At 73.3% G+C, this 53507-nt stretch carries 47 protein-coding genes; 34 read left to right on the forward strand and 13 right to left on the reverse strand.

Features of this window, described 5'->3' with window-relative positions; genetic code table 11:
• The first annotated feature begins 146 nt into the window (after positions 1–146).
• Positions 147–1568: an RtcB family protein gene (locus ACY34I_RS29235; RefSeq protein WP_462758264.1), complete on the forward strand. Its 1422-nt coding sequence runs from the start codon at positions 147–149 to the stop codon at positions 1566–1568.
• Between the two features lie 10 nt (positions 1569–1578).
• Here the strand turns inward: ACY34I_RS29235 and ACY34I_RS29240 are convergent, their stop codons facing one another.
• On the reverse strand, positions 1579–2007 hold the full coding sequence (locus ACY34I_RS29240) for an archease (protein WP_462758265.1): 429 nt from the start codon (positions 2005–2007) through the stop codon (positions 1579–1581).
• 343 nt (positions 2008–2350) lie between these two features.
• Here ACY34I_RS29240 and ACY34I_RS29245 point away from each other — a divergent pair, with 343 nt between their 5' ends.
• Positions 2351–4387, forward strand: coding sequence for a hypothetical protein (locus tag ACY34I_RS29245; protein ID WP_462758266.1), 2037 nt, complete (start codon positions 2351–2353; stop codon positions 4385–4387).
• 55 nt (positions 4388–4442) lie between these two features.
• On the opposite strand, the gene ACY34I_RS29250 is transcribed toward ACY34I_RS29245, so the two are convergent.
• Positions 4443–6362, reverse strand: coding sequence for an NHL repeat-containing protein (locus ACY34I_RS29250; protein WP_462758267.1), 1920 nt, complete (start codon positions 6360–6362; stop codon positions 4443–4445).
• 186 nt (positions 6363–6548) lie between these two features.
• On the opposite strand from ACY34I_RS29250, the gene ACY34I_RS29255 reads away from it, so the two are divergent.
• Positions 6549–8819, forward strand: coding sequence for a hypothetical protein (locus tag ACY34I_RS29255; protein WP_462758268.1), 2271 nt, complete (start codon positions 6549–6551; stop codon positions 8817–8819).
• 92 nt (positions 8820–8911) lie between these two features.
• Positions 8912–10948: an outer membrane protein assembly factor BamB family protein gene (locus ACY34I_RS29260; protein WP_462758269.1), complete on the forward strand. Its 2037-nt coding sequence runs from the start codon at positions 8912–8914 to the stop codon at positions 10946–10948.
• Positions 10949–11152: 204 nt separating this feature from the next.
• On the opposite strand, the gene ACY34I_RS29265 is transcribed toward ACY34I_RS29260, so the two are convergent.
• On the reverse strand, positions 11153–13123 hold the full coding sequence (locus tag ACY34I_RS29265; protein ID WP_462758270.1) for a hypothetical protein: 1971 nt from the start codon (positions 13121–13123) through the stop codon (positions 11153–11155).
• Between the two features lie 54 nt (positions 13124–13177).
• A complete protein-coding gene (locus ACY34I_RS29270) occupies positions 13178–14425 on the reverse strand; it encodes a Gfo/Idh/MocA family protein (RefSeq protein WP_462758272.1) in 1248 nt (415 codons plus the stop codon).
• Between the two features lie 147 nt (positions 14426–14572).
• Here ACY34I_RS29270 and ACY34I_RS29275 point away from each other — a divergent pair, with 147 nt between their 5' ends.
• The 7 genes from ACY34I_RS29275 (at position 14573) to ACY34I_RS29305 (ending at position 21854) form a co-directional block, all read left to right on the forward strand.
• On the forward strand, positions 14573–15814 hold the full coding sequence (locus ACY34I_RS29275) for an ABC transporter substrate-binding protein (RefSeq protein ID WP_148801422.1): 1242 nt from the start codon (positions 14573–14575) through the stop codon (positions 15812–15814).
• A gap of 62 nt (positions 15815–15876) precedes the next feature.
• On the forward strand, positions 15877–16770 hold the full coding sequence (locus ACY34I_RS29280; RefSeq protein ID WP_462758273.1) for a carbohydrate ABC transporter permease: 894 nt from the start codon (positions 15877–15879) through the stop codon (positions 16768–16770).
• Positions 16767–17660 (forward strand): carbohydrate ABC transporter permease, encoded by an 894-nt coding sequence (locus tag ACY34I_RS29285; RefSeq protein WP_462758274.1) that lies wholly within the window; start codon positions 16767–16769, stop codon positions 17658–17660. Before ACY34I_RS29280 ends, ACY34I_RS29285 begins: the two co-directional genes overlap by 4 nt.
• Positions 17661–17715: 55 nt before the next feature.
• On the forward strand, positions 17716–18729 hold the full coding sequence (locus ACY34I_RS29290) for a hydroxyacid dehydrogenase (RefSeq protein ID WP_462758275.1): 1014 nt from the start codon (positions 17716–17718) through the stop codon (positions 18727–18729).
• A 55-nt stretch (positions 18730–18784) separates the two neighbouring features.
• Entirely contained in the window at positions 18785–19666 is an 882-nt protein-coding gene (locus tag ACY34I_RS29295; RefSeq protein WP_462758276.1) for a Gfo/Idh/MocA family protein, read from the forward strand.
• Between the two features lie 107 nt (positions 19667–19773).
• A complete protein-coding gene (locus tag ACY34I_RS29300; RefSeq protein WP_462758277.1) occupies positions 19774–20790 on the forward strand; it encodes an NAD-dependent epimerase/dehydratase family protein in 1017 nt (338 codons plus the stop codon).
• A gap of 8 nt (positions 20791–20798) precedes the next feature.
• A complete protein-coding gene (locus ACY34I_RS29305; protein WP_462758278.1) occupies positions 20799–21854 on the forward strand; it encodes a dihydrodipicolinate synthase family protein in 1056 nt (351 codons plus the stop codon).
• 41 nt (positions 21855–21895) lie between these two features.
• Here the strand turns inward: ACY34I_RS29305 and ACY34I_RS29310 are convergent, their stop codons facing one another.
• Complete coding sequence (locus ACY34I_RS29310) at positions 21896–23116, reverse strand: hypothetical protein (protein WP_462758280.1); 1221 nt, start codon at positions 23114–23116, stop codon at positions 21896–21898.
• Positions 23117–23198: 82 nt separating this feature from the next.
• Here ACY34I_RS29310 and ACY34I_RS29315 point away from each other — a divergent pair, with 82 nt between their 5' ends.
• From ACY34I_RS29315 to ACY34I_RS29350, 8 genes are all read left to right on the forward strand, one after another.
• A complete protein-coding gene (locus tag ACY34I_RS29315; RefSeq protein WP_462758281.1) occupies positions 23199–24374 on the forward strand; it encodes a DegT/DnrJ/EryC1/StrS family aminotransferase in 1176 nt (391 codons plus the stop codon).
• Positions 24371–25267: a dihydrodipicolinate synthase family protein gene (locus tag ACY34I_RS29320; protein ID WP_462758282.1), complete on the forward strand. Its 897-nt coding sequence runs from the start codon at positions 24371–24373 to the stop codon at positions 25265–25267. Before ACY34I_RS29315 ends, ACY34I_RS29320 begins: the two co-directional genes overlap by 4 nt.
• Complete coding sequence (locus tag ACY34I_RS29325; RefSeq protein WP_462758284.1) at positions 25264–26013, forward strand: amidohydrolase family protein; 750 nt, start codon at positions 25264–25266, stop codon at positions 26011–26013. Before ACY34I_RS29320 ends, ACY34I_RS29325 begins: the two co-directional genes overlap by 4 nt.
• The gene (locus tag ACY34I_RS29330) at positions 26010–26747 is read left to right on the forward strand and encodes an amidohydrolase family protein (RefSeq protein WP_462758285.1); all 738 of its coding nucleotides are present in this window, start codon (positions 26010–26012) and stop codon (positions 26745–26747) included. The genes ACY34I_RS29325 and ACY34I_RS29330 overlap by 4 nt, the downstream gene beginning before the upstream one ends.
• 45 nt (positions 26748–26792) lie before the next feature.
• Positions 26793–27215 (forward strand): hypothetical protein, encoded by a 423-nt coding sequence (locus ACY34I_RS29335; protein ID WP_462758286.1) that lies wholly within the window; start codon positions 26793–26795, stop codon positions 27213–27215.
• A 362-nt stretch (positions 27216–27577) separates the two neighbouring features.
• Complete coding sequence (locus ACY34I_RS29340) at positions 27578–29845, forward strand: outer membrane protein assembly factor BamB family protein (RefSeq protein ID WP_462758287.1); 2268 nt, start codon at positions 27578–27580, stop codon at positions 29843–29845.
• 329 nt (positions 29846–30174) lie between these two features.
• The gene (locus ACY34I_RS29345) at positions 30175–30756 is read left to right on the forward strand and encodes an RNA polymerase sigma factor (protein WP_462758288.1); all 582 of its coding nucleotides are present in this window, start codon (positions 30175–30177) and stop codon (positions 30754–30756) included.
• Positions 30749–32017, forward strand: coding sequence for a hypothetical protein (locus tag ACY34I_RS29350; protein WP_462758290.1), 1269 nt, complete (start codon positions 30749–30751; stop codon positions 32015–32017). The genes ACY34I_RS29345 and ACY34I_RS29350 overlap by 8 nt, the downstream gene beginning before the upstream one ends.
• Before the next feature lie 40 nt (positions 32018–32057).
• On the opposite strand, the gene ACY34I_RS29355 is transcribed toward ACY34I_RS29350, so the two are convergent.
• Together ACY34I_RS29355 and ACY34I_RS29360 are read right to left on the reverse strand one after the other, a co-directional pair.
• Positions 32058–32768: a B3/B4 domain-containing protein gene (locus tag ACY34I_RS29355; RefSeq protein ID WP_462758291.1), complete on the reverse strand. Its 711-nt coding sequence runs from the start codon at positions 32766–32768 to the stop codon at positions 32058–32060.
• A 9-nt stretch (positions 32769–32777) separates the two neighbouring features.
• Positions 32778–33389 (reverse strand): LysE family translocator, encoded by a 612-nt coding sequence (locus tag ACY34I_RS29360; protein WP_462758292.1) that lies wholly within the window; start codon positions 33387–33389, stop codon positions 32778–32780.
• Positions 33390–33418: 29 nt separating this feature from the next.
• Between ACY34I_RS29360 and pdxR the strand changes: the two genes are divergently transcribed.
• Positions 33419–34894, forward strand: a complete 1476-nt coding sequence (gene pdxR, locus ACY34I_RS29365) for a MocR-like pyridoxine biosynthesis transcription factor PdxR (protein WP_462758293.1) — start codon at positions 33419–33421, stop codon at positions 34892–34894.
• Positions 34895–34971: 77 nt separating this feature from the next.
• Here the strand turns inward: pdxR and ACY34I_RS29370 are convergent, their stop codons facing one another.
• Positions 34972–35964, reverse strand: a complete 993-nt coding sequence (locus ACY34I_RS29370) for a helix-turn-helix transcriptional regulator (RefSeq protein WP_462758294.1) — start codon at positions 35962–35964, stop codon at positions 34972–34974.
• Between the two features lie 44 nt (positions 35965–36008).
• Here ACY34I_RS29370 and ACY34I_RS29375 point away from each other — a divergent pair, with 44 nt between their 5' ends.
• From ACY34I_RS29375 to ACY34I_RS29385, 3 genes are all read left to right on the forward strand, one after another.
• Positions 36009–36485, forward strand: coding sequence for a hypothetical protein (locus ACY34I_RS29375; RefSeq protein ID WP_148801407.1), 477 nt, complete (start codon positions 36009–36011; stop codon positions 36483–36485).
• A complete protein-coding gene (locus ACY34I_RS29380) occupies positions 36485–36940 on the forward strand; it encodes a hypothetical protein (RefSeq protein ID WP_462758295.1) in 456 nt (151 codons plus the stop codon). The genes ACY34I_RS29375 and ACY34I_RS29380 overlap by 1 nt, the downstream gene beginning before the upstream one ends.
• A gap of 67 nt (positions 36941–37007) precedes the next feature.
• On the forward strand, positions 37008–37481 hold the full coding sequence (locus ACY34I_RS29385) for a hypothetical protein (RefSeq protein WP_462758296.1): 474 nt from the start codon (positions 37008–37010) through the stop codon (positions 37479–37481).
• Here the strand turns inward: ACY34I_RS29385 and ACY34I_RS29390 are convergent.
• The gene (locus tag ACY34I_RS29390; protein WP_462758298.1) at positions 37451–38113 is read right to left on the reverse strand and encodes a TetR/AcrR family transcriptional regulator; all 663 of its coding nucleotides are present in this window, start codon (positions 38111–38113) and stop codon (positions 37451–37453) included. The genes ACY34I_RS29385 and ACY34I_RS29390 overlap by 31 nt on opposite strands.
• 114 nt (positions 38114–38227) lie before the next feature.
• Here ACY34I_RS29390 and ACY34I_RS29395 point away from each other — a divergent pair, with 114 nt between their 5' ends.
• The 3 genes from ACY34I_RS29395 to ACY34I_RS29405 are packed head-to-tail and all read left to right on the forward strand — an operon-like array spanning position 38228 to position 41480.
• Positions 38228–39721, forward strand: a complete 1494-nt coding sequence (locus ACY34I_RS29395) for a flavin-containing monooxygenase (protein ID WP_462758300.1) — start codon at positions 38228–38230, stop codon at positions 39719–39721.
• A gap of 17 nt (positions 39722–39738) precedes the next feature.
• Entirely contained in the window at positions 39739–40632 is an 894-nt protein-coding gene (locus tag ACY34I_RS29400; RefSeq protein WP_462758301.1) for an SDR family NAD(P)-dependent oxidoreductase, read from the forward strand.
• Complete coding sequence (locus ACY34I_RS29405; RefSeq protein ID WP_462758302.1) at positions 40629–41480, forward strand: alpha/beta fold hydrolase; 852 nt, start codon at positions 40629–40631, stop codon at positions 41478–41480. Before ACY34I_RS29400 ends, ACY34I_RS29405 begins: the two co-directional genes overlap by 4 nt.
• An 11-nt stretch (positions 41481–41491) precedes the next feature.
• Here ACY34I_RS29405 and ACY34I_RS29410 read toward each other — a convergent pair whose 3' ends face one another.
• Entirely contained in the window at positions 41492–42289 is a 798-nt protein-coding gene (locus ACY34I_RS29410) for an inositol monophosphatase family protein (RefSeq protein ID WP_462758303.1), read from the reverse strand.
• 65 nt (positions 42290–42354) lie between these two features.
• Here ACY34I_RS29410 and ACY34I_RS29415 point away from each other — a divergent pair, with 65 nt between their 5' ends.
• The 3 genes from ACY34I_RS29415 to ACY34I_RS29425 all read left to right on the forward strand — a co-directional run bounded on the left by ACY34I_RS29415 (position 42355) and on the right by ACY34I_RS29425 (position 45495).
• Positions 42355–43458 (forward strand): CapA family protein, encoded by a 1104-nt coding sequence (locus ACY34I_RS29415; RefSeq protein WP_462758304.1) that lies wholly within the window; start codon positions 42355–42357, stop codon positions 43456–43458.
• A 70-nt stretch (positions 43459–43528) separates the two neighbouring features.
• Positions 43529–44191 carry a GntR family transcriptional regulator gene (locus ACY34I_RS29420; protein ID WP_462758305.1) on the forward strand — a complete coding sequence of 221 codons (663 nt, stop codon included), beginning with the start codon at positions 43529–43531 and terminating at the stop codon, positions 44189–44191.
• Positions 44188–45495 (forward strand): MFS transporter, encoded by a 1308-nt coding sequence (locus ACY34I_RS29425; protein ID WP_462758306.1) that lies wholly within the window; start codon positions 44188–44190, stop codon positions 45493–45495. Before ACY34I_RS29420 ends, ACY34I_RS29425 begins: the two co-directional genes overlap by 4 nt.
• A 64-nt stretch (positions 45496–45559) precedes the next feature.
• Here ACY34I_RS29425 and ACY34I_RS29430 read toward each other — a convergent pair whose 3' ends face one another.
• On the reverse strand, positions 45560–45979 hold the full coding sequence (locus ACY34I_RS29430; protein WP_462758307.1) for a hypothetical protein: 420 nt from the start codon (positions 45977–45979) through the stop codon (positions 45560–45562).
• A gap of 145 nt (positions 45980–46124) precedes the next feature.
• Here ACY34I_RS29430 and ACY34I_RS29435 point away from each other — a divergent pair, with 145 nt between their 5' ends.
• Positions 46125–47213, forward strand: a complete 1089-nt coding sequence (locus ACY34I_RS29435) for an S-(hydroxymethyl)mycothiol dehydrogenase (RefSeq protein ID WP_462758308.1) — start codon at positions 46125–46127, stop codon at positions 47211–47213.
• Positions 47210–47839, forward strand: coding sequence for an MBL fold metallo-hydrolase (locus tag ACY34I_RS29440; RefSeq protein ID WP_462758309.1), 630 nt, complete (start codon positions 47210–47212; stop codon positions 47837–47839). Before ACY34I_RS29435 ends, ACY34I_RS29440 begins: the two co-directional genes overlap by 4 nt.
• Before the next feature lie 48 nt (positions 47840–47887).
• Here the strand turns inward: ACY34I_RS29440 and tsaA are convergent, their stop codons facing one another.
• Complete coding sequence (tsaA, locus tag ACY34I_RS29445) at positions 47888–48310, reverse strand: tRNA (N6-threonylcarbamoyladenosine(37)-N6)-methyltransferase TrmO (protein WP_148801393.1); 423 nt, start codon at positions 48308–48310, stop codon at positions 47888–47890.
• Between the two features lie 479 nt (positions 48311–48789).
• Positions 48790–49530: an AraC family transcriptional regulator gene (locus ACY34I_RS29450; protein ID WP_462758310.1), complete on the reverse strand. Its 741-nt coding sequence runs from the start codon at positions 49528–49530 to the stop codon at positions 48790–48792.
• A 1152-nt stretch (positions 49531–50682) separates the two neighbouring features.
• Here ACY34I_RS29450 and ACY34I_RS29455 point away from each other — a divergent pair.
• From ACY34I_RS29455 to ACY34I_RS29465, 3 genes are all read left to right on the forward strand, one after another.
• Positions 50683–51147 carry a VOC family protein gene (locus tag ACY34I_RS29455; RefSeq protein WP_462758311.1) on the forward strand — a complete coding sequence of 155 codons (465 nt, stop codon included), beginning with the start codon at positions 50683–50685 and terminating at the stop codon, positions 51145–51147.
• A 52-nt stretch (positions 51148–51199) separates the two neighbouring features.
• Positions 51200–52303, forward strand: a complete 1104-nt coding sequence (locus ACY34I_RS29460) for a DUF3626 domain-containing protein (RefSeq protein ID WP_462758312.1) — start codon at positions 51200–51202, stop codon at positions 52301–52303.
• 264 nt (positions 52304–52567) lie between these two features.
• The gene (locus tag ACY34I_RS29465; RefSeq protein WP_462758314.1) at positions 52568–53416 is read left to right on the forward strand and encodes a hypothetical protein; all 849 of its coding nucleotides are present in this window, start codon (positions 52568–52570) and stop codon (positions 53414–53416) included.
• Positions 53417–53507 lie beyond the last annotated feature (91 nt).

Below are 53507 nucleotides of genomic sequence, written 5' to 3' on the forward strand. Positions count from 1 at the left end.
ACCCGGAGCGCGGCACCCTATCTCCAACACACGATGCTGTGGTGGGCTGAGCCGCGTATCGCTGGGGCATGCTCCGGCACCACCCGGACGCGGCGATCTCCACCAGACCGGGTGTAACTGCCCCGCAGCGGGGTAGCCCGGCGAGCATGGAGCTGGTCGAGGAGTCGCCGTACCGGTTCCGGATCGACCGGCATGACCCGATGCGGGTCCCGGGGGTGATCTTCGCGTCCCGGTCGCTGCTGCCGGACGCCCGGGCCGACAAGTCGCTGGACCAGGTGGCGAACGTGGCCACCCTGCCCGGCATCGTCGGCGCCTCGTACGCCATGCCGGACATCCACTGGGGTTACGGCTTCCCGATCGGTGGGGTCGCCGCCACCGACGTCGAGGCGGGCGGGGTCGTCTCGCCCGGCGGCGTGGGCTTCGACATCTCCTGCGGGGTACGGCTGCTCGCCGCGCACCTCGACCGCGCCGAGCTGCGCGGGCCCCGCCTGGAGGCGCTGATGGACGGCCTCGGGGAGGCCACCCCGCGCGGCATGGGCAAGGGCGCGGTGTGGCACCTGGACGACCGGGGCGAGCTGGACGCAATGCTGCGCGGCGGCTCCCGCTACGCCGTCGAACGCGGCTACGGCGTGCAGCGGGACCTGGACCGGTGCGAGGACTACGGCGCCGTCGGCGACGCGAATCCGGCCCAGGTGAGCGAGCGGGCGGTGGAGCGCGGCGCCGGCCAGGTCGGCAGCCTCGGCTCCGGCAACCACTTCCTCGAGGTGCAGGCGGTGGAGGAGGTCTACGACGAGGCGGTGGCCAGCGCATTCGGGCTGCGCGCCGGCCAGATCTGCGTGATGATCCACTGTGGGTCGCGGGGGCTGGGGCACCAGATCGCCACCGACTACATCCACGCCATGGAGAAGGTGATGCCCCGGTACGGCATCCACGTGCCCGACCGGCAGCTGGCCTGCGCACCGGTGTCGTCCCACGAGGGGCGCGCCTACCTCGGCGCGATGGCCGCCGCGGCGAACTACGCCCGGGCCAACCGACAGCTGCTGCACCACTCGGCCCGGCAGGTGTTCCAGCGGATCACCGGCGGCGACCTGGACCTGGTGTACGACGTCTCGCACAACCTCGCGAAGATCGAGACCCACGGCGTCGACGGCGACCAGCGGCGGCTCTGCGTGCACCGCAAGGGCGCCACGCGGGCGCTGCCGCCGGACCACCCGGGCCTGCCGGACGACCTGCGCCCGGTCGGGCAGCCTGTGCTGATCCCCGGGTCGATGGGGACCGACTCGTACGTGCTCGTCGGCACGCCGGGGGCACCCGCCTTCGCCTCCACCTGCCACGGGGCCGGCCGGACGCAGAGCCGCAAGCAGGCCACGAAGGCGGTGCGGGGGCACGATCCGCGCCGCGAGCTGGAGGCGCAGGACATCGCGGTCCGGGGTAAGTCCCGGAAGGGGCTGGCCGAGGAGATGCCCACCGCGTACAAGGACATCACCGCCGTCATCGAGGCCACCGAGGGGGCCGGGCTCTGCCGGCGGGTGGCCCGGCTCGTCCCGCTCGGCGTGGCGAAGGGCTGACCCGGGGCCGTCAGACGTCCAGCGTCACCGCGCAGGACCAGCCGTCCTGATCCGGGCCGAAGCGCAGCTCGTGCAGGGCCACCGCCTTGGGCACCGCGCCGACCAGTTCCACCGCGTCGGCGTCCACCGTCCACCACCGCACCAGCAGCCCGCCGCCGTCGGCCGCGCGTACGTCGGTGGCCAGCGGCAGCACGCCCGCCGTCTCGAGCCGGAAGATCACCTCGTCGAGGACGGCGGCCAGCATGTCCTGGTCGTCGTCGGGTGGCACGGCGAACTCGGTCTCGGCGGCCGCGTCCGCGCCGGCGGTGTCGACGAAGGTGTCGAGCATCGCGGCCACTGCCTCGGCCACACAGCTTTCCCGGTCGGGCGCCCACGCCTCGATCCGCACGTCGGCGGTGTGCGGCACGTTCCGGTGCCCTCGCGCCGGTCGTCTGCTCATCTTTCGCTCCCATGCCGACCCCGACGGCCACCGCGCCGCATGCGGTCGCGGCGGGCACGGTGGTGCCGCTGCCACGGTACGTGACGACGGCCGCCGGCGCGGGCGCTTCGACCGACCGGCGATCACGGACGCCGGACCAGCCGCATGGCGTTGACGCCAATGGATCGCCGACCCTAGGCTGGTTACGGCCATGACCGTAACCGGGCCGAGCGTCGCCTTTCAAACCCAGGTGCGGGCCTGGCCACCGGCAGCAATCACGGCCCTTTTGCCGTCACCGCCCTATGGCCATCTCCGTAATCCCGCCGCCGGCGTCTCCGGCGGCCCCGTCGGAAAGCAGGCGCCCATGACCGACCGTCGTACGTTCATCCGCTACGCCGCCACCGTCACTGCGGCGCCCGCCCTGTCGGCCGCGCCGGCGGCGCTCGGCGTGGCGTCGGCCGCCGTACCCACGGTCACGGTCGACCCCCTCGGTGTGCCGCTGCGTGACGTGCTGCTGATCGGCGGGACCGTCGCCCCGGGACCGACCGGTGCGCCGGTGCTCTGGTCCGCGGTCTCCGGTGAGCCGGCCCGGCTCGCCGCGATCGACCCCGCGAGCGGCCGGACCGTCTCCACCCAGGACCTGACCGGCGCGCCCGGCTCGTACGCCGTCGCCGCCGCGCCGGACGGCACGATCTACGTCGGCGCGTACAGCACGGGCGACCTCTATCGCCGCCGGCCCGGTCCGGACAGTCCCGTGGAGAACCTGGGCCGACCGCTGCCGTCGGAGACGTACCTCTGGCGACTCGCCGTCGACGAGGCGGGCGTGGTCTACGGCGGCACCTTCCCGGGCGCCCGGGTCTTCGCGTTCGATCCGGGCACGGGGGAGACCCGGGACTACGGCCAGGTGCTGCCAGGCGCGCAGTACGTGCGCAGCATCGCCGTGGCCGGCGACAAGGTCTACGCCGGCACCCAGCCGGACGCCCACCTGTTCGAGATCGACAAGAGCACCGGGGAGCGGCGGGAACTGCCGCTGCCGGCCGGGATCGGCAGCGGCGCCGGACAAACCGTGTACGACCTCAACGCCTACGACGGCCGGCTGTACGCCCGCTTCGGCTCCGCCACCATCGGCACCCTCGGGGTGTACGACATCCAGGCCGGACAGTGGACCGACCTGATCGACGGCGTCGCCGGACTGGACGTCTCCGCGCCCGGCCCCGGTGGCCTGGTCTACCTCACCCGGGCCGGCCGACTCACCGGATACCACCCGGGCACCCGGAGGTTCACCGATACCCCGCTGGTCTTTCCGGGGCGGGTGGTCAACAACCGGGGCATCGGCTGGGTGACCCTGGCCGACCCCCGATGGCCCGGCCGCACCCTGGTGGGCCTGCTCTGGCGCGGCGACATGTTCCGCTACAACCCGGTCACCGGTCGGGCGGACGTGGTGTCCACCGACGTGCCCGGCGAGCCGATTCCGCTCGCGTCACTGCACGCCGGCGCCTCCGGCACCGTCTACGTCGGTGGCTACCTCAACGGCGGCTTCGCCCGGGTCGACCCCGACACCGGCACACCCACCTTCCAGCGTTTCGCGCAGGTGGAGAGCCTGCTGGAGACCGGCGGGCAGGTCTACCTGGGGGCCTACCCGGACTCCCGGCTCTACCGCTACGACCTGGGCCGGTCGTGGAGCAGCCCCGAATACTCCCCGGGGCTGCCCGGCATGCCCGACAACCCGGTGAAGCTCGTCGACCTGAAGTCCGCCGACCAGGTGCGGGCGCGGGCGCTCACCGACGCCGGGGACAAGGTCGCCTACGGCACGATGCCCAACACCACCCTCGGTGGCGCGCTGGTCATCGTGGACAAGGCCACCGGGGCGGCGACAGTGCACCGGCCGGTGGTGACCGACTCGTCCATCGTGAGCCTCGCCCAGGCCGGCGGGCTGGTGGTGGGCGGCACCTCGATCGACGGCGGCTACAGCGTGCCCCGGCCGACGCAGACCGAGGCGCGGCTCTTCGGCTGGGACGTCGGCAGCGACAGCAAGGCCTTCGAGTTCACCCCGGTGCCGGGCGCGACGGCGATCCCGGCGCTGGCGGTCGACCGGTCGGGACTGCTGTGGGGGCTCGCCGGCGGGCAGTTGTTCGCCGTCGACGTCGCCGCCAGGTCCGTCGTCCGGCGCGTCCAGCTCGCCCCCGGGGTGTCCGGGAGCCGGGCACGGCTGGGCTACGACGCGGACCGGAACCTGCTCTACGCGCTCGTGGCCGGGCAGTCGCTGTTCCGGGTGGACGCGTCCACCGGCGCGGCCACCCTGCTGCTGGACCGACCGGCGGAGTTCCTCGCCGTACACCCCGACGGGCGGCTGTTCCTCGGGGACGGGCCGCAGCTGTACCGGGTGACCGTCTCCGGCTGAGCCCGCGGCACGGCAACGGGCCGGTGACCCGCTCGGGGGCACCGGCCCGCCGTGCCTAGAGCTGGATCCGGACCAGGTCGCGGCCGCGCAGCGCGTAGAGCGCCGAGCCGTCCGGGGCCGCGGTGAGCAGGGCCGAGCCGGCGTACCACTCGGCGTCGAGCCCGGTCACGAACGGGCGCACGGTCATGGTGGCGGCGTCGAGCTGCCAGATGTCCTTGCCGGTGGTGCCGTAGATCGCCGAGCCGACCTGCACCAGGGTGCCCGCGCCGGGGCGCACGGTGGTGGTGGCGACCACCTGCCGGGTCGCCGGGTCGAAGGCGAAGAGCACGCCGGTGTCGGTGAGGCCGTAGACCCGGTTGCCGGTCGCGACCAGGTCGACGATCTGCTTCGCGCCGGGCACCGGGACGGTTTCCCAGGTCTTCGTCCTGGTCGCGAGGTCGAACCCGGCGAGCCGGGCCTCGGTCGCCCGCGGCGTGGTGCCCAGACCGTTGTTGACGCTGCTGCCCAGGTACGCCGTGCCGTGCTTGACCGCGACCGCGCGGATCGACTGGTCGGCGATGACGTCCCGGTGCACGTCCAGCGCCCCCGAGCGGGGGTCGTACAGCGCCACGGCGCCGCCGTACCGGCCGTAGTCGGGCTCGGTGCCGACGACCAGCAGCTTCTTCGACGGCGCCCAGGTGGCGTCGAGCGGCCGGGTCTGCTCGTTGCCGAACGCGGTCACCCGTCGTGGCGCACCGTCCGGCGTCATCCGGAACAGGTACGCCAGCGTGTAGACCGACATCCAGATCTCGTCGCCGATCGGCGTCATGGCCTTGGCCTCACCGGGCAGGAAGCGGCGGGTGGAGGTGCCGGCGACGAGGTCGTGCACCTGGACGCCGGCCTTGCCGGAGACGTACACCCGGGGCCCGTCGGTGGCGATGGCCATGGCCAGCTCGGGCGCCGGTGGCATGCCGGCCTGGGTCAGGTCCACGCCGGTCAGTTCCCCGGTGGTGAGGTCGTAGGTCACCACGCTGTTGGTTACCACGCCGCGCAACTGGTCGCCGGTGACGAAGAACCGTCCGAAGGAGGCGCCGTCGTACGGGACGGCCAGGGTGGAGAGTTGTTTGGTGTCCCGGTCGTACCGGCGCAGGGTGCCGGACGGGCGGGTGCCGACGTACACGTCGTTCCGGGCGACGTCGATCTCGATGGCGGTGATGAAGCTGTCCGGCGTCTGCACGACCTCGTACCGGGACGGATCCGCCGTGTCGATGAGCAGCATCGTGCCGGTGGGGGAGAGCGCCGCCGCGAGGACGCCGTTCTCCAGCGCGAGGGTGCCGACGAAGGTGCGGTCGGCGAAGTCCGGCGGCAGGATCTCCCGCTTCGCGCCGGTGGCCCGGTCGATCGCGATCAGATGGGCGTGCGCGCCGACGCCGGCGTAGATGGTGGTCGCGTCGACCGCGATGCTGCGGACGTACTGCTCTCCCGGCACCGCGACGCCGTAGTCGCGCTGCGCCCCGGTGGCCGGGTCGTAGGAGAACACCCGGCCGCCGGGGTAGGTGCCGCCGTAGACGACCCCGTCGGGTGCGGTGTCCAGGGCCCAGATGTACCGGTCGGGGGAGACGTCGGCGACCTTGGTGACGGCGGTGCCGCTGGTGTCCACCCGGTACAGGTCACCGGGCTCGTACGTGCCGACGTACAGGTCGGTGCCGACGGCCGTGGTGGCCCAGGCGCCGCCGCCGGTGGGCAGCTCGTAGCGCTTGGTGACCCGCTGCGCGGCCAGGTCGTAGCCGCCCAGCACGATCGGCGAGACCCCGCCGGTGGCGGTGTAGATGGTGCCGTCGACCAGTTCGGCACCGTTGACTGAGGTGACCTCGGAGGCCGGCCCGAGGTCGGTGACGGTGCCGGGTGGTGGACTCCCGGCCAACGCGGGCCCCGAGGGGACCGCAAGGGTGGCGGCGGCCAGCACGAGGGCCGCGGTCAGGGCGGTACGACGCAACTCAACCTCCAGATCGGACGAGTTTCGGCCATGACTCTAATCACCGACAGCCCACCACGGCCCGTCTGTGCTGTCGAGTCCCACCGGGAGATTGGCGGCATCGGACAGTGATTCAACCCCACCTATGGAATTCCGGCTGCGTCCGTAATACAGTGCCCGGCATCGTCGCACCTGGGAGGTCCGCCCTTGTCGTCGTCCCGCCGAACACTGCTGCCCGCCCTCGTCGCCACGCTGTGCGCGGCCCTGCTGTCGGCCGGTCCCGCGGCGGCCGCCGCCCCGGCCGCGCCCGAGCCCGGGGCGGTCACCGACTTCGGAGTCCAGCAGACCGCGCTCACCGTCTTCGAGACCCACTACGGCACCGGGCCCGGCGGTCGTCCGGTCGCCTACGCGGTCCAGATGGGATCCCCCGGCGTGCTCAGCGTCACCGACCCGGTGACCCGCGAGCTGCTGGACACCGCCTACCTGCCCGACTCCTCCGGCGCCTGGGGCATCACCCAGTCCGCCGACGGCACGGTCTACGCGGGCAGCTACCCCAACGCCCACCTCTACTCGTACGACCCGGACACCCGGGCCACCGTCGACCTGGGCGCGCCGGTGCCGGGCCAGACCGTCCTCTACGGTCTCCGCCCGGGCGCCGACGGACGCGTCTACGGCGGCACCTATCCCGGGGCGCACGTCTTCTCCTACTCCCCACAGGAGGGCTTCCGCGACCACGGCCCGATGTACGCCGGCGAGCAGTACGTCAGCGACGTCGCCGTCGACCCGGCGCGCGGTGTGCTCTGGGCGGCGGTCGGCAGCCGGGGCCACCTCGTCCGCCTCGACCTGACCACCGGAGAGAAGCGCGACATCTGGCCGGCGGGGCTGCGCGGCGACCCCAGCTACCCGTACGACGTCAACCTCGTCGGGGGGAAGCTCTTCGTCAAGCGCAGCAAGCTCGAGGCGCTCGTGCTCGACCCCGACACCGGCGCGATCCTCGCCGACGGGTTCACCATGGGTTCGCGCGGCACCTCGGTGCTCGCCCCGGACGGCCGTTCCGTCTACTTCACCTCCGGCACCGAACTGTGGCGCTACGACATGCCGACCGACACGTACGGGCCGGTCCGGGACGCCGCCGGCAAACCGGTGGTGGCCGGGGGAGCGGGTGTCGGCTTCGGCTTCCTCGGCGGCCGGCTCTACGCCGCCATCGGCAACTACGCCGGCGACGCGCTCTGGTACGACCCGGCCACCGGCGCCAACGAGCGCTACAAGCTGCCGTTCCCGCCGCAGGCCCTGGACATCAACAACATCAGCGCCGGCCCGGACGGCCGGATCTACACGAACCTCTACATCAACGGCAACCTGGCGGTGCTCGACCCCGCCACCGGCAAGCCCACCGACCTCGGCCGGCTCGGGCAGGCCGACGGCTTCGGCTGGCACGGCGGGAAGATGTACCAGGGCGTGTACCCGTACGGCGGCGTGCTGGAGTACGACCCGACCCGCCCGTACCGGCTCGGCACCAACCCGCGTGAGCTGTTCCGGCTGCAGCCGGACGGACAGAACCGCCCGATCGCCTTCGCCTCGGCGGGATCCCGCCTCTACGTGGGCAGCACCCCGGACTACGGGCTGTGGGGCGGCGCCCTGACCGTCTACGACACCGCGACCGGCGCCCGCACCACCCACCGGGACATCGTCGCCGACCAGGGCGTGATCTCCCTGGTCGTGGTCGGCGACCGGCTGTGGGGCGGCACCACGATCAGCGGCGGCGGGGGCACGGCGCCGAAGGCCACCGAGGCCAAGGTGTTCACCGCCGACCTGACCGCCGGCGAGAAGACCGCCGAGTACATTCCGGTGCCCGGCGCGGACGCGATCACCTCGCTGGTGGCCGGACCGGACGGCATGATCTGGGGCCTCGCCGACGGCGAGGTGTTCGTCCTGGATCCCGCCACCGGCGCCGTCACGCACCGCTTTGACGTGCCGGGCGACTACTCCGGGGTGCAGGACCAACTGGTGGTCAGCGCCGCCGACGAGCACGTCTACGCCTCGCTCGACGGGTACCTGCTGAAGATCGACCCGCTGTCGAAGGCGGTACGGGTCATCCGCGACGCGCAGACCTACCGGCTGACCCAGGACGCGCGGGGCGACCTGTGGTTTCGCAACGGGGTCAAGGCGGCCAACCGCGCCGTCCAGTACGGCTCCCACCTGCTGCGCTACGTGCCGGAGGCGGACGCCTGCCCGCACTCGGACCTGCGACCCACCGTGCACACCGGCGCTGTCGACTCCGGCGTCGCCAACCGCTACGCCAGCAACGGCTGCACGGTCAACGACCTGATCCACGACGACGCGGACTGGCCGACGCACGGCGCCTTCCTGGCGCACGTCGCCCAGGTCACCACCGAACTGGAGCGCGCCGGCGTGCTCACTGACGCTGAGCAGGACGCGATCGTCGCAGCGGCCGGCCAGTCCGGGGTGAGCCGGTAGCGGCCGACCGACGCCGGCCTGCGCGAGGGCGTCACCCGACGTGCTGCGCGGACCCGATCCGCGTGGCGCCCGATCCGAAAGGCGAGGTTTCCGTGACCCCAGTTCCCTCCGACCCGCCCACCCGCACGGTGAGCCCCACCCGGCGACAACTGCTGCGCTCGGCCGCGCTGGCCGGGATCGCCGCCACGCCGGTCGGGAGCCTGCTCGCCGCGGCGCCCGCGGCCGCCGCCGACCCGGCGGTCGACGACGTCGGCGAGATTCCCAACTACACGGTCGGCACGCCGGGGGCCGACATCGGCGTCCTGCCCGACGGCTCGGCCCGCGCCTGGCTGGCGGTCAACGGCGCCCCCGCCACGCTCGCCGAGGTCGACCTGCGCACCGACGAGGTGCGGTGGCAACTGCCGCTCCCCGGGGCGCAGGGCGGCTGGGCGGTCGCCGGGCACACCGACGGCACCGTGTACGCGGGCAGCTTCCCCAACGGCACCCTCTACCGGCGGCTGCCCGGCGCCGCGTCGGTGGAGGTTCTCGGCAGGCCGACCCCGGACACGACGTTCATCTGGGCGCTCGACACCGACGAGGACGGCAACGCCTACGGCGGCACCTACACGACGAGCAGCGGCGAGGGCCGGGTCTTCGCCTGGAACGCCGCCACCGGGCAGTTCCGCGACTACGGACCCGCGATGCCGGGCCAGGCGTACGTGCGCGCTCTCGTGGTGCACGGCGGCACGATCTACGCCGGCACCGCGCCGGAGGCCCATGTCGTGGCGATCGACATCAAGACCGGGGAGCGCCGCGACCTGGGGCTGCGGCCGGGCGAGCCCACCGGCCGGTTCGTGCACGACCTGGAGGTCGCCGGCCGCTACCTGCTGGTGCGGGTACAGGGACCGGGTATGACGTTCGCGTACAACCTCGCCGCGCAGACCTGGACGGATCTGCGCATCGGGGGGTTCGGGCGGGCCACGTCCGGCCCAGGGCCGCGGGGCGAGGCCTACGTGGACGTGTCCGGCTCGCTGGTCGCCGTCGACGCCCGCGCGGGCACCGCCCGCACCGTCGGCACCCAGACGTTCGGCACCGGCACCGCGCTCCGCTGGCTGCCCGGGGGCGGCGACGACACCTGGCTGCTCGCCGGCGTCGACGACGGCGGCGTGGTGCTCCGGTACGACCCCCGCCGCGACGAGACCACCCTCTCCCGGCCGGCTCTGCTCGGCGCGCCGGTCACCCCGCAGTCCCTCGGCGAGGGCCCGGACGGCCTGGTGTACGTCGGTGGATACCCGTCGGGCGGGCTCGCCGCCTACGATCCGGTCAACCGCCGCTTCCTGCCGACCCACCGGCCGTTCCCACAGGTCGAGGGGATGGGCAGCCACGCCGGCCGGCTCTACCTGGGCACCTACTCCGGGGCGCAGATCCACGAGTACGACCCGGCGCGGCCCTGGCAGCTGGGCGCCAATCCCCGGGTGGTGCTCGACCTGGGCCGGCAGCAGCAGGACCGGCCCTTCGCGGTGGTGTCCGCCGGCCAGTACCTGGCGATCGGCACGGTCCCCGCCTACGGCACCCTCGGCGGCGTGCTCAGCCTCTACGACCCCGCCACCGGCACGGCCCGCACCTGGCGCCAGGTGGTCGCCGACCAGAGCGTCATCTCGTTGGCGTACCGGGACGGCGTGGTCTACGGCGGCACCAGCGTCTGGGGCGGTCTCGGCGCCACACCCACCGCCCCAGACGGCAAGGTGTTCGCGGTGGACGTGGCGACCGGCGAGAAGCGGTGGGAGCTGACTCCCGTGCCCGGCGACCGGGCGGTCTCCTCGCTGACCTTCGGGGCGGACGGTGCGCTGTGGGGACTCACGGGCGGCCGGATCTTCCGGCTCGACACCGCGACCGGCGCCGTGTCGGTCGTGGCCGCCGTGGCCGACGTCGACTGGGGCGCGCTCGACCACTACTGGCGGGACGGATTCCTGCGGCTTCACCCGGCCTCCGGGATGCTCCACGGCGCCGCGGGCGGCCGCATCTTCTCGCTGGACCCGCGCACCGGGGAGGTGCGGACCCTCGCCACCGGCACCTCGCTGTTCCTGGCGCACAGCTCCGGCCGGCGGTACTGGACGAAGGGCTTCGACCTCATCGAGGCCACCGTCTAGACCCGCCTCGCGACGGGGGCGAAGGCCGGCGACTTCGGCCCTTCGCCCCCGTCGTTGCCGTCTGCGGGCCGATCCGCCCGCCCGTGGCCTGCCCGTCGGTTCTGCGCCGCCGACGGCGGCGGACTCAGCCCTGCGCCGCGGCGGTTGCGCCATCAGCACGGCGGGGGCGGGCGGCCATGCCGCCCGCCCCCGCGCGAGCCGGGCTCAGCGGGTGAGCCGGTAGAGCTCACCGCCCCGGGCGTAGTACATGACGCCGTCGGCGTCCATGGTCCACACGTCGTCGATGCCGGTGGCCAGCCGGTCGACCGCCAACGTGGTGGTGTCCACGCACGCGACAGTGTTCCGGAAGTTGCCGCACAGCGCGCCGTCCGGGGCGAACGCCAGGTGGTCGCTGCGCCAGACGTGGTCGACGTTCCAGTCGAAGGGTTGCACCTCGAGCGTCCGGAGCACCGTACGGTTCACCGGGTCGAACTCGAACAGCGTGCCGGCGGTCGACCCCCACACGTGGCCGTTCGGCGCGACGACCAGCGCGGTGATCGCCTTCGCGCCGGGGATGGCGGCGCCCTCCCAGACCTTCGTCGCGGTCGCCGGGTCCCAGAGGAACAGCCTCGCCTCGGTCTGGGTCGGTACGGTGCCGAGACCGCCCCAGACACCGGTGCCACCGAGCACCAGGTCGCCGACGGTGGTCAGCGCGGTGACGCTCTGGTCCGGCACGACGTTGCGGTGCACCTCCTGCGCCCCGGTCGCCGGGTCCACGAACGAGAGCGCCCCGCCGAGCTGCCCGTACTCGGGGATGGTCCCGAAGGCGACGCGTGCGCCGACGCCGGTGATGGCGAACGGACGGTCCTGGTGGTCGTTGCGCAGGGTCCCGAACTGCCGGGGATTGCTGCCCCGCACGACGGGCTTCGCCGGGTCCAGCTCGAACAGGTTCGCGCCCGGGTAGACACCGGCGTAGATCTTGCCCTGGTAGGACCGCAGCCCTTCCGCCTGACCCAGCGCGCCGGCGTTCTCGCTGAAGGTGCCGGTGGCGGGGTCGTACGCGGTGATCCCCCCGCTGGGGTAGGCGCTGGACCAGATCCGGCCGTCCGGGCCGGCCACCAGCGTCTGCAGCTGCGCCGGCAGCCCCGGCACCCCGGACGGCGCGACCTTGTGCGCCCCGGTCTGCGGGTTGTAGTAGTACAGCACCCCGCTCAGGTTGATCGTGACCAGCGTCCGGCCCGGCCACTCCTGCGCGTCCAGGTGCGTCCAGCCGTAGCCCCGGGCGGTGCCGAATCCGGTGAAGCCGGTCGGGGTGAGGGCGCGGGTGTCCAGGTTGTAGGCCATGAGCCGCCCGCTGGTCGAGCCGAAGTAGACGTTCTTCTTCGCGTCCGGCGGCGAGACGTTGAGCCCGTTGCTGGTGCCCAGGTCGGCGATCCATTCGCCGGTCCGCAGGTCGTGCACCAGCATCCGGTTGCTGTTGGCGAGTCGGGCGAACAGCGTCTGCTGGTACACGTCGAGGTCGTAGACGAACTGTTCGGCGCGGTACGGCTCGGGCAGCGGGATCTCCCGCCGCGTGCCGGCGGCGATGTCGATCTCGACGAGTCGGGCGACGGTGCCGAGACCGGCGTAGAGCTTGCCGTTCGCCGCGGCGATGCTGCGCACGTACTGCTCGCCGGGCCAGATCTGACCGTAGTCGCGTACCTCGCCGGTGCGGTGGTCGAAGGAGTAGACCTTGCCGCCGGGATAGGTCCCGACGAAGACGTGGCGCCCGTCGTTCGCCAGCCGCCAGGCCGTCGTCTCGCCGGGCACCGGCGATCCCAGGTCGTCCACGCTCGCGGCGCCGGGCCGGTAGCGGAAGAGCTTGCTGTCGGCGCCGAGGTAGGCCGTGCCGTCGGGCATGACCGTGCCGCCCCAGGAGCCGCCCGCTCCTGGTAACGGCATGGTCCGAATGACGGTGGCCGTCCGGGTGTCGATGACGCTCAGCGCGCCGGTGGTGCCCCGCGCGACGGCGTACGCGTAGTCGCCGTCGGGGCTGGAGCCGAAGGTGGCGCCGTAGATGGCGAGGTTGTGATGCGGCACGCCGACCAGGGTCTCCGTCGGCGTGGCGGCGTGGGCGGGAGGGGCCGCGGCGGCCGCCGCGAGCAGGGTGGTGAGGACTGCCAGCGGTGCGGCGCGGCGTAGTCGGTGAAGAACCATGGGCCGTCCTTTCCTGGATTATGGCCCCCACCGTAATCCTCGACCCATCGAAGATCAAACGTCCATCGGGAGTCCGCCGGCGAGTCGGCTGCGCTCCGCGGCGAACGCCATCCGGTGGCTGTCGAGCGACTCCTGCGGTCCGGAATGCACCAGGGACCGGTCGCCGGTCCCGACCGCCTCGACGAACGCGGCCATCAACCCGTGGTCGCCGCCGCCGTGGCCGGACCCCGCGTCCGCCCCGCCGGCCGCCGTGTCCAGCGTGGACGTCTCTCCGGTCACGAAGTCGGTCAGCGTCACCCGCTCGCCGTCACCCTCCAGGTAGCCGCGGGTGCCCATGATGCGCGTACGTCGGTGGCCGCCCGGGGTGAAGGCGCTCATGGTCAGGGTCGCCGTGGCCCCGCCGGCGAACGACACCGTGACCGTCTGGTGGTCGACCACGTCGTTCCCGCCGGTGTAGACGCACCGGCCGTACGGTCCCTCGCGCAGCGCGGTCCGCACCCCGTCCGGGCTGAGGTCCCGAGTGACCACGGACAACGGCCAGACGTGCCGGTCGGGGTCGGCCAGGCACTCGGCGTAGAAGCGGTCCGCCGCGTACGGGCAGGTGGCCCGCAGCGGGCAGTCGAGGCAGCGGTCGGCGGCGCCGGCCGGCCGGTTGCCGGGATGGAAGTGGTGCAGCGCGCCGACGCTGCTGACCCGCACCGGCACGTCGTCCACCACGTAGCGCAGCCAGTCCAGGTCGTGGCAGCACTTGGCCAGCAGGCTGGAGGAGGACTCGTCGGCCCGACGCCAGTTGCCCCGCACGTAGGAGTGCGCGAAGTGCCACCAGCCCACCGGTTCCAGGTGGTCCACGCCGACGATCCGGCCGACCGCCCCCGCGTCGAGCAGCCGCTTCACCGTCGCCGTGTAGGGCGTGTAGCGCAGCACGTGGCAGACCGTCAGGAGCACCCCGGTACGCCGGGCCACGTCCACGACGGCGTCGCACTCCTGCTCCGTCGGCGCCATCGGCTTCTCCAGCAGGATGTCGTAGCCGAGGGCGGCGAGCCGGGCGACGGGGGCGAGGTGCTCCCGGTCCGGGGTGGCCACCACCACCGCGTCGGCCAGCCGGGGCTGGTCGGCGAGGGCCTGCCAGGAGGGGAACCGGCGGTCCGCCGGCACCTGGTGCCGGTCGGCCAGCGCGTCGCGGTGGCCGGCCCGGGGCTCGGCGACGGCGACGACGCGGGCGCGCTCCGGGAACCGCTCCGCGTATCCCGCGTAGGTGCCGCCGCGGTTGCCCGCGCCGACGATGGCCAGAGAGACAGTCATCCGAGCCTTCCCTATAACGGATATGGGTCGATACGGTCAGTAGTTGCCGGAGCAGTGGCGATACGACCTTGAAATGTCTCGGGCCTAGTATCGGCCCGGACCGTAAGTTAACCTACTGCGAACCAAGCTCCCCTGGAAGGATGCGAGATGCGTGTTCGGAAGAGCCTGACGGCCGTCGCGGTGGCGCTCGTCGCCGCGCTCGCCGCCGCCGGCTGTGGAGGCTCCGGCTCCGGTGACTCGGGCAAGAAGACCGTGACAATGTGGATATACCCGGTGATCTTCGACGAGGCGAAGCACCGGGCCTTCTGGGACGAGACTGTCAAGGCGTTCCAGGCGCAGCACCCCGACATCCAGGTCAAGACCGAGATCTTCCCGTGGGCCAATCGCGACCAGGCGCTGGCCACCGCGATCGCCGGCAACAAGGGCCCGGACGTCGTCTACCTCATCCCCGACCAGCTGCCGAAGTACGCTCGCAACATTGAGCCGGTTGACGCCTACCTGGACGACGCGGCCAAGAGCGACTACCTCGACAATGTGGTCAAGTCGGTGACCATCGACGGCAAGATGATGGGTGCCCCCATCCTCACCAGTGCCGTGACGATGATGTGCAACAAGAAGGTGTTCGAGGCGGTCGGCCAGACGACCTACCCCGCGACCTGGAACGACCTGCTCACCATGGCGCCGGCCTTCAAGGCCAAGGGTTACGACGTCACCGCCTACCCCGGCGACGTGAAGAACACCCTGAACCAGACGTTCTACCCGCTGCTGTGGCAGGCCGGCGGCGACGTGTTCAGCCCGGACGGCAAGTCGGTGGCCTTCAACAGCGACGCCGGCCGCAAGGCGCTCACCTTCGTCAAGCAACTCGTCGACGGCGGTTACGTGGACAAGACCCTGCTCACCACGCTGCCGCCCACCGAGCAGACCAGGATCGCCCAGAACAAGGTGGCCTGCCTGTGGCACTCGGCTCCGCAGGAGGTGGAGCAGTTCTGGGGCAAGGAGAACATCAAGGTCCTCCCGCCGCTGACCGAGACCAAGCAGATCGGGTACGGCACCGTCGGCTCGCTCGCCATGCTGAAGGGCGCGAAGGACAAGAAGGCCGCGGGCGAGTGGATCGCCTACGCCTCCGGCGCCGATGTCACCAAGAAGTACGACACCGCGTCCAGCTTCTTCTCCCCGAAGAAGTCGGCGGGGACGCTGTTCGCCGGGGACCCGGTCCTCGGTGAGCAGGAGAAGTACGTGGGCGTCACCACCGTCGGTCCGCTGCACGAGAAGGCCCGGGATGTGCAGGGCGTGCTCGCCCCGGAGATCCAGGCCGCCCTGCTCGGAAAGAAGTCCGTCGACCAGGCGCTCAGCGACGCGGCCAAGGCCGCGGACGCGCTGCTCGGCTAGTCCCGTGTGACGCTGCTCCTGGTGGGCCCCCGCCCGCCAGGAGCAGCGAGAAAGGTGTGGACGTGGTCACCCTGTCTGCCCGCCGGCGCCTGCGCCGTCCCTCGCTGCGGGAGGCCGGCACGGCGTTGCTGTTCGTGCTGCCGTGCCTGCTGCTCTTCGTCGCCTTCCGGTTCGGCCCGGCGGTGGCCGGGGTGCTGCTCGGCTTCACCGACTACACGATCGGCGGCGACGCCTCCTGGGTCGGCCTGGACAACTTCCGCCGGCTGATCGACGACCCCACCTTCTGGTCGGCCCTGAAGGTGACGGTGATCTTCGCGCTGCTGTCCGTGCCGCTGTCGATGGTCGCCTCGCTCGGCATGGCGCTGCTGACCCGCCGGGTGTTCCGCGGCGTGAAGCTCTTCCGGTCCATCTTCTTCCTGCCCGTGGTCACCAGCCTCATCCTCGCCGGCGTGGTCTTCACCTGGGTATTCGCCGAGCACGGACCGTGGTCGCGGCTCATGGGTGCGCTCGGCCTGCCGGCCGAGTCCTGGCTCGCCGACAGCACACTGGTGCTGCCCGCGATCGTGCTCGTCTCGGTGTGGTCCCGGTTCGGGTACGGGATGCTCATCCTGCTCGCCCGGCTGCAGGAGATCCCCGCCGAACTGGAGGAGGCGGCCCTCAGCGACGGCGCGTCCGCGTGGCAGCGGTTCCGGTACGTGACCCTGCCGCAGCTGCGTCCGGCGCTGTTCTTCCTGGCCATCATCGAGACGACCATGTCGTTCCAGGTCTTCGACATCGTCTACGTGATGACCGGCGGCGGGCCGGTACGCGCCAGCTACACCCTCGTCTACCAGCTCTACGAGCAGGGCTTCCGCTACTTCGACCTGGGCTATGCCAGCGCGGTCGGGCTCGCGCTGTTCGTGATGACCGTCATCGTGGCGCTGATCCAGCGCCTGACCCTGGGGAGGGAAGAGTGACCGACACCCTGGTCCCCTCGGCCACACCCGCCGCACCGACGGCCAGGCGCCCCCGGCGGCCGCACCGGCCGCAGCAGGCGAGCCGGAGCTGGCGAATCACCCGGGCGGCGCTGCTGTTCGTCGCGGCGCTTCTGACGATCTTCCCCTTCTACACGATGGTCGTGCTGTCGTTCAAACCGACCGGCCCGGTCACCTTCCCGGACAGTCTGCTGCCCTGGCCGTTCTCCACCGAGGCGTACGACCGGCTGCTGGGCGCCAAGAGCATGCTGGGCTGGGCGTGGAACACGCTGGTCTACTCGATCGTGTCCGTGGTCGGCGTGCTGCTGCTGTCGTCGCTGGCCGGCTACGCGTTCGCCAAGAAGCGCTTCCCCGGCAAGGAACCGGTGTTCTGGTCGTTCCTGGCCATGCTGATGGTGCCCTACCACGTCACGATGATCCCGACCTTCATCATCATCTCCGAGCTGGGCGGCGTGGACACCTACTGGGGCCTGATCGTGCCGACCCTGGCCAACGCCCAGGCGGTGTTCCTGATGCGACAGTTCATCGCCTCGCTGCCCGACTCGCTCTTCGAGGCGGCCCGGCTGGACGGCTGCTCCGAACTGCGGGTGTACGTCTCGATCGTGCTGCCCCTGATCAAGCCGGTGCTGGCCACCCTCGGGGTCTTCGTGTTCCTGTGGCACTGGAACGACTTCATGTGGCCGCTGATCATCGGGCAGAGCAGCGACATGCGTACCCTGACCACCGGCATCGCCTCGATGCAGCAGGAGAATGTGCCGCTCAACATGCTCCTCGCCGGCTCGGTCCTCGCCTTCGTGCCGATCTTCATGGCGTACCTCGTTGGGCAGCGGTACTTCACCGAGGGCGTCACCACCTCCGGAATCAAGGGGTGAGCGCGAGGAGTGCAGCGCTGCGGAGCCTCGCAGTCGCGAACGGAAGGCCGATCGGGTGAGCGGCGCGGTGCGCGTCGCCGTGGCCGCGTCGCCGGCGCTGCGGTCGATGTTCTTCCCCGGGACGCGCTGGGACGCGCTCGCCGCGCTCGGTCCGGTGCGCCTCCCGCCCGACGGGGCCGACGTCGCCGACCCGGCGGTGCTGGCCGACCTGCTGACGGACGCGGACGTGGTGGTCAGCGGATGGGGCTGCGCGCCGCTGACGGCACGGGTGCTCGACGCCGCCCCACGGCTGCGGCTGCTCGCGCACACCGGCGCCTCGGTGAAGCCGTTCGTCACGCCGGAGAGCTTCGCCCGCGGCGTGCGGGTGACCCAGGCCGGCGACGCCATGGCGTACGCGGTGGGGGAGCAGGCGTTGGCGCTGACCCTGGCCCTGCTGCACCAGGTGCACCGCTTCGACCACGCGCTGCGTACCGGGGCCGCCTGGTCGGCCGCGAAGTCCGCGCCGCCCCGGCGGGAGCTGCGCGGCGCGGTGGTCGGCGTGATCGGCGCCTCCCGCACCGGGCGGGCGTACCTGCGGCTGGTCCGGGCGCTCGGCGCGCGGGTGCTCGTCACCGATCCGTGCCTGTCCGCCGAGGAGGCCGAGGAACTCGGCGCGACCCTGGTCGGGCTGGACGACCTGCTGCGCTCCGCGCGGGTGGTGTCGCTGCACGCGCCCGTGCTGCCGGCCACCGTCGGCCTGCTCGGCGCCCGGGAGCTCGCGTTGCTGCCCACCGGGGCCCTGCTGGTCAACACCGCGCGTGCGGCGCTGGTGGACGGGGACGCCCTGCTGGCCGAGCTGCGCGGCGGGCGGATCGACGCGGCGCTGGACGTCTTCGACGAGGAACCGCTGCCGGTGGACCATCCGCTGCGGCGGCTGCCCAATGTGTTGCTGACGCCGCACGAGGCGGCCGGCACGGTCGAGTCGCGGCGGCGGGCCGGGGAGATCGTGGTCGACGAGATCGACCGGTTCCGGCGCGGCGAGCCGCTGCGCCACGAGGTACGCCCGGAGCAGCTGGCGAGCATGGGCTGACACCCGCACAACCCGTCGCTGACCTGCGGTGGCGCGCTGAGTAGCCTGTGCGACCATGCGGATCGCCCTTGCCGGACTGGCCACCAGTCACCCGTACACCGACGCCAAGGCCCTGTGCCGGCACGCCGACCTCGTGGTCTGGGAGCCGGACCCGCAGCGGCTGGCGCGGTTCCGCGCGGAGCACCCGGACGCCACGGTGACGTCAGACCTGTCCGCGCTGCTGGCCACCCGGCCGGACGGGGTGGTGCTCACTGTGCCGACGTCGGCGGTGCCCGAGGCGCTGGCGCGGGTGCTCGACGCCGGGCTGCCCTGCTTCGTCAACAAGCCGGCGGCGGCCACGGTGGACCAGCTCGACCGGCTCGACCGGGTGGTCTCCCGCAGCCCGGAGCTGGTGCTCTCCTCCTCGGTGCTGCGCTTCGCCCCGGACTTCGCCGCGTTCGCCGTGCCGCGTGAGGAGGTGCTCGCGGTCCGCGCCACCGTCCGGCACGACGTCGGCCTCTGGGCCACCGGCTACAACCCCTGGCAGGACGACCCGGCCGTGGGCGGCGGAACGCTGGTCATGATGGGCCTGCACGGGGTCGAACTGCTCGTCGCGCTGCTCGGCCCGGCCGTGCGGCTGGTCGGCGCCGCCGCCACCACCCGCAGCTACCGCACCCTGCGCTCCGAGGACACCGGGCTGCTGGCGGTGCAGTGGGACGACGGCGTGCCGGGCGTCGTCGAGGTGCTCGGGGTGAGCCAGGGCGAGTCGTACGAGGTGACCGTGCACACCGCGAGCGGGGAGCACCGGGTCAACCTGCGCGGCGGGGCCGACGAGCTGGGCTACGGCGCGACCATCGACGCGTTCCTGGGCATGGTCAAGGGCGCGCCGAGCCCGGTGCCGTGGGCGCAGACCCGTTCCGTCCTGGGCGTCCTCGCGGCGGCCCGCGCCCAGCTCTGATCGGCCGCCCGCCGGGGAAGCCCGGCGCGGCGACCGCGACCACGCCTTGACGACCTTCTCCGCCGGAAGTTACGGTCAGGACCGTTAATCCGGAAGGGGCTTGTGGTATGCGTTCGGTGGCGGAACTGGAGGAGCGGCTGTCGCGCCCGCGGGATGTCCTGGTGGACGACCTGCGCAAGCTCGACGGCGACATCCTGGTGCTGGGAGCGGGCGGCAAGCTGGGCCCGAGCCTGGTCCGGCTGGCCCTGCGCGGGGTGGCCGCGGCCGGCACGGGTGCCCGCGTCATCGCGGTCTCCCGCTTCTCGGAGGCCGGGCTGGCCGACGCGCTCCGCGGCGAGGGCGCCGTGGTGGTCGAGGCGGACGTGACCGACGACGCCGCCCTCGCGGCCCTGCCGGACGCGGCCAACGTGGTGTTCCTCGTCGGCGCGAAGTTCGGCACGGCGGGCCGCGAGCACGCCACCTGGGCGACCAACACCTACCTGCCGGGCCGGGTCGCGCAGCGCTTCGCCGGGTCGCGCCTGGTGGCGCTCAGCACCGGCAACGTCTACCCGCTCGTCCCGGTCGCCTCCGCCGGCTGCACCGAGCAGACCCCGCTCGACCCGGTCGGCGAGTACGCCATGTCGTGCCTGGGCCGCGAGCGCATCCTCACCCACTTCGCGCAGCGCAACGACACCCCGCTGGCCCTCATCCGGCTCAACTACGCCGTCGAGATGCGCTACGGCGTCCTCGTCGACATCGCCCGCACGGTGCACGCCGGTCAGCCCGTCGACCTCACCATGGGGCACGCCAACATCGTCTGGCAGGGATACGCCAACGAGGTGACCCTGCGCGCCCTGCACTACACCGCGACGCCGCCGTTCGTGGTGAACCTGACCGGACCCGAGCTGGTCTCGGTCCGCCAGGCCGCCACCGCCCTCGCCGCCCGGCTGGGCCGAGAGCCGGTGTTCACCGGCACCGAGGCCCCCACCGCGCTGCTGTCCAACGCCCAGCTCTGCCACCGGCTCTTCGGCTACCCCGACGTGCCGGTCGCCGAGCTGATCGACCTGACGGCCGACTGGATCGCCGGCGGCCGGCCGCTGCTCGACAAGCCGACCGGCTTCCAGCGCCGCGACGGCAAGTTCTAGGAGAGACCGTGTTGACTGCTTCGACCACCCGGCACCAGTCGGCCCTGGCCCGGTTCCGGCGTGGCTGCGTGATCCCCGCCCATCCGCTCGCCCTCGACGCCGAACGCCGGCTCGACGAGCGGCGCCAGCGGGCGTTGACCCGCTACTACCTGGCCGCCGGTGCCGGCGGCATCGCGGTCGGCGTGCACACCACCCAGTTCGCCATCCACGACCCGCAGGTCGGCCTGCTCGCCCCGGTGCTGGAGCTGGCCGCCGAGACCGCCGCCGGGTCGGACGCCATCCTGGTGGCGGGCGCCTGCGGACCCACCGCGCAGGCGGTGGCCGAGGCCGAGCTGGCCGCCTCGCTCGGCTACCACATGGTCCTCCTGTCGCCGTACGCGGACCTCGACGAGGACGGCCTCGTCGAGCGGGCCCGCGCGGTCGGCGAGGTCCTGCCCGTGGTCGGTTTCTACCTGCAACCGGCGGTCGGCGGACGGGAGCTGTCCCGCGCGTTCTGGGCCCGGCTGGCCGGGCTCGACTCGGTGGTCGGAATCAAGGTGGCGCCGTTCGACCGGTACCGCACCCTGGACGTCCTGCACGGGGTGTGCGCCGCCGGCCGCAACGGGGACCTGGCGCTCTACACCGGCAACGACGACCACATCCTCGCCGACCTGGTGGCCCCGCACCGCATCATGGTGGACGGCCGGCAGGTGGAGGTCGAGTTCGTCGGCGGGCTGCTCGGGCAGTGGGCGGTGTGGGCGAGGACCGCGGTCGGCCTGCTCGACGAGGCCCGGCGCGCCCGCGCGGGCGACGACGCCGCGCTGCGCCGGCTGCTCACCCTGGACGGCCATCTCACCGACGCCAACGCGGCCATCTTCGACGCCGCGAACGGCTACCACGGCTGCATCCCCGGCATCCACGAGGTGCTGCGCCGGCAGGGGCTGCTCGCCGGCCGCTGGTGCCTCGACCCGGCGGAGGAGCTGTCGCCGGGACAGCTCGCCGAGCTGGACCGGGTGCACCGGGCCTACCCGCACCTGCGCGACGACGAGTTCGTGGCCGCCCACCTCGACGAGTGGTTGGCCTGAGGTCGCTCCGGGAGGCTCCTGCGGGAGCCTCCCGGTAGCGCTCACAGGGTCAGGCGGTAGAGGGTCAGCGGACGTCCGCTGGTGCCCGACGACAGGTTGCCGGTCCGTTCGGCTAGGCCCGCCAGCTCCAACCGGTGCAGCATCCGCCGGGCGGTGCGCTGCTGCACGTTGAGCTGGTCGGCCACCTCCCGGCTGGTCAGCGGCTCGCCGCCGACCGCGTGCCGCACCTCGCGCAGCCGCAGCAGCGTCGGCACCGACAGGCCGACCCGCTGCGCGATGACCGCCAGGCTCACGTCCGACACCGGCGGCGGCGCGGTGGTCGACTCCAGCACGATGTCGGTGTCGCCGCGCAGGGAGAGCACCGCGGCGGCGGCGCCCACCCGCCGCGCCCGGCTCAGCGCGCGGCGGGCCAGGTTCTCCGCCTCCGCGGCGCTGCGACCGAGGCCGAAGCCGATCTGCACGGTGTCGTGCCGGTCGGCGAGCCGGCGCAGCATCGGCAGCGCGGTGAAGCCGGCCGTGGCGTCGTGCAGCGGCCCGCGGGTGGTGACGATCAGGTGGGTGTCGCCGCCGAACCGGGCGAGGGTGCCGCCCAGCGCGGCCACCTCCTTGAGCAGCCCGCTGTCCCCGTCGGGCAGGCAGGCCAGGCCGAGCGCGATCTGGGCGTCCTCTTGCGCCTGGCTGCTGGCGTATAGCAGCAACTGCCGCAGGGCGGTGCGGACCGAGTGGTTCGACGGAGCCAGCCGGAACACCGGCAGCTCGTCGCGCAGCGCCTCGTGCACCGAGCTGATGCAGGTGACCGCCACCGCGGCGCCCGCCCGCCGCTGCCGCCGGTGGAAGGCGACCACGTCCGCCGAGTTCAGCCCGCTGCGGTACGGCAGCGAGCGGACCCGGTCCACCGGCAGGCCCGCCTCGGCGAAGGTGGTGCTGACGTCGGCGCCGGTGAGCGTGTCGATCGAGATCCGGGTGACGTCGTGACCGGCGCGCAGCAGCCGGACGGCGGCCTGCAACAGCGTCGCCCCGGTGTAGTCGACGAAGGTCGCCGGCCGGGTCAGCACCTCCGCCTCCCGGGCCAGCGTGTACGGCACGACCCCGGTGAACAGCCACGCCTCCACCTGGCCGGCGTGCGCCTCGACGATCGCCGGGGCCTGCGACTCGTGGTCGTAGTCCAGCCGCCGGGCGGAGACGCCGGGCTGTTCCTCGCAGGTCGCGGCCACCTCGTCGACGAGGTCGTGCGGTCCGACGACCCCGATCACGATGCTCACCAGCGCCTCCTTTGGGGGGTTGCATTGGCACTCGGCACCAGATTACGGTCAGGGCCGGTATTACTGTAGCTCTGGAGGGCGAGTGTCCTACCCCAGCATGGCCGATGCCAGCGGTCGAACGATCGGCGCCGAGGAGCTGGAGGCGGTCACCCGCGTCCTCCGGTCGGGCATGCTCAGCTCCGTCTGGGGGACGGAGGTCCGTGCCCTCGAACGGGAGATGGCCGACCGACATGGAGTGTCGCACGCCGTGGCGTGCAGCTCCGGCACCGCAGCACTGCACCTCGCCGTCGCGGCCGTGGCCCCCGACCCCGGCGACGAGATCATCACCTCTCCGATCAGCGATTTCGGCACCGTCGCACCGATTCTCGCGCAGAACGCCGTGCCGGTGTTCGCCGACGTCGATCCGTACACCGGGAACCTCGACCCCGAGGCGGTGGCCGCCGCCATCGGACCGCGCACCCGCGCGATCATCGGCGTGCACCTGTTCGGCGCCGCGGCCGACCTGCGGGCGGTGGCCGACGCCGCCGGCGTACCGCTGATCGAGGACTGCGCCCAGGCCTGGCTCACCCGCTACCCGGACGACCGGCTCGTCGGCACGGCCGGTGCGATCGGCTGCTTCAGCCTGCAGCAGTGGAAGCACATCACCTGCGGCGACGGCGGCCTGGCCATCACCGACGACCCGGTGCTCGCCCGGCGGATGCGGCTGTTCGCCGACAAGGGCTGGCCGCGGGACGGCGCCCGCCGGCACGTCAGCTTCGGGATCAACTACCGGATGACCGAGCTGGCCGGGGCGGTCGCCCGGGCCCAGTTGGACAAGCTGCCGGGCGTCGTGGCCGACCGGCGGCGGACCGCCCGGCGCCTGCTGGCCGCCCTGGCCGACGTGCCGGGCCTGCGGCTGCCGGCGGACCCCGAGCGGCACGCCTGGTGGCTCTTCCCGATCGTGCTGGACCCGCCGCTGACCAACACGGAGATCGCCGAGCGGCTCACCGCCGCAGGGGTGCCGGCGCGCGCCGGCTACCTCGACGAGCCCCTGCACTGCGCGCCCGCGCTGACCGAGTCGGCGGTCTACGGCACCTCCCACTACCCGCTGACGATGCCGCCCGCCGATGGGCTTCCCGACTACGGCTGGGGCACCCGACCGAACGCCGAGCGGCTGATCAGGCAGACTCTGCTGGTGATCGACTGGAACGAGCGCTACACCGACGCCCACGTCGACGAGATCGCCAAGGCGGTCCGAACCGCGGTGACCGAGGCATGATCGACCCGAGCGCCGCGGCACTGCGCGACCTGCTGCGGTGGCGACTGATCGCCGCCGCGGCGACGCCCGGCACCGCCGCCGGCGAGGTCGATCCGCCGCTGGTCGGGGCGTACCTGCGCGGGCTGGTCGCCGACGGCGCCGACGCCCTCGCGGTGCTCGCGCACACCGGCCGCGGCCCCTACCTCGACCCGTCCACCCGGGCGACCGTCATCCGGCAGGCGGTCGCCACCGGCGTGCCGGTGGTGGTCGGCGTCGGCGGGCGGCCGGGGGAGACCCGGGCGGAGGTCGCCGACGAGGCCGTCCAGGCCGCCGAACTGGGGGCCGCTGGGCTGCTGGTGTTCCCGGTCGAGGACGACCCGGTCGCCCACCACGAGGCGCTGTGGCAGGCCGCCGCGCTGCCGATGCTGGCCTTCGACCTCTACCTGCGGCCGTACCCGGCGGTCACGCTGCGGGCCCTGCTGGCCCACCCCGGCGTGGCCGGGGTCAAGGTGGCCCGGCTGCACGACGCGATCGCCTGCCAGGAGGCGCTGGCCGCGGCCCACCGGGCCGACCGGCTCGCGGTGACCGGCGAGGACCGGATGTTCGGCCCGTCCCTGCTGTGGGGCGCCGAGGCCGCGCTGGTCGGCCTGGCCGCCGCCGCGGTCCCGGTGACCGCGACGGTGCTGCGGGCCTTCGCCGACAAACGGTACGACGAGTTCGTCGCCGCCTCGGCGCGGCTCGACCGGCTCGCCGCCGCCACCTTCACCGAACCGATGGAAGGTTACGTGCAACGGATGCTCTGGATCGCGGCCCACGAGGGACGCGTCCCGCCCCGGCACGCCGTCGACCCGTACGGTCCGGACCTGCCCGCCGAGGACCGGGACCGGGTGCTGCGGGTGGTGACCTCACCGTGACCGGTGAACCGCGGAAGCCGTTCGCGGCGGAGAACCTGCCACCGGTCACGCTGGACGTCGACGTCCTGGTCGGCCGGTACGCCGACCGACCCGGACCGGTCGGCGACCCGGCCCAGGTACGCGCGGCGCTCGCCGCCAACGGCATCGCCGCGGCCGCCGTGGCCAGCCTGCGGGCGGCGCTGTTCGACGTACCCAGCGGCAACGACGAGGTGGCCGCCCTCGCCGGCCCGACGGTGCTGCCGGTGGGCGCCGTGGACCTGCGGGACCCGCTGGGCGCCGAGCGGGAGGTGGTCCGGCTCGCCGAGCGGGGCGTCCGGGCCGTCCGCCTCTTCCCCGACGAGCAGCGGGTGGAGCCGGACTTCCCGTCCGTGCGGCACGTCGCCCGTCGCGCCACCGAGGCCGGACTGGTGCTGCTGGCCGGCGGCGACGTACGCCGGTTCTGGCGGCCCCTGCGCGGCGCGACCGTGGTCTTCCTCGACACGCACTTCTACCACCTGGGCGACTTCGTCGTAGTCGCCCGCGACGAGCCCGGCTTCCACACCTCGACGCGGCTGCTCAACTCCCCGGACGCCCTGGAGACGGTGGCCGCGCAGGTCGGCGTCGAGCGCCTGCTCTACGGCTCGCGCACCCCGTTCTACGAGGCCGTCGTGCCCCGGCTGCGACTGGCCCACGCCGACCTGGACGCGACGGCGGTGGCGGCGGTGGCCGGCGGCAACGCCCGACGGATCCTGGGAGTGGCCGCATGATCATCGACGTGCACGCGCACTGGGGCCCGTGGTTCTTCAGCATGGAGGTCGGTCAGGTCGCCACGAACCTCGCGGTGATGGACCGGTACGGCATCGACCTGGCGGTCGTCTCGGCCACCGAGGCGGTCATCTACGACGTCGCCGCCGGGAACCGGGCCATGGCCCGGGTGCTGGCGGAGCAAGACCGGCTGCTCGGCTACCTGACGATCAATCCGCGCCGCCTCGACGACGCCGAGCGGGACCTGCGCGAACTGCTGCCCACCGGCCGGTTCGTCGGCGTCAAGATCCACACCGACTACACCGGCTCCCCGGTCACCTCCCCGCAGACCCGCGAGGCGCTGGCCCTGGTCGCCGCCCACGACCTGCCCGCGCTCGTGCACACCTGGGGCCCGACCCCGCTGGACCTCGCGCAGGCCTGCGCCGACATCCCCGGCCTGCGGGCCATCGCCGGGCACATGGGCGCTGACGGCTGGCGGCACGCCGTGGAAGCGGCCAACTCCGTCGACCGGCTCTGGCTGGAGCCCTGCTTCTCGCACACCGAAGCGGGCCGGTTCGCCGCCGTCGCCGCGGCCGTCAACCCCCGCCGGCTGCTCTTCGGCACCGACGCCACCCTGATCGACCCGGCCGCCGCGTACGGGGCGGTGGTCGCCGCCGACCTCGATCCCGAGCTCGGCGAGCTGGTCGCCTGGCGCAACGCCGCGGACCTGTTCCGGCTCGACCTCGGCACGGACTGAACGGGCCGGCCGGAACTGTCGCACCGGCCGGCTACCGTGCCGGACATGATCGCCGACGACTCCGACGCCGTGACCGTGATGTTCCACCGGATGATGCGCGCCGCGTTGCGCGCCGAGAAGGTGGGGGAGGACACCCTCGGCCAGACGGTCGAGCTGGCCCGGTCCTGGGGCACCAGCCCGAGCGCCGACGCCCGCCTCGCCGTGGCGCTGCGGGAGCTGCACGGCGAGCCGGTCGACCCCGACGACCCGCGCCAGGTCGCGGACGAGGCCCGGTCGTTGGCCGCGGCGAGCCGTCTGGCCCCGGAGCCGGACCCGCGGGGCGCGGGAATGGCCCGGTTCGTCGCCAACGTCCGGCGGCTGCGGAGCGGGGAGATCACCCGGGCCGAGTTCGAGGAGATCCTCGGCCCGGACGCCGGGCGGGTCCGCTGGGTCGAGGAGCCCGACCCGCGCTGGCTCGACGAGGACTGACACCCGCCGGTCGCCACCCGCTCGTCGGTCATCCGGGTGCAACGACCGTACTCAGTATTGACCTGCCCGAGTAGCGCCATTACGGTCACGACCATAATTAGAGGGCTCGACGAGGCAAGTGGACGTCGCGCACCCTCCACTCCTGTTTGGGAGGCCGACCCGTGACCATCTCCGTCCGAAGGCTGTACCTCGCTCTGGCCGTTGGTCTTGCGATATTGCTGTCAAGTAGTGGTGCGTTCGCCGCCTCGCCCATCGCGCCGACGGCTGTCGAACCTGTAGTGCGCAACGGCGGATTCGAGGAGCCGGCAGCCGCCGGCTCCATTCCGGGCTGGACCCAAAGGTATGGAACGAGTGGATTTAGCGTGGTCGCCTCGCCGACACGCTCCGGCGGGCAGGCGCTGGCGATGGAGGACCCCAGCAACACCATGCAGATCGGACTGCTCAGCGACCCGGTGCCGGTCGACGCCGGCCGTACGTACGACTTCGGGGCGTGGGCGCTGGTCAAGCGCGGCATTCCGTCCATCGTCGTCTACTACCACGACGCCGCCGGCCGGCAACTGTCCAGCAGTTCGTACCGCATCTCCTACGGCGACCCGACGGCCTGGTCCTGGGAAGCGGTGACCGCGAAGACCCCCGAGGGCACGGCCACCGCGCGCATCCTGCTCTACTCGTCCACCCTGGACGCCACCAGCGTCGTCTGGGACGACGTCATGGTCCGGCCGGCCCCGCCGTGGACGGAGGCCCCGCTCGGGCACCCCGTGGTGGCCGCCAACATCCTCGACACCGCCTACGGGGTAGGGCCGGACGGCCGTGAGGAGGTGTACGCGGTGACCACCGGCACCCCGGCTCGATTCGAGGTGATCGACGTGGCGACCGGCAAACTCAAGCACGCGGCATCGCTGCCGGCCGGGGCTCAGGGCTCCTGGTCGATTGTTACCGGCAGCGACGGCTCGGTATACGTCGCTGCGTACAACAACGGCGAGCTCTACCGCTGGTCACCATCGACCGCCATGCTCGAGTCGATGGGCCGGGCCACACCGAACGCGCTCTACCTGTGGGACCTGGAGGTCGACCAGAAGGGGATCGTCTGGGGTGGCACCTACCCCAAGGGAGAGGTGTTCAGCTTCGATCCGGCCAGCGGCGAGTTCACCAGCCACGGCAGCGTCTCCGACGAGGCGTACGTGCGCAGCGTTGCCCTCGCCGACGGTCTGGTCTATGCCGGCCTGGGCAGCTCGAAGCCACGCATCATCGTCCTCGACCCGGCAACCGGCGCTCAGCGCACCATCGAACTGCCGGCCGAACACCGCGACAACGAGTTCGTCTACTTCCTCGATATCCGAGGGAACACGATGTTTACCCGGGTCACGCCCGGCAACCACCTGCTCGCCTATGACCTCAAGCGGGGCGAGTGGATCGCCGACCTCGGGCCGACCTCATTCGGCAGCGTGTCACAGCCCGGGCCGGAGCGGGACGTGTACTACATCGACGCGGCCGGTGAGCTGCGGGCCTACAACCTCACCTCCGGCAAGGTGCGGGCTACCGGCATGAAGAACCTCAAGCCCGCGCGGGACTTCGGTTGGGTGCACCTGGGCAGCCGTGACTTTCCGGGCAACACGCTCGCCTTCATGTACCAGACCGGCGAGATGGCCTTCTACAACCCCCTGACCGGGGCACACGACATCCGCCTGACCGATGTGGAGACGGCCCCGATCAAGATCCAGTCGATCGGCAAGGGCCCCGACGGTCGGATCTACGTCGGCGGCTACATGTACGAGGGGATCTCGGCGTACGACCCGGCGACCGGGACCACCGATACGCTCCCGCGCGGCTACGTCGGGCAGGTCGAAGGGATGCTGGCCCACGACGGGGACCTCTACCTGGGCACCTACACCAGGGCCAACCTCTACCGCTATGACCCGAGCAAGCCATGGGACGGCAACAACAACCCGGAACACTTCGGCGCGCTGGAACACCTCGACCAGGACCGGCCCTTCGCCTGGGCATCGGTCGGTGACCGGGTGGCCTTCGGCACCGTCCCCTCCTACGGCAAGCTCGGCGGGGTGCTCGGCCTGTACGACCCGGCCACCGGCCAACTGGCGACGCACCGTGACGTCGTTCCGGGGCACAGCATCGTGTCGTTGGCCGCGTCGGGACAGGTGCTCTTCGGCGGCACCTCCGTCTACGGTGGGCTCGGCTCCACACCGACGGGGAAGACCGCGAAGGTCTTCGCCTGGGACACCACCCGAGGGGCCAAGCTGTGGGAGATCGAACTCGCCCCGGAGGTGCAGGCGGTAACCGCCCTGGCGGTCGCGCCGGACGGCAAGCTCTGGGCGATCGACGTGGGCCGGCTGTACGAATTGGACCCGGCGACCGGTCAGGTGCTGCGCCGGACGCAGCTCATGCCGTACCTGTGGCAGGGGGCCTCCCTCTGGGTCAGCGCGGACCTGGAGTTCGCCGAGGACGGCACCCTGTACGCGTTGAGCCGGGGAACCCTGTTCCAGATCGAGCCGGCGACGCTGGAGTCCCGGAAACTGACGACCGGGATCACCAACTTCACGTTTGCCCGCGACGGGCACACGCTGTACTACGCCCGGTCCGACGAGGTGTTCCGGCTCAGCCCGGATCAGTAACCTTGCCGGCCAAGCTGTGAGCGGCGGGGTGCTCCCGGCGGCTCAGGCCGCCCGAGAGCACCCTCAGCCGGACGGTCGACCTGGCCCGGTCGTGGGGCCTCAGCCCGGCCGCCGACGCCCGCCTCGCCGTGGCGCTGCGGGAGCTGCACGGCGAGGCGGTCGACCCCGACGACCCGCGCCAGATCGCGGACGAGGCCCGATCGCTGGCCGCGGCAAGCGGCGACCCGCGCTGGCCCGACGAGGACTGACGCCCGCCGTCGACCGGATGTCACCTCGCCGCTCACTCGTCGGTCGTACCGGGTGTAACGACCGGTATGGGAGGGGACGATGTGGACCCACAGCAACAGATCAGAGAGGTGTACGCCGCTTCCGCGGCCCGCCTGGTGGCCCAGATGTACGCGATGACCGGCGACTACGCGGAGGCGCAGGACGTCGTGCAGGAGGCGTTCGTCCGGGCCCTGGCGCGGCCCGGGCGCTTCCAGCAGGTGGAGAATCCGGAGGCGTGGCTGCGGACGGTGGCGTTGAACGTCGCCCGGTCCCGGCACCGCCGTCGGATGGTCCTGGGCAGGATCGTCCACTCCGGCCGGCTCGATCCGGCGCAGCGCACCGCCCCTGCCCTGTCGCCGGACCACGTCGCCCTGGTGGCGGCGCTGCAGCGGCTGCCCCGGCAGGCCCGGGAGACGGTGGTGCTGCACCATCTCGCCGACCTGCCGGTGAGCGAGGTGGCGGTCGCGATGGGGTGCTCCGTGGAGGCGGTGAAGACGCGCCTGGTGCGGGCGCGCCGCACCCTGGCCGAGCACCTCGGCGACGCCGACCCGGTCGACCGGGAGCGGCTCACCCCCACCGGCGCGGTGCCGCCCGGGCGCCCGACCTCCCCGACTTGCCCCGAGCGGGAGGCCCGCCATGCCTGAGCTGGACTTCGCCGGGCTGAACGCCGCCGCCCAGGCCGGCTTCAAGCCGCACTTCGAGCAGGTGGCCTTGCGCGCCGGGCGGCGGCGTCAACGGCACCGGATCGTCACCGCCGCCGTGCTGGCCATGCTGGTGGCCGGATCGGGGGTTGCCGTCGCGGCCCGGCCCGCGCACGAGCGTCCCGCGGTGCCGGCACCCGGCTTCAGCCCGGAGCACACCCCCGACTTCATCCCCACCCCAGGCCCCACGCTCACGCCCGGCCCCGGCCGGCAGGTCTCCACCGGGCGCCCGGGAGCCGGTGATCTCGACCATATCTACCTGCGCTACCACGAGTGCCGTACCGGGTGCCCGCCCCGTTGGGCGGGCACCGACGACCGGGGCCGGCACTGGCGCACCGGCCCCTTGCCGGTGCCGGACGACGCGATGGTGGACCTACGGGTGGTGGCACCGCGAACGCTGGTTGCCTGGTATCTCTCCCGCTCCGCTCCCGACAGCCGATCCGCCCGGTGGGCCGCCAGCAGCGACGGCGGGGCGACCTGGCGGCAGGTCGAGGCGCGGCAGTTGGACGCGCTGCCGGCCGGGTGGCGGGTGCTGGCCCGCGAACCGGGTCCGGACCGCGAACCGCTGGTCGCGGTGGATCCGGCCACCGGGGACGTCGCGCAGCTCACCAAGCGGTCCACGCTGCAGAACCCGGCGACCGTGGCGAGCGCGCCGATCGACGCCGGCCTCTGGGTCAGCGGCCGTACCGGGAAGAAGGTCGGCGATGGCGGTCGCGTGATCTGGACCGGCAGCGCCGTCGAGGTCAGCCGGGACGGCGGCCGGACCTGGCGGCGGCACGAGTTCCCCGACGGGCTCACCGCCTCCGATGACATCGGCGGCCCGGCGGTGGCCACCCAGGACGGTCGCACCGTCTACGCCGTCGGCCGGGTCCGGGGTGCCCTGGTGGTCTGGCGCAGCGCGGACGGCGGCGCAACCTGGGCGCGTACCGCGGGAACAGTCAAGGTCGGGGAGCGCACGATCCGTGCGGCACTGCGCCCCGACGGGGTGCTGCTGGTCCAGGCCGGCGTCAGTGCCGCCGAGAAACCGCTGATGTTCGCCAGCTCCGACGACGGCGCGACGCTCCAGCCCGCTCCCCTGGGGCCGGGCGCCGACCCCCGCCCGGTGACCGGCGGATACGTCCAGACCGGCTGGCCGGACAGCACGGGCGCCTGGCTCTCCGCCGACGGCGTCACGTGGACCTGGATCGACCCGCCCGAGCTGTGACCGGAGGTGCTCCCGGCGGCTCCGGCCGCCGGGAGCACCCTCAGCCGGCCGTCGTCGGCGTCAGCGTGAAGACCGGCGCGTCGGCCGTCAGCACCGCCGTCCGGGCCGGTGCCCCCCACCGCTCCGCCACGGCCGAGGCCAGCTCGGCGAGCATCCGGGGCACGGTCTCCGCCCCGCCGTCGTGCAGCGCCTCGATCACCACCAGCACCTCCGTGGTGCCGTCGCGGACCGCCGACCAGCCGCTCTGCCGGTGCGTCCAGCGCCGCGAGTGCGCCCGCCCGGCCGAGTCCGCGAAGACCACCTCGCCCGGCTCGGGGTGCTCGTCCTCCCCGCCGAGGGTCTGGTAGGTCTCCTCGCCGGTGGCGGGTCGCACCGCCAGGTCGCCGCTGATCCGGCCGGCGTCGAGAACGGCCACCGGCACGGCGTACCCGAGGGAGAGGGCGTTGCCCAGGTCGACCAGCGGGTGCAGCCGGGGCAGCGCCCCGTCGCGGCGGAAGCGGCGCAGCAGCGACTCGGCGGCGCACCGGTAGCGGGTCGGCGCGAGCCCCATCCGGGCGAAGGCCCGCCGCCACGCCTGGATCTCTGGGAAGCCGCCCTCCGGTCCGGCGGCGAGACGGGTCCGGGCGGCGTCGCCGTACCGGGTGAGGCACAGGCCGACGTCGGCGGTGGGGGTGATGCCGGTGACGTGCAGGACACCGCAGACCAGCTCGGGAAAGGCCGACCAGACCTGCGGGGCGTGCCGGAAACGCACGGGAAGCTCCTATCGGGCGGTGAGGGCCAGGCCGAGGCCCAGGGCGAGGAAGCTGCCGGCGAAGCCGCGCCGCAGCAGCGCGGTCAGCCGGGGTCGGGCCAGCACCCGGCGCCGGAGCGTGCCGGCCAGCACGCCGTACCCGGCGAAGACCACGAAGGTGGTCAGCATGAACACCGTGCCGCAGGCCAGCATCCGGGCCGTCGCCGCGGGCGCGTCCGGGGGTACGAACTGCGGCAGGAACGCCACGAAGAACACGGTCACCTTCGGGTTGAGCAGGTTCACCAGCACCCCGTCGAGGACCAGCCGGGCGGCCGGGCGGGGCGGAGCGCCGTCGTCGAGCGGCAGCGGGCCCCGGTCGCGCAGCGCCGACCAGGCCATCCAGAGCAGGTACGCCACGCCCAGCCAGGTCACCACCCGGAACGCCGGGGTGCCGGCGCGCAGCACGGCGGCCAAGCCGGTGACCGCGGCGGCCAGATGCGGCACGAGGCTGACCGTGCAGCCGACCGCGGCGACGAGTCCGGCGCGACGGCCCGCAGCGAGCCCGGCGGAGAGCGTGTACACCACCCCGGTGCCCGGGGTGGCCACCACGACCAGCGTGGTCAGCAGGAAGGCGATGCTCACGCGGTCCACCCTGGGGCCATAATGGCTCGATGGACAGGGCCAAACCATCGGCGGTCGAGGGGTCCATAACAGCCGGCGCCGATTTCCTCCAGCTCGACGTCGGCCAGGCCCCGCCCGGCGGGCGCGCCGACTGGCTGGCCGGGCGGCTGCGCGCGGCCATCGCCGACGGGCGGGTGCCGGTGGGGGCCCGGCTGCCGGCCAGCCGGGTGCTCGCCGCCGAGCTGGGCGTGTCCCGGGGCGTGGTGACCGAGGCGTACCAGCGGCTGACCGAGGACGGTCACGTGGTGGGGCGGGGCCGGGCCGGCACCGTCGTCGTGGCCACGCCCGCCGCGGTGGTCAGCAGCCCTCCGGTGCCACCCGCCCGCGCCGAGGTGTTCGCCGAGCAGCCCGGCACCGATGTCTTCGACGCCCTGCGTACCGCTGTGGCGGAGCTCGACCTGACGCCCGGCGTACCGGATCTGGCGGCCTTCCCCCGCGCGGCCTGGCTGCGCGCGGAACGCGCGGTGCTGCACCGCCTCGCGCCCGCCGCCTTCGGGTACGGCGACCCGACCGGCACCCCCGCCCTGCGGCTCGCGGTCGCCACCTGGCTGGCCCGCAACCGGGGCATCCGGGTGGACCCGGCCGAGGTGGTGATCGTCGCCGGGGTGTCCCAGGGGCTCGGCCTGCTCGCCCAGGTGCTGCACGAGGACGGCGTGCACACCGTGGCGGTGGAGGACCCCGGCTCCCTCGGCGTACGCCAGCACCTGCGCAACTGGCGGCTGGACACCCCGCCGGTGCCGGTCGACGAGCACGGGCTGCGGGTCGACCTGCTGGCGGCCAGCGGCGCCCCGGCGGTGATGCTCACCCCGGCGCACCAGTTCCCGACCGGCGTGGTGCTCGACGGTGAGCGGCGCCGCCGGCTGCTGCGCTGGGCGGACCGGGGTGGCCTCGTCATCGAGGACGACTACGACGCCGAGCACCGTTACGATCGCCCGCCCGTGCCGGCGCTGCGGGGCATGCTGCCCGATCGGGTCTGCTACGCCGGCAGCGTCTCCAAGCTGCTCGCTCCCGCGCTGCGGCTCGGCTGGGTGCTGGTGCCGCGCCGGTACCACCCGGCGCTGGTGGCGGCCAAGCGGATGGCCGACCTGGGCAACGCCGCGCTGCCCCAACTGGTGCTCGCGGAGCTGATGGACTCCGGCGCGCTGGAACGGCACCTGCGGCTGCTGCGCCGCCGGCACGTCCGCCGCCGGGACGCGATGATCCGGGCGGTCCGTGCGCACCTGCCCGGTGCGGTCGTGCACGGCGCCGCCGCCGGCCTGCACCTGCTGGTCACCCTGGACGGTGACCTTGACGACGTCGCGCTGGCCGCCGCCGCGCTGCGCCGCGGCGTCAAGGTGCAGCCGCTGTCCTGGCACGGGCAGCGGCCGCAGCCGCCCGGCCTGGTGCTCGGCTACGCCGCCAACCCGACCGGCGACATCGAACGCGGCATCGCCACCCTCGCCGCCGCCCTCCGCGACCTGCCCTGACCGCGGCCCCCGCGAAGTCCCCGTTGATCAAGAGGTTCGCGTCGCTACGGAGATCAACACCGACGCAAACTTCTTGATCAACCTGATAGGGGTGGGGCGGAGGGGTGGTAGAGGGTGGCGAGGGCGGCGGCCGTGGCGGCGAGGCGGTCGCGGAGCGCCGTGGGGGAGAGGACCTCCACCTCGGCGCCGAGCCGCAGCAGGTCGCCGTGGGCGTGGGTGAGTGACTCGATCGGGATGACCGCGTGGATCCAGCCCGCCGCGTCCGGCGGGCCGGCGCTGGTGTCCACGGCGGCGGCCACCGCGTCGCTGGCGATCTCCCGCAGCCGTTCCCGGCCGCGCGGGGACAGCCGGATGGTGGCCTCGTCCCGGTGCAGCCGGGCCCGGAAGTCCACCACGTGCGCCCGCCACCAGCCGGGCAGGTCGAACTCGGGCCGCTCGAACGGCTCGTCGAGCGGGGTGAGGTCGAGGATCTGGTTGACCCGGTAGGTCGCCGGCTCGCTACGGTCCGGCCGGGTGGCCACCACGTACCAGCGACCGCCCTTGAGCACCAGGCCGTAGGGCTCCAGCACCCGGGTCACCTCGCCGGTCCAACTGCGGTAGCGGACCTGGATCCGGTGCTGCCGCCACACCGCCTCGGCGGTGGGAGCGAGGTACGGCGACGGATCGCCGTCGGAGTACCAGCCGGGGGTGTCCAGGTGGAAGCGCTGTTCGAGCCGGGTGGCCCGTTCGGCGAGCGGGGGCGGCAGCGCGGCCCGCAACTTGAGTTGCAGGGTGGCCACCACCGCCTGGTAGCCGAGTTCGGCGGCCGGCCCGGGCAGCCCGGCGAAGAGCAGCCGGTCGGCCTCCTCCGCGGTGAGCCCGGTCAGCCGGGTCCGCCAGCCGTCGACCAGCCGGTAGCCGCCGGCGTGCCCGGCCTCGCCGTACAGCGGGATGCCGGCGGCGTGCAGCGACTCGACGTCCCGGTAGATGGTGCGGACCGAGACCTCCAGGCGGCGCGCCAGGTCGGCGGCGGTGAGCCGGTCGTGGGCCTGGAGCAGCAGCAGGATCGACAAGAGGCGGCTGGCTCGCATTCCACTGACAGTAGCTGTCAGGGGAGCGGCCGTACCGTCCCGGCATGGCATTCCGAGACAAGGAACTGACCGTGCCGGGGACCATCGAGGTCGCCGGCCGGCACGTCAAGCGCTACCACATCGACCAGCCGGAGCCCCGGCTCGAACCGGCCGTGATCGAGGCCGCGTACGCGTACCTGCCGAAGCTGCTGCCCGGCCCGGACGGCGGCACCCCGCCGGCGAGCTGGGTGGTGCTGCACCGGGGTGCGGACACCGGGGCCTACCTGCTGGCGTACAGCTGGTTCTGGGACAACGTGGTGGAGTGCCGGATCGCCATCGCCGGGCAGCCCGCGCTGGACTGCCCGGACGACAACCCCGCGCACTTCGTCCCGCTCGACCGCCCCGGGGTGGGCTGCGTCTGGGAGCTGGGCGTGCTGGAGCACGAGCGGGCCGCCTGGGTCCGGCACATCCTTGCGCCGGACCGGCCGGACCTGGCCGGCTACCTGGCCGACACCCGCACCGCCGGGCCGGTGGGCCACTGATGGGCGACTTCGACTTCTTCGTGGGCAGCTGGGACGTGACCAGCCGGCGGCTGAAGCAGCGGCACGTCGGCAGCGACGACTGGGACGAGTTCCCCGGCAGCACGGTGGCGCACCGGTTCTTCGACGGCGCGGGCAGCTTCGACGAGATCCGCTTCCCGACCCGCGGCTTCTCGGGGTCGACGGTGCGGATCCTCGACCCGTCGACCGGGCTCTGGTCGATCTACTGGATGAACAGCTGGCGCGGAATCCTCGAACTGCCGCCGGTGGTGGGCCGGTTCGTCGACGGCGTGGGCACCTTCTACGCCGACGACACCGACGAGGAACGGCCGGTCCGCTGCCGGTTCATCTGGTCCGGCATCACGCCGAACGCCTGCCGCTGGGAGCAGGCGTTCTCCACCGACGGCGAGCGCACCTGGGAGACGAACTGGATCATGGAGTTCGCCCGTACCGCCTAGGGTGACCGGGGTGAGGCGATGGAGACGGGCCGATCCCTGGACGATGCGGCGGCAGATCGTTGCCGGGGTGGCTATCCTGTACGGCAGCCCGGCGCTGCTCCTCCTGTCGGCCGTGATGATGACCGGGCTGGTCGCCGGTCGGCTGACCGTCCGTCAGGCCGGGCCGATGGCCGTCGGCGTCGCGGTGATCGTCGCAGTTCTGCTCGTCGCGGTCCGGTTCCACCTGGTCGGCATCTACTACGGCAAGCGTGGGCTGCTGATCCGACACCTGCACCGCTCCCGGCTGTTGCCCTGGGCGGAGGTGACCGGTTTCGACGTACGCCCAATGACCGTCCTCTTCGGCCTTGAGGGCCGGCAGCAGGCCGCTTGGGTGCTGACCCGGGACGGAGCCGTGGAGACGCCCGTGCGGGCGCGCGGCCCGGTGCGTCAGTTGGAGAGCTGGAGCGGCCCAGGGCTGCCCGCCGCCGACTTCAACCAGATGATGCGGCGGCTGTGTGAGGCGCACGCCGCTCAGGCCGGCGAGGGCGTGGTCGTCCGGTAGATCGCGGTCAGCCAGACGTCCAGCAGCACGTCGACCACGTCCCGCTCGGCCACCGCCGGACCGTCGCCGGCGAAGGTGGCGTACCACACCCGCTCGTTCATCGAGTTCAGCGCGATGGCGAGGTCCCGGGCGGGCAGCCCGTCCGGGGCCGCGCCGCGCCGACGCTCGCCCTCGATGGCCGCCTCGACCGCGCGTACCCAGCGCTCGAGGACCTCGGCCCAGAGCCGGCGCACCTCGGCGTTGGTGCCGCGGACCTGGGCGCAGGCCAGCACCACCGCCCGGTGACCGCCGAACGTGGCGTGGAACCGCGCGATCAACTCCCGCCAGCGGGCCCGCGGGTCCTCCGCGAGCCGGTCCAGCACGTCGCCCGCGGCGGCGTTCGCCTCCTCGGTGACCCGGTCGAGCAGGGTGAGCAGCACCGCGTCCTTCGACGAGAAGTAGAAGTAGAAGGTGGGCCGGGAGATCCCCGCGCCCTTCGCCAGGTCGTCGATGGAGATGTCGCCGAAGGCGCGTTCCCGCAGAAGCCGCTCGGCGGTGGCGAGGATCGCCACCTCCCGGTCGTCGCCGGTGGAGCGGCCGGGCCGCCGCCCGCGCGTCCGTGCGGCGCCGGTCGGCGTGCGGGCGATCGTCATCGGCCGATGCTACACCGATTCAACACCCTGTCGATCCCACTCGACATGGTGTTGACCGGGGTCGACGGCGGTGGATAGGGTCCGGTCCACTGCCGCCCCGAACGGGAGACGCCCATGGCCTCCGACCACGTCGACGTCCTCATCGTCGGTGCCGGGCTCTCCGGCGTCGGCGCCGCCGTCCACCTCCAGCGCAACTGCCCGGGGAAGACCTACGCGGTGCTCGAGGCCCGCGATGCCATCGGCGGCACCTGGGACCTGTTCCGCTACCCGGGCATCCGCTCCGACTCCGACATGTACACCCTCGGCTACTCGTTCAAGCCGTGGACGAACCCGAAGGCGATCGCCGACGGCGAGGCCATCCGGGAGTACGTGCGCGAGACCGCCCGGGAGTACGGCGTACGGGAGCACATCCGCTTCCACCACCGGGTGGTGCGCGCCGAGTGGGACAGCGGCACCGCGCGCTGGACCGTGCACGCGCACCGCGACGACACCGGCGAGGACGTCGTCCTCACCTGCGCGTTCCTGTTCACCTGCGCCGGCTACTACCGCTACGACGAGGGCTACACCCCCGACTTCCCCGGCGTCGGCCGGTACGCCGGGCAGCTGGTGCACCCGCAGCACTGGCCCGAGGACCTCGACCACGCCGGCAAGCGGGTGGTGGTGATCGGCAGCGGCGCCACCGCGGTCACCCTGGTCCCGGCGATGGCGGAGCGGGCCGCCCACGTCACCATGCTGCAGCGTTCACCCACGTACGTCATCGCGCTGCCGTCGCGCGACCCGCTCGCCGACGCGCTGCGGCGCCGGCTCCCGGCGAAGGCCGCGTACTCCCTGGTGCGCTGGAAGAACGTGCTGCTCGGGGTGGTCAACTTCCAGCTCAGCCGGCGCGCCCCCGGCCTGGTGAAGAAGTTCCTGCGCCGGGCCGCCCAGGGCCGGCTGCCGGTCGGCTACGACATCGACCGGCACTTCGCGCCCCGCTACAACCCCTGGGACCAGCGGCTCTGCGTGGTGCCCGACGGGGACCTCTTCGCCGCCGTCAGCGACGGGCGGGCCGCGGTGGTCACCGACACCATCGAGACCTTCACCGAGCGGGGCATCCGGCTCAGCTCCGGCACGGAACTGTCCGCCGACATCGTCGTCACCGCCACCGGGCTCAACCTGCTCGCCCTGGGCGGCATGACCCTCGTCGTGGACGGCACCGAGGTCGACCTGGCGCAGACGGTCGCCTACAAGGGCATGATGCTCTCCGGCGTGCCGAACTTCGCCCTGACCATCGGCTACACCAACGCCTCCTGGACGCTGAAGGCGGACCTGGTCGCCACGTACGTCTGTCGGCTGCTACGCCACCTGGACACCACCGGCCAGCAGATCGTCACCCCGGTCGCCCCCGACACCAGCGAGCTGGTGCCGCTCATCGACCTGCAGTCCGGGTACGTGCTGCGCGCCGTCGACCGGCTCCCCAAGCAGGGCCCGGCGGCGCCCTGGCGGCTGTACCAGAACTACCCCCGGGACGTGCTGCTGATGCGGCACGGCCGGCTCACCGACTCCGGCGTCCGCTTCTCCCGTGCCGACGCGCCCGCCCCCGCCGAGCCGGCCGCGCCCGTCGCCTGACCGAGAGGAGCACCGCCATGCCTGACTTCGTCTTCCCCGGCGCCACCGCAGTGGTCACCGGCGCGGCCAGCGGCATCGGTGAGGCCCTCGCGCACGGGCTGGCCCGGCGCGGCGCCGACCTGGTCCTGCTCGACCGGGACGCCACGCGGCTCGACGCCGTGGTCGCCGCGATTCGCGCCGGCCACCCCGACCGGCGGATCGAGACCCACCTCGTGGACCTCGCCGACCCTGACGCCACCGACCGGGTGGCCGCCGAGCTGCGCCGGCGGCATCCCCGGATCCGGCTGCTGATCAACAACGCCGGAGTGGCCCTGGGTGGTCGGTTCGACCAGGTCACCCTGGAGGAGTTCCTCTGGGTGATCGAGATCAACTTCCGGGCCGTGGTCCGGCTGACCCACGCGCTGCTGCCCACGCTCAAGGCGGAGCCGGGCGCCCACCTGGTCAACGTCTCCAGCCTCTTCGGGCTGATCGCGCCGCCCGGGCAGGCCGCCTACTCGGCCAGCAAGTTCGCCGTCCGCGGCTTCACCGAGGCGCTGCGGCACGAACTGGTCGACGACGGGGTGGGGGTCACCTCCGTGCACCCGGGCGGCATCCGCACCCGGATCGCGGCCAGCGCCCGGGTGGGCAGTGGCGTCCCCCGCGAGGAGTACGAGGCCGGCCGGAAGGAGTTCGAGAAGCTGCTCTCCATCGACCCGGCGAAGGCCGCCGAGGTGATCCTGCGCGGCGTCGAGCGCCGCCGGGGCCGGGTGTTGATCGGCTGGTCGGCGAAGCTGCCCGACCTGCTGGCCCGGCTCGCCCCCGCCTCGTACGGGAAGGTGCTGGCGCTGGGGATGAACCGCCGCGCGGTGCGGGTGCCGGCGCCGCGGCCCGCGTCGGAGCCGGTCGCGCCCGAGACGGAGCGCGCGCCGTGACCGTCGCCCTGCCGCCGGCCGACACCCTGACCGTGGCCGGCCGCCCGATGCGCTGCCGCGTCGTCGGTGCCGGCCCGCCCGTGGTGCTGCTGCACGGCATCGGGCGCACCCTGGAGGACTTCACCGCCCAGCACGAGCTGCTGGCCCGCGACCACCGGGTGATCAGCCTCGACCTGCCCGGCCACGGCGGCAGCGCGCCGCTGGACACGCCGCACACCCTGCCCGCCCTCGCCTCGGCCGTCGCCGGGTTCCTGGACGCCGCCGGGGTCACCGGCCCGGCGCACCTGGTCGGCAACTCCCTCGGCGGGGCGGTGGCGATGCGGCTCGCCGCCGACCAGCCGGCCCGGGCCGCGAGCCTGGTGCTCGTCAACAGCGCCGGCTTCGGTCGGGAGGTCACCGTGGCACTGCGGCTGCTCGCCCTGCGCCCGCTGGCCCGGCTGCTGCTGCGCCCGCACCCGGCGCTCGCCCGCCGCACCGAGCGGGCCATCTTCCACGACCCGGTGTACGTGACCGAGGAACGGATCGCGCTGGCCCTGGCCGTGGCCCGCCAGCCGCACGCCGCCCAGGTGATGGTGGAACTCGTCCGCAGCCTCGGCACCTGGCGGGGCGTACGGCCGCAGTGGCGCGCGGAACTGCTCGCCGCGGTGGCCGCGCTGGACCTGCCCATGCTGGTGGTCTGGGGCGACCGGGACCTGATCCTCCCCGCACGGCAGCTGGCCGCCGCCCGGGCCCGGCTGCCGAAGGCGCGGACCCACCTGTTCCCCGACACCGGGCACATGCCGCAGATCGAGCGGGCCGCGGCGTTCCACGCGCTGGTCACCGGGTTCTGGTCACACCCCGGCGGGTAGCGGCAGCGGCGTCAGCCCGCGAACTGCTCCTCGACGAGGGCCAGCAGGGACCGGTGCGTCTCCTGGTCCGCCGCCGCCAGCAGCCCACCCGCGCCGGTGTGCAGCGGCTCGCCCCGCAGGCCGGTGACCACGCAGCCGGCCGCCCGGCACAGGGCGATCCCGCTGGCGAAGTGCACGCTGTCCGCCAGGTGGCCGTCGGTCACGTACGCGGCCCGCCGGCCGGCGGCCACCCAGGCCACCGCCAGCGTGGTGGAGACCACCCGTGGCCGGAACCGCGCCCCGAACCCGGGGTGGGCGAGCAGCCGGGCGGCCTGGAACGCGGGACCGTTCGGAAACGGCGGGTCGAGGTTGACGTCCACCAGCCGCGGCCCGGCCGACGGCGTGAGGGCCTCGTCCACCCCGTCCCGGCGTACCTGGGCGGGGCCGCCGTCGGTCCAGAACACCTCACCGGTGAACGGGTCGGCCGAGGCGGCCACCACGACGTCGGCGTCGATGCGCAGCGCCACGTTCACCGCGACCAGCGGCATCCGCGCCGCGTAGTTCAGGGTGCCGCAGAGCGGGTCGACGAGCCAGGTGCGGTCGGCGTGCTCGGCACCGGTGCGTCCGCTCTCCTCCCCGATCACCGCGTCGGCGGGTCGGGCGGCGCGCAGCACGTCGAGGATCGCCTGCTCCGCCTCGAGGTCGGCGGCGGTGGCGAAGTCACCCCCCGACTTCTCCACCCGTGCCAGCGGTGCCCCGTATCGGGACCGCACCACCGCGGCCCCCGCCTCGGCCGCGGCGATCGCCACGTCCCGATCCATGATCATCATGGGTGGAGAATAGACCGGCTCCGTCCGGGAGGTGCGGGAGCGCCCGAGGCGGGAAGTAGACAGGCATGCCGGAGGTGACCCTCTTCCTCGCCGGGGACGTGATGACCGGCCGGGGCGTGGACCAGATCCTGCCCCACCCGGGGCCGCCCGCGCTGCGCGAGCAGGTCGTCACCGACGCCCGCCGCTACGTCGAGTTGGCCGAGTCCGTCTCCGGCCCGGTGCCGCGCCCGGTGCCGCCCGACTGGCCGTGGGGCGAGGCGCTGGAACTGCTGAACGCGCTGCGCCCGGACGCCCGGATCGTCAACCTGGAGACGTCGGTGACCGGCCGCGGTGAGTACGCCCCCGGCAAGGGCATCCACTACCGGATGCACCCGGCGAACCTGGCCTGCCTCACCGCCGCCCGGCTCGACGTCTGCGCGCTGGCCAACAACCACGTCCTCGACTTCGGCCCCACCGGGCTCGCCGACACCCTCGACGCCCTGCGAGCGGCGGGCATCCGGACAGCCGGCGCCGGCCGGGACGCCGACGAGGCGTGGCGGCCCGCGGTGGTACGCCTCACCGGCGGCCACCGGCTGCTGGTCTGGTCGGTGGGCGCCCCGTCCAGCGGGGTGTACCCACCGTGGGCGGCGGCCGACGGGCGACCCGGGGTGGCGTACCTGCCGGAGATCTCGGTCGCGTCGGCCGAGGCGGTGGCCGGCCGGATCGCCCGCGAGGCCCGGCCGGGCGACCTGGTGCTGGTTTCGGTGCACTGGGGGTCGAACTGGGGCCACGAGGTGCCGGACGAGCACGTCCGCTTCGCGCACGCCCTGGTCGACGCCGGGGTGCACGTGGTCCACGGCCACTCGTCGCACCACCCCCGGCCGGTCGAGCGCTACCGGGGACGGCTCGTCCTGTACGGCTGCGGGGATCTGATCGACGACTACGAGGGGATCGGCGGGCAGGAGTCGTACCGGCCGGAGCTGCGCCTGCTGCACCTGCCCACGCTCGACGCGGAGACCGGCGAGCTGCGCCGGCTGCGGCTGGTGCCGGTGCGGATGCGACGGATGCGGCTGCAGCGGGCCGCCCCGGAGGAGGCCCGCTGGCTGGCGGACCTGCTCGACGGGCTCGGCGCCCCGTATCGGACCCAGTTCGCGCTCGACGACGACATGATCGCCCTGCGTCCGGCCTGAGCGGGTGGGCTGGGTCACCTTCGCGGGGGCGAAGGGACGTGCCGGGCGACCAGGGACGCATCATAGATACATGACGCATCCCACGGTCTCGGCGCGCACCGCCGGGGCCTCGGCCGCGGAGCGGGCGTACCAGCACCTCAAGCGGGCCATCCTGGAGCAGGTCTACCCGGGCGGCCAGCTGATCAGCGAGGGCGAGATCGCCGAGGCGGCTGGAGTCTCCCGCACCCCCGCCCGGGAAGCGCTGCTGCGCCTGGAGGCCGAGGGACTGGTCGCCCTCTACCCGAAGCGCGGCGCGCTGATCCGGCCGGTCTCCGCCCGGGAGATCACCGACGTCATCGAGGCCCGCCGCCTGGTCGAGCTGCACGCCGCCGAGCGGGTCTGGCCCCGCCGGGCCGAGATCAGGGCCGACCTGGCCCGCTGGCTCGACGAGATGCGCCGCGCGCACGCCGCCGGCGACGTCACCGCCCTGATGGCCGCCGACCGGGCCTTCCACGCCACCGTCGTCGAGGCGGCCGGCAACGAGATCCTCGCCGAGCTGTACCAGCGGCTGCGCGACCGGCAGCTCCGGATGGGCGAGGCCAGCTTCCGCCTCTCGCCGGACTGGGCCGAGGTGGTGCTCGCCGAGCACGCCGGCCAACTCGCCGCGCTCGACGGCGACGACCCGCAGGTCTGGCTCGACGCCGTCGGCGCGCACGTCGACAACGCCGCGACCGTGCTGCGGACGCTGCGGTGAGCCCCGCCACCCGTACGGTCGCCCCGCGCCGCCCCGCCGCCCTGGTCTTCGCGGTCGCCGTCACCGCGTACGTGGCCGCCGTCTTCCACCGCAGCTCGCTCGGCGTCACCGGGGTCGACGCGGCGGACCGCTTCCACATCAACGCCGCCGCCCTGGCCACCTTCTCCGTCGCCCAACTCGCCGTGTACGCGGCCATGCAGGTGCCGGTCGGGGTGCTGCTCGACCGGTTCGGCTCCCGCCGGCTGCTGGTCGCCGGCGGCGCGCTCATGGTCGCCGGCCAGCTCTGCTTCGCCCTCGCCACCGACGTCCGGCTCGCCGTCGCCGCCCGCGTGCTGGTCGGCCTCGGCGACGCGATGACCTTCATCAGCGTGCTGCGGATCGTGGCGTTCTGGTTCCCCGGGCGGCGCAACCCGCTGCTGGTGCAGCTCACCGGCACCATCGGGCAGCTCGGCGCGGTGCTCGGCGCCGTACCCCTGGTGGCGCTGCTGCACCACGCCGGCTGGACGCCCGCGTTCCTCACCTCGGCGGCGCTCGGCGTGACCGTGCTGCTGCTGGTCCTCGTCGCGGTCCGGGACACCCCGCACGCCGAACACACCGCCGCCGTCGCCCCCGACCTGGCCACCGTACGCCGGCAGCTCGCCGACGCCTGGGCCCAGCCGGGCACCCGCCTCGGCCTGTGGAGCCACTTCGTCACCCAGTTCTCCGGCTCGGTCTTCGCGCTGCTCTGGGGCTACCCGTTCCTGGTCCAGGGGCAGGGCTTCTCGCCCACCGCGGCGGCGTCCCTGCTCACCCTGATGACCGTGGCGACCCTGGTCTGCGGGCCGGTGATCGCGCACCTGTGCGCCCGGCACCCGTTCCACCGCTCGGTGGTGGTCTTCGCCATCACGGCGGCCACCGCCGCCGTCTGGGCGGTCGTGCTGGCCTGGCCGGGACGCGCGCCGCACTGGCTGCTGGTCGCCCTCGTCGTCGTCCTGGCGGTCAACGGCCCCGGCTCGGTCATCGGCTTCGACTACGCGCGCACCTTCAACCCGGTGCACCGGATCGGCAGCGCCACCGGGATCGTCAACGTCGGCGGGTTCGTCGCCTCGATCCTGCTGATCCTGGCCGTCGGCGTGGTGCTCGACCTGGCCACGCCGGCCGGCCGCGGCACCCCGCCGCTGGACGCGTTCCGCTGGGCGTTCGCCGTGCAGTACCTGCTGTGGGGTCTCGGCGCGGTGCAGGTGCTGCGCTACCGCAACGCCGCCCGCCGCCGGTACGCGGCCGAGCCCACCGCCACCGCGGTGCCCGCGCCGGCCGGCGCCTGATCGGCCGGTCGCCCGGCGTCCGGTGCCGCCGTCCGCAGGGCGACCACGCCGCCGCGGGGGCCGCTCAGAGGCGCTTGCGGCGGTGGGTGAGTGAGTCCAGCACCAGGGTCAGCCCGGCGCCGACCAGCCAGACGTCCTTGGCCAGGCCGATCCCCGCCTGGCTCGGGCGCAGGCTGTTCTGCTCCCGCATGCCGGGCGTCTTCAGGTAGAGCTGCACCAGGCCGGCGCCGAACGCGGTCAGGCCCGCACCGGCCAGCAGCGAGGGCACGAACGGGGCTAGCAGCGCGGCGCCCAGGGCCATCTCCGCCCGGGACAGCAGCTTGGCGAACCGGTCCGGCTCGAACTGCTGCAGCTGGGGGATCGCCCCGACCGCCATGCCGTGCATCCCGGCGGCGGCCTCGCCCTCCAGGCTCCGCTTGCCGAGCCCGGAATTCAGGATGAACGCGCCGATGGCCAGCCGCAGCGGCGCATGCGTCAGCTTCATGATCACTCCCGTCGGTGCCGGACAACCCGGGCCCCCGCGTACCCGGCGACGCGCCGGATAACCCGCCTCACACCGGCCAGCCCGGCGGTGGTGATCGGCGGTAGGTTCGCTCCAGGGACGTGATCGTCGACGGCAGGAGGGGCCAGTGAGCCAGGAAGTCCGGGGAGTCGTGTCGCGGCGCAAGGGCGCGCCGGTGGAGGTCACCACGATCGTGGTGCCCGACCCGGGGCCGGGAGAGGCGGTGGTCCGCGTCCAGTCCTGCGGGGTGTGCCACACCGACCTGCACTACCGCGAGGGCGGCATCACCGACGAGTACCCGTTCCTGCTCGGCCACGAGGCGGCCGGCATCGTCGAGCAGGTGGGGGAGGGGGTCACCGACGTGGCCCCCGGCGACTTCGTGGTGCTCAACTGGCGGGCGGTCTGCGGCCAGTGCCGGGCCTGCCGCCGGGGCCGCCCGTGGTACTGCTTCAACACCCACAACGCCGCGCGGAAGATGACCCTCACCGACGGCACCGAACTCAGCCCCGCCCTCGGCATCGGCGCGTTCGCCGAGAAGACCCTCGTCCACGCCGGGCAGTGCACCAAGGTCGACCCGGCCGCCCGGCCCGCCGCCGTCGGTCTGCTCGGCTGCGGCGTGATGGCCGGCCTCGGCGCGGCGATGAACACCGGCCAGGTGACCCGCGGCGACTCGGTCGCGGTGATCGGCTGCGGCGGCGTCGGTGACGCGGCGGTCGCCGGGGCGGCCCTGGCCGGGGCGACGACGATCATCGCGGTGGACACCGACTCCCGCAAGCTCGACTGGGCCCGCAAATTCGGCGCCACCCACACGGTCAACGCCTCGGACGAGGATCCGGTCGAGGCGATCCGCGCCGCCACCGGCGGCTTCGGCGCCGACGTGGTCATCGACGCGGTGGGCCGCCCGGAGACCTGGAAGCAGGCCTTCTACGCCCGCGACCTGGCCGGCACGGTGGTGCTGGTAGGCGTGCCCACCCCGGACATGAAGATCGAGCTGCCGCTGCTGGACGTGTTCGGCCGCGGCGGCGCGCTCAAGTCCAGCTGGTACGGCGACTGCCTGCCCAGCCGCGACTTCCCGATGCTCACCGAGCTGTACCGGCAGGGCCGCCTCGACCTGGACGCGTTCGTCACCGAGGAGATCGCCCTCGACCAGGTCGAGGAGGCGTTCACCCGGATGCACCACGGTGACGTGCTCCGCTCGGTGGTGGTCTTCCCGTGACCGCCCGCGTCGACCACACCGTCACCTCTGGCACGTTCTCCGTGGACGGGCAGACCTTCGACGTCGACAACAACGTCTGGGTGGTCGGCGACGACGCCGAGTGCGTCGTCGTCGACGCGCCGCACGACGTGGCCGCCGTCCGCAAGGTCGTCGGCGACCGCCGGGTCGTCGCCATCCTGGCCACCCACGCGCACGACGACCACGTACGGGTCGCGCCCGAGCTGGCCCGGGCCACCGGCGCCCCGGTGCTGCTGCACCCCGCCGACCGGGTGCTCTGGGACCTCGTCCACCCGGACACCCCACCCGACGGGGAGCTGACCGACGGCCAGACCATCGCGGTCGGCGGCACCACGCTGCGCGTGCTGCACACCCCCGGGCACAGCCCGGGTGCGTGCAGCCTGCACGCCGCCGACCTCGGCGCCGTCTTCACCGGCGACACCCTCTTCGCCGGCGGGCCCGGCGCCACCGGCCGCTCCTACAGCGACTTCGGCACCATCATCGAGTCGATCCGGACCCGGCTGCTCACCCTGCCGCCGCAGACCGTGGTCCACACCGGACACGGCGACGACACCACCATCGGCGCCGAGGCGCCGCACCTCGACGAGTGGATCGCCCGCGGCCACTGAGCCGGCGGCGCCCGGCCGGGTCGCCGACCCGGCCGGGCGCCGCCGGCATCAGCGCTCGCCGTCCAGCACCGGCTTGAGGTCGAGTACGGGCGTGCCGTCCACCGCCTCCAGGTCGGCCACCCGCACCCGCAGTCCGGTCACCTCCCGTACCCGCACCCGGTGCAGCCCGATCGGGTTCGGCCGGTGCGGCGAGCGGGTGCCGAACACCCCGGTTTCCGGGCGGGACCGATCGCCCCGCGGGTGCACCACGAGCACGTCCCGCTGCGCCCGGTCCAGCCAGGTCAGCACCAGCAGGTCCGCGCCGGGCGCCAGGCCGCGCAGCGCCGGGGCGTACGCCTCGTCGAAGACCAGCCACGCCTCCGGCGCCCCCTCGTCGCCCTGCTTGGGCGCCAGCGCCGGATCGGTCAGCGGGGACTCGACCCGGCCGACGGGCCGCAGCGCGTACCCGGCGCCGGACTCATGAGTGTGCATCAGTACAAGCTCGCACAGGGCGTGCCCGATCACCAGGCCGCGCGGCCGCGGCAGCACCGCGAACTGCGCCGCCGGCGGGTGGCCCGACCTGGGCGCGGCCGTCGTGCCGGCCCGGCGTCACCGGGGCGGAACGTGCTCCGGGTTGGAGCGGGTGGTCACCTCCGCGGGGTGAGCGGCCGGTCGCACTCGACGCAGTGCATGACGGCCCGGCCGCTCCGCCGCAGCCGTCGTGCGCGGCGAGCCGAGGCGGGCCGGCCGGGCCGGCGACGTGCAGGTCCCCCGCGCGCCGCTGCGGTGACCGCCCCACGGCCTGCCGCCGACCGGCTGGGCGATCCGCTGCGGAGCGACGCGGGCTGCGCCGATCGGTTCGTCGGCGCCGTGCGGGACTCGGCACGGGTCGCCGCCGGCGCCGCCGGTGAGGGGCACGGGTGGGGCCCAGCGCCGACGAGGGCGGCGGTGCGGGGGACGTGGGGTCGACGTCAGCCGTGGACGGCGCTGACCGCCCGCCGGCGTGCGCGCTCCCGCCGCAGCGCCGACTGCCGGGCGTCCAGCAACGCGAGCAGTACGGGCGGGTCGACGATCCGCATGGGCTGGAGCGACAGCTCGACCTCCAGGAAGCTGTTCCGGGTGATCAGCAGGGGCCCGATGCTGCCGACCCAGGTGGCCTCCGCCGCCGGCACCGCCTCCTCGTCGGGCCCGACCGAGTGGGCCAGCAGGTGCCAGGTTCCGGCCGGTACCGGGTCGAGCGTGAACGGTCCCGGAGTGTCGAGGATGCGGCACTGCACGGGCCGGCCCTCGGGGATCCGCTGCGGGAACATGCCCACGAAGACCCGGCTGGTGGGCAGCCCGGGGGCGCCGGTGATCCGCCCGCGTACCGTCCCTCTCGGACGGTTGGCGACCGCATGCCCATCGGCGATGGGAACGTGGGTGGTGAATCCCCCCAGCCGCCGGTACCGGGTGGGTGACAGGCCGACGCTCCGGGTGAACCGCGAGCTGAACGTCCCGACGCTGGAGTAGCCGACTTGTAGGCTCACGTCCGCGACACTGAGCGAGGTGGACCTCAGCAGGCGCTTGGCCTGCTGCAGTCGCAGGGCGAAGAGGAACCGCCCGGGCGAGACTCCGGTGGCTCGCTGGAAGATACGGGAAAAATGGAACTTGCTGAACAGGGCTGTCTTTGCCATGTCGTCAATGGTCAATTGATTTGCAAGATTCTCCTGCATGTATTCAATGACTCGTTCGGCAGCCCTCACACACGGATCCTTCAAAGCCTCCCCCTTGCCGAAACGGCGGAACGGTGGCTCGTCGACGCATTGTCCTACCCATTCGGAAATGTTGGCACGGCGAATCCGCCGCCACTGGAGGCGGCCTATCCGCTCCTATCCGATGGGCCCGAGCAATTGGCGTCTGCCACTGTCCTGGCGCCGAGCCGATGCTAGCGGGGGCTCACTGACCGGTGCAACATCCAGCGCGACGAGCAGACTACCGTCGGTGACGGCTGGAGCCGGCCGCTGGGGTGACAGAGTGCGACGACGTGGCGGTCCGGCGGCTGAAGATGATGATTTATGGCTTCTATTCTTCGCTCGGCAACGATTCGGTGAAGTGTCCTTAATGGTTACTGGGATCGCTTCCAATGGCCGGCACGGCGGTGTCGTATATTTGTCAGAAGTCTTCCCCGCCCATCGATCTGGCTCGATGCATATCCCGACACCCGGTAGGTGTGGTGGGTTTGCGACAGCAACCGTCAGGTGTCGCCTGCCTGAAGGGTGGCTGTCGGCCGCGCGTACTGCGCCTAGCCAGGCTCAATGCGCGCCGCGGCCGCGTCGCCTTCCATTTCGGACCCCAGGCCGCCATGGTCGGTTTGCGCGGGTTCCCGGATGGGTGAGGGCCGCCACGGTCGACCGGCGCTGGCGGTCGCGTCGGCCAAGCGCTGGCACCCGCCCCGGGCAGGTGAACGAACCCTCGCCGAATGCCGAGTCGTCGCTCCCGAGCTCTTCTCCGAGGGCGCCGACGGGCTGGCGTGGCAGCATCTCGACAGTTCCAGCGGAGCGGCAGCGGGCGGCGGTCGGGTCGAGGCGCGGCCGGCTCGGCCGGGCGCGGGATGAGACGACGGTGACGGTACGCTGCCGCCACCGGTATCTCGCCCTATGTGCAAACGATGGTGGCGCGGAAAGGTTACGGTCCGTTGCGAACCTGGCACGCTTGAGCAACATTGAAGAAGGTCCCGGCGGGGTGCGGGCCGGTGGGGGCCGCGCCGGACGCCGCCACGGTCGCCGGGCCCCGCCCCACGCCGAGGCCGTGATCGATGGCGTCGCCGCGCAGCTCACATTTCCGTTTGGCGGAGCGCCGCCGGGCCGCGACTAGGATCGGCTGCCATGACCGCACAGGGAGACCACCGGCCGCCGACCGTCCGCCAGTTGCGTCTCGTCGTCGAGGCCGACGACTACGACGCCGCGGTCGCCTTCTTCCGGGACGCCCTGGGCCTGCCCGAACAAGCGGCGTACTCCGGCGGCGACGGCGCCCGGGTGGTGATCCTGGACGCCGGCCGGGCCACCCTGGAGCTGGCCAACCCCGCGCAGAAGCGGATGATCGACGAGGTGGAGGTCGGCCGACAGGTCGCGCCGCGGTTGCGGGTGGCGTTCGAAGTGGATGACAGCCGCGCGGTGACCGACCGCCTGGTCGCCGCCGGCGCCACGGAGGTCGCCCCGCCGACGGTCACCCCGTGGCAGTCGCTCAACGCCCGCCTCGACGGACCGGCCGGCCTGCACCTCACCGTCTTCCAGGAACTGCTGACGCCAGAGGAGCGCGGCACCCGGGACGGGTTCGGCACCGGCGCCTGACAGGTGGAAATACGCCTGCGGAGCGGCCCACCCGCAGGCCATACTCGCGGCCGTGTCCGACCCCGCCGCCCCACCCGTGCTGACCCCGGCACAGATCATCGCCCTGCGGCGCGTCCGTGACGTGGCGCTGCGGGACCGGCCCGCGGCGCTGGCCGCCATCGCCCGACACCTCGCTGGCTCGGGTACGGCGTACCGGACCGACGAGGTCGTGGCGGCGGTGGCCGCGCACGGGCGGTTGACGCTGAACTTCCACCCGGACCGGCTGCTGCGCGACGGCCGCACAGTGGCCGAGGCGCTCGACCGGGAGGGCATCTACCGCAGCCAGTTCGAAACCGGCATCTCCAACGGGGGACTGACCGCATTCCCCGGCGGTGACCGGGACCGCTGGGAGGAGACGCTCTTCGGCGGGGCGTACCAGCGGCCTGGCGTGCTCCCCGCGGAGCGCCCGAAGTACGGCGGCCTGAACCTGCTGGACCACGCCGACGGCGCGTGCCCCCGGTTCGGCTCCTGCCACCTGCGGCTGCGCCCCGCTACCCTGGCCCGAACCACCTTCAGCTTCGGCGACAGCCACACGCAGCCGACGGACTTCGGCACCCTCGAGATCTTCGAGCCGGTGCTCGCGGCATTGCTGACGGCCACCGCCGGCACCGGGACTAGCCTCGGTGTGGCCGGCATGGACACCGACAGCCTGCTGCGGGCGCTGTTGCGCCGCGGCGAGCGGGAGTCGGGAACGGTCGGGCGCGCCCTGGACGACTACATCGAGGCGCAGATCCACGGCGACGTGAGCCTCGCCCACGACGTCGAGGCCCTGGTGGTCGACCCGTCGTTCCGCGGCACCGAGGTGGGCGGGATCCTCGCCGGCATCGCCCGGCGGCATGGCTTCCCGCTGCGCTGGCACGCCGGCTTCGCGCTGCCGGTCGACGGCATCGACGCCGAATTCCGGGGTCCGGCGATCCCGCCGCTGGCCGCGCGGGTGCACGCGGAGTTCGCCCGCCCGGGAGAGCCCGTCGACGCCGCCCTGATCGGCCGGGCCGCCGCCTCGGTGGTGCGGGAGCCGGACCGGTGGGCCGACCGGGGACCGGTCGAGGTCACCCTCCAGCACCTCAAGCAGCTCTGGCACGTCCTCGTCCGGTTCGGTACCCCGCCAGCCGGCTGAGCGCTGGGTGCTCGTCTCGCGCAAGCGGTCGCCAGTTGCCCTTTTCGGGAATTGTCCTCCGGTTTGCTACGCCTTGGGGTTGCCGTCCTTGACGCTGAGTGACCTGGACCGCAGCCGCCCACCACCCCGGCATTTCCGGAATGACCGACACGTCAACCTGGTTGTGTCCCCCATACCGCCGGAACGTAAACCCGTACCGGTCAGTAGTTCCCCCGAGGCTCGCTCACCCCGGAGCGCGTCGTAACGATCGAAAGGGCAACCATCGTGAAGCAACACTTCACTCGATGGCTCCCGGCCATCGCCAAAACCGCCCAAGGCAAGACCGAACTCGTCGCCCGCCGGCTCCCCGCCCTCGCGAAGACCGCGCAGGCCGAACTTGTCGCCCGCCGGCTCCCCGCCCTCGCGAAGACCGCACAGGAGAAGGCCGAGTTCGTCACCCGCTCGCTTCCCGACCTCACCAGGACCCCGCGCCGTAAGGCCGCCCTGAGCATCGCGGGCGTGGCCGCCCTCGGTGGGCTGGCCATCGGTCCCAGCGCCTTCGCCGCGCCGGTCACCACCGGCCCGCACGCCGGCGCTGTCGCCGCCATCGACATGGCGACCGGCAAGAAGACCGCCACGGTCGAGTCCGGTCTCACCACCGGCAGCGACAAGGTCGCCAGCAAGGGCGACCGCCCCAGCCGGGACGAACTCATCCCGCACGGCGTCGAGGGCGCCCAGTCGCGCATCCCGCTCGACGACGCGCAGGTCGACAACGCCAAGGCCATCGTCAAGGCGGCCAAGGAGACCGGCGTGGGGGAGCGGGGCGCCGTGATCGGCGTCGCGACCTCGCTGCAGGAGTCGAAGCTGTACAACCTCGGCCACCTGGGTACGTACAACGACCATGACTCGGAGGGCCTGTTCCAGCAGCGCCCGTCGGTTGGTTGGGGTACGCCCGAGCAGATCACCGACCCGGACTACGCGTCCAAGGCGTTCTTCAACGCGCTGAAGAACGTCGGCGACTGGCAGGACCTGCCGCTGACCACGGCCGCGCAGACCGTGCAGGTGTCCGCCTACCCGTACGCGTACGCGCAGTGGGAGGAGCAGGCGGCGGACATCGTCCAGCAGCTCTGGTGACCTCCTGCACCTTTTGCGAACCGGCCGGTCCCCCCCTTTGGGGGCCGGCCGGTTTCGTCTGCTTCTGGCTCTGGCTGGGTTTGGGGTGTGG

Source organism: Micromonospora sp. RTBAU3-60 (assembly GCF_054963695.1).

Bases quoted from the DNA above. Each gene is read 5' to 3' on its own strand.
- ACY34I_RS29235 (WP_462758264.1), top strand. From the start codon at position 147: ATGGAGCTGGTCGAGGAGTCGCCGTACCGGTTCCGGATCGACCGGCAT.
- ACY34I_RS29240 (WP_462758265.1), bottom strand. From the start codon at position 2,007: ATGAGCAGACGACCGGCGCGAGGGCACCGGAACGTGCCGCACACCGCC.
- ACY34I_RS29245 (WP_462758266.1), top strand. From the start codon at position 2,351: ATGACCGACCGTCGTACGTTCATCCGCTACGCCGCCACCGTCACTGCG.
- ACY34I_RS29265 (WP_462758270.1), bottom strand. From the start codon at position 13,123: ATGGTTCTTCACCGACTACGCCGCGCCGCACCGCTGGCAGTCCTCACC.
- ACY34I_RS29270 (WP_462758272.1), bottom strand. From the start codon at position 14,425: ATGACTGTCTCTCTGGCCATCGTCGGCGCGGGCAACCGCGGCGGCACC.
- ACY34I_RS29275 (WP_148801422.1), top strand. From the start codon at position 14,573: ATGCGTGTTCGGAAGAGCCTGACGGCCGTCGCGGTGGCGCTCGTCGCC.
- ACY34I_RS29295 (WP_462758276.1), top strand. From the start codon at position 18,785: ATGCGGATCGCCCTTGCCGGACTGGCCACCAGTCACCCGTACACCGAC.
- ACY34I_RS29300 (WP_462758277.1), top strand. From the start codon at position 19,774: ATGCGTTCGGTGGCGGAACTGGAGGAGCGGCTGTCGCGCCCGCGGGAT.
- ACY34I_RS29320 (WP_462758282.1), top strand. From the start codon at position 24,371: ATGATCGACCCGAGCGCCGCGGCACTGCGCGACCTGCTGCGGTGGCGA.
- ACY34I_RS29330 (WP_462758285.1), top strand. From the start codon at position 26,010: ATGATCATCGACGTGCACGCGCACTGGGGCCCGTGGTTCTTCAGCATG.
- ACY34I_RS29335 (WP_462758286.1), top strand. From the start codon at position 26,793: ATGATCGCCGACGACTCCGACGCCGTGACCGTGATGTTCCACCGGATG.
- ACY34I_RS29350 (WP_462758290.1), top strand. From the start codon at position 30,749: ATGCCTGAGCTGGACTTCGCCGGGCTGAACGCCGCCGCCCAGGCCGGC.
- pdxR (WP_462758293.1), top strand. From the start codon at position 33,419: ATGGACAGGGCCAAACCATCGGCGGTCGAGGGGTCCATAACAGCCGGC.
- ACY34I_RS29370 (WP_462758294.1), bottom strand. From the start codon at position 35,964: ATGCGAGCCAGCCGCCTCTTGTCGATCCTGCTGCTGCTCCAGGCCCAC.
- ACY34I_RS29375 (WP_148801407.1), top strand. From the start codon at position 36,009: ATGGCATTCCGAGACAAGGAACTGACCGTGCCGGGGACCATCGAGGTC.
- ACY34I_RS29380 (WP_462758295.1), top strand. From the start codon at position 36,485: ATGGGCGACTTCGACTTCTTCGTGGGCAGCTGGGACGTGACCAGCCGG.
- ACY34I_RS29390 (WP_462758298.1), bottom strand. From the start codon at position 38,113: ATGACGATCGCCCGCACGCCGACCGGCGCCGCACGGACGCGCGGGCGG.
- ACY34I_RS29395 (WP_462758300.1), top strand. From the start codon at position 38,228: ATGGCCTCCGACCACGTCGACGTCCTCATCGTCGGTGCCGGGCTCTCC.
- ACY34I_RS29400 (WP_462758301.1), top strand. From the start codon at position 39,739: ATGCCTGACTTCGTCTTCCCCGGCGCCACCGCAGTGGTCACCGGCGCG.
- ACY34I_RS29410 (WP_462758303.1), bottom strand. From the start codon at position 42,289: ATGATGATCATGGATCGGGACGTGGCGATCGCCGCGGCCGAGGCGGGG.
- ACY34I_RS29415 (WP_462758304.1), top strand. From the start codon at position 42,355: ATGCCGGAGGTGACCCTCTTCCTCGCCGGGGACGTGATGACCGGCCGG.
- ACY34I_RS29420 (WP_462758305.1), top strand. From the start codon at position 43,529: ATGACGCATCCCACGGTCTCGGCGCGCACCGCCGGGGCCTCGGCCGCG.
- ACY34I_RS29430 (WP_462758307.1), bottom strand. From the start codon at position 45,979: ATGAAGCTGACGCATGCGCCGCTGCGGCTGGCCATCGGCGCGTTCATC.
- tsaA (WP_148801393.1), bottom strand. From the start codon at position 48,310: ATGCACACTCATGAGTCCGGCGCCGGGTACGCGCTGCGGCCCGTCGGC.
- ACY34I_RS29450 (WP_462758310.1), bottom strand. From the start codon at position 49,530: ATGCAGGAGAATCTTGCAAATCAATTGACCATTGACGACATGGCAAAG.
- ACY34I_RS29455 (WP_462758311.1), top strand. From the start codon at position 50,683: ATGACCGCACAGGGAGACCACCGGCCGCCGACCGTCCGCCAGTTGCGT.